At 60.3% G+C, this 43595-nt stretch carries 44 protein-coding genes; 30 read left to right on the forward strand and 14 right to left on the reverse strand.

Annotated features, from left to right (window positions below; all coding sequences use genetic code 11):
- Positions 1-92 precede the first annotated feature (92 nt).
- The 8 genes from GNZ13_RS15700 (at position 93) to GNZ13_RS15735 (ending at position 7028) form a co-directional block, all read left to right on the forward strand.
- Positions 93-566 (forward strand): hypothetical protein, encoded by a 474-nt coding sequence (locus tag GNZ13_RS15700; RefSeq protein ID WP_172165884.1) that lies wholly within the window; start codon positions 93-95, stop codon positions 564-566.
- Between the two features lie 37 nt (positions 567-603).
- A complete protein-coding gene (locus tag GNZ13_RS15705) occupies positions 604-825 on the forward strand; it encodes a hypothetical protein (RefSeq protein ID WP_172165886.1) in 222 nt (73 codons plus the stop codon).
- On the forward strand, positions 822-1223 hold the full coding sequence (locus GNZ13_RS15710; RefSeq protein ID WP_236002014.1) for a hypothetical protein: 402 nt from the start codon (positions 822-824) through the stop codon (positions 1221-1223). The genes GNZ13_RS15705 and GNZ13_RS15710 overlap by 4 nt, the downstream gene beginning before the upstream one ends.
- A 224-nt stretch (positions 1224-1447) precedes the next feature.
- Entirely contained in the window at positions 1448-2059 is a 612-nt protein-coding gene (gene gstA, locus GNZ13_RS15715; RefSeq protein ID WP_172165888.1) for a glutathione transferase GstA, read from the forward strand.
- Between the two features lie 157 nt (positions 2060-2216).
- Positions 2217-3185, forward strand: coding sequence for an MBL fold metallo-hydrolase (locus GNZ13_RS15720; RefSeq protein WP_172165890.1), 969 nt, complete (start codon positions 2217-2219; stop codon positions 3183-3185).
- A gap of 282 nt (positions 3186-3467) precedes the next feature.
- Complete coding sequence (locus GNZ13_RS15725; protein ID WP_172165892.1) at positions 3468-4403, forward strand: NmrA family NAD(P)-binding protein; 936 nt, start codon at positions 3468-3470, stop codon at positions 4401-4403.
- Between the two features lie 463 nt (positions 4404-4866).
- Positions 4867-5352, forward strand: a complete 486-nt coding sequence (locus GNZ13_RS15730) for an SDR family NAD(P)-dependent oxidoreductase (RefSeq protein ID WP_172165894.1) — start codon at positions 4867-4869, stop codon at positions 5350-5352.
- A gap of 29 nt (positions 5353-5381) precedes the next feature.
- Positions 5382-7028, forward strand: coding sequence for a 3-(methylthio)propionyl-CoA ligase (locus tag GNZ13_RS15735; RefSeq protein WP_172165897.1), 1647 nt, complete (start codon positions 5382-5384; stop codon positions 7026-7028).
- Between the two features lie 64 nt (positions 7029-7092).
- Here GNZ13_RS15735 and GNZ13_RS15740 read toward each other — a convergent pair whose 3' ends face one another.
- Together GNZ13_RS15740 and GNZ13_RS15745 are read right to left on the reverse strand one after the other, a co-directional pair.
- A complete protein-coding gene (locus tag GNZ13_RS15740; protein WP_172166003.1) occupies positions 7093-7563 on the reverse strand; it encodes a GNAT family N-acetyltransferase in 471 nt (156 codons plus the stop codon).
- A gap of 77 nt (positions 7564-7640) precedes the next feature.
- Positions 7641-8009, reverse strand: coding sequence for an antibiotic biosynthesis monooxygenase family protein (locus GNZ13_RS15745; RefSeq protein WP_172165900.1), 369 nt, complete (start codon positions 8007-8009; stop codon positions 7641-7643).
- Positions 8010-8104: 95 nt separating this feature from the next.
- Here GNZ13_RS15745 and GNZ13_RS15750 point away from each other — a divergent pair, with 95 nt between their 5' ends.
- The gene (locus GNZ13_RS15750; protein ID WP_172165903.1) at positions 8105-8581 is read left to right on the forward strand and encodes a MarR family winged helix-turn-helix transcriptional regulator; all 477 of its coding nucleotides are present in this window, start codon (positions 8105-8107) and stop codon (positions 8579-8581) included.
- Positions 8582-8782: 201 nt separating this feature from the next.
- On the opposite strand, the gene GNZ13_RS54260 is transcribed toward GNZ13_RS15750, so the two are convergent.
- The 8 genes from GNZ13_RS54260 to GNZ13_RS15790 all read right to left on the reverse strand — a co-directional run bounded on the left by GNZ13_RS54260 (position 8783) and on the right by GNZ13_RS15790 (position 17704).
- Positions 8783-9058, reverse strand: coding sequence for a winged-helix domain-containing protein (locus GNZ13_RS54260; protein WP_172165906.1), 276 nt, complete (start codon positions 9056-9058; stop codon positions 8783-8785).
- A 103-nt stretch (positions 9059-9161) separates the two neighbouring features.
- Positions 9162-9671: a DUF1269 domain-containing protein gene (locus GNZ13_RS15760; RefSeq protein WP_172165909.1), complete on the reverse strand. Its 510-nt coding sequence runs from the start codon at positions 9669-9671 to the stop codon at positions 9162-9164.
- Positions 9672-9786: 115 nt separating this feature from the next.
- A complete protein-coding gene (gene glnA / locus GNZ13_RS15765; protein ID WP_172165912.1) occupies positions 9787-11292 on the reverse strand; it encodes a type I glutamate--ammonia ligase in 1506 nt (501 codons plus the stop codon).
- 95 nt (positions 11293-11387) lie between these two features.
- Positions 11388-11591 (reverse strand): hypothetical protein, encoded by a 204-nt coding sequence (locus GNZ13_RS15770; RefSeq protein WP_172165915.1) that lies wholly within the window; start codon positions 11589-11591, stop codon positions 11388-11390.
- A 63-nt stretch (positions 11592-11654) separates the two neighbouring features.
- Positions 11655-11948, reverse strand: a complete 294-nt coding sequence (locus GNZ13_RS15775) for a GYD domain-containing protein (RefSeq protein WP_172165918.1) — start codon at positions 11946-11948, stop codon at positions 11655-11657.
- A gap of 163 nt (positions 11949-12111) precedes the next feature.
- On the reverse strand, positions 12112-14589 hold the full coding sequence (locus GNZ13_RS15780) for a flavin-containing monooxygenase (protein ID WP_172165921.1): 2478 nt from the start codon (positions 14587-14589) through the stop codon (positions 12112-12114).
- Positions 14576-16258 (reverse strand): GMC family oxidoreductase, encoded by a 1683-nt coding sequence (locus GNZ13_RS15785; protein WP_172165924.1) that lies wholly within the window; start codon positions 16256-16258, stop codon positions 14576-14578. The genes GNZ13_RS15780 and GNZ13_RS15785 overlap by 14 nt, the downstream gene beginning before the upstream one ends.
- 24 nt (positions 16259-16282) lie before the next feature.
- Positions 16283-17704: a coniferyl aldehyde dehydrogenase gene (locus tag GNZ13_RS15790; protein ID WP_172165927.1), complete on the reverse strand. Its 1422-nt coding sequence runs from the start codon at positions 17702-17704 to the stop codon at positions 16283-16285.
- A 152-nt stretch (positions 17705-17856) separates the two neighbouring features.
- Here GNZ13_RS15790 and GNZ13_RS15795 point away from each other — a divergent pair, with 152 nt between their 5' ends.
- On the forward strand, positions 17857-18903 hold the full coding sequence (locus tag GNZ13_RS15795; protein ID WP_172165930.1) for an AraC family transcriptional regulator: 1047 nt from the start codon (positions 17857-17859) through the stop codon (positions 18901-18903).
- 178 nt (positions 18904-19081) lie between these two features.
- Here GNZ13_RS15795 and GNZ13_RS15800 read toward each other — a convergent pair whose 3' ends face one another.
- A complete protein-coding gene (locus tag GNZ13_RS15800; RefSeq protein WP_172165933.1) occupies positions 19082-19942 on the reverse strand; it encodes a class I SAM-dependent methyltransferase in 861 nt (286 codons plus the stop codon).
- A gap of 219 nt (positions 19943-20161) precedes the next feature.
- Between GNZ13_RS15800 and GNZ13_RS15805 the strand changes: the two genes are divergently transcribed.
- From GNZ13_RS15805 to GNZ13_RS15840, 8 genes are all read left to right on the forward strand, one after another.
- The gene (locus GNZ13_RS15805; protein ID WP_172165936.1) at positions 20162-20671 is read left to right on the forward strand and encodes a DUF1993 domain-containing protein; all 510 of its coding nucleotides are present in this window, start codon (positions 20162-20164) and stop codon (positions 20669-20671) included.
- Positions 20672-20785: 114 nt separating this feature from the next.
- Entirely contained in the window at positions 20786-21268 is a 483-nt protein-coding gene (locus tag GNZ13_RS15810; RefSeq protein ID WP_172165939.1) for a cupin domain-containing protein, read from the forward strand.
- 139 nt (positions 21269-21407) lie between these two features.
- Positions 21408-22049: a DsbA family oxidoreductase gene (locus GNZ13_RS15815; protein ID WP_172166006.1), complete on the forward strand. Its 642-nt coding sequence runs from the start codon at positions 21408-21410 to the stop codon at positions 22047-22049.
- Positions 22050-22279: 230 nt separating this feature from the next.
- Entirely contained in the window at positions 22280-23257 is a 978-nt protein-coding gene (locus GNZ13_RS15820; RefSeq protein WP_172165942.1) for a LysR family transcriptional regulator, read from the forward strand.
- 272 nt (positions 23258-23529) lie between these two features.
- Complete coding sequence (locus GNZ13_RS15825; protein ID WP_172165945.1) at positions 23530-25041, forward strand: sugar ABC transporter ATP-binding protein; 1512 nt, start codon at positions 23530-23532, stop codon at positions 25039-25041.
- 19 nt (positions 25042-25060) lie between these two features.
- A complete protein-coding gene (locus GNZ13_RS15830) occupies positions 25061-26086 on the forward strand; it encodes an ABC transporter permease (RefSeq protein ID WP_172165948.1) in 1026 nt (341 codons plus the stop codon).
- A 108-nt stretch (positions 26087-26194) separates the two neighbouring features.
- Positions 26195-27136 (forward strand): ABC transporter substrate-binding protein, encoded by a 942-nt coding sequence (locus GNZ13_RS15835; protein WP_172165952.1) that lies wholly within the window; start codon positions 26195-26197, stop codon positions 27134-27136.
- A 173-nt stretch (positions 27137-27309) separates the two neighbouring features.
- Positions 27310-28608 carry an L-fuconate dehydratase gene (locus GNZ13_RS15840; protein WP_172165955.1) on the forward strand — a complete coding sequence of 433 codons (1299 nt, stop codon included), beginning with the start codon at positions 27310-27312 and terminating at the stop codon, positions 28606-28608.
- Positions 28609-28641: 33 nt separating this feature from the next.
- Here the strand turns inward: GNZ13_RS15840 and GNZ13_RS15845 are convergent, their stop codons facing one another.
- Positions 28642-29556 (reverse strand): LysR family transcriptional regulator, encoded by a 915-nt coding sequence (locus tag GNZ13_RS15845; RefSeq protein ID WP_172165958.1) that lies wholly within the window; start codon positions 29554-29556, stop codon positions 28642-28644.
- A 160-nt stretch (positions 29557-29716) separates the two neighbouring features.
- Between GNZ13_RS15845 and GNZ13_RS15850 the strand changes: the two genes are divergently transcribed.
- Both GNZ13_RS15850 and GNZ13_RS15855 read left to right on the forward strand, forming a co-directional pair.
- On the forward strand, positions 29717-31090 hold the full coding sequence (locus tag GNZ13_RS15850) for a serine hydrolase domain-containing protein (protein ID WP_172165961.1): 1374 nt from the start codon (positions 29717-29719) through the stop codon (positions 31088-31090).
- Between the two features lie 56 nt (positions 31091-31146).
- Positions 31147-32013 carry an NmrA family NAD(P)-binding protein gene (locus tag GNZ13_RS15855; protein ID WP_172165964.1) on the forward strand — a complete coding sequence of 289 codons (867 nt, stop codon included), beginning with the start codon at positions 31147-31149 and terminating at the stop codon, positions 32011-32013.
- Between the two features lie 157 nt (positions 32014-32170).
- Here the strand turns inward: GNZ13_RS15855 and GNZ13_RS15860 are convergent, their stop codons facing one another.
- On the reverse strand, positions 32171-33130 hold the full coding sequence (locus GNZ13_RS15860) for an AraC family transcriptional regulator (protein ID WP_172165967.1): 960 nt from the start codon (positions 33128-33130) through the stop codon (positions 32171-32173).
- A 143-nt stretch (positions 33131-33273) separates the two neighbouring features.
- Between GNZ13_RS15860 and GNZ13_RS15865 the strand changes: the two genes are divergently transcribed.
- A complete protein-coding gene (locus GNZ13_RS15865) occupies positions 33274-33813 on the forward strand; it encodes a carboxymuconolactone decarboxylase family protein (protein WP_172165970.1) in 540 nt (179 codons plus the stop codon).
- A 168-nt stretch (positions 33814-33981) separates the two neighbouring features.
- Here the strand turns inward: GNZ13_RS15865 and GNZ13_RS15870 are convergent, their stop codons facing one another.
- Complete coding sequence (locus GNZ13_RS15870; RefSeq protein ID WP_172165973.1) at positions 33982-35109, reverse strand: porin; 1128 nt, start codon at positions 35107-35109, stop codon at positions 33982-33984.
- A 518-nt stretch (positions 35110-35627) separates the two neighbouring features.
- Between GNZ13_RS15870 and GNZ13_RS15875 the strand changes: the two genes are divergently transcribed.
- The 9 genes from GNZ13_RS15875 to GNZ13_RS15915 all read left to right on the forward strand — a co-directional run.
- Positions 35628-36659, forward strand: a complete 1032-nt coding sequence (locus GNZ13_RS15875) for an ABC transporter substrate-binding protein (RefSeq protein WP_172165976.1) — start codon at positions 35628-35630, stop codon at positions 36657-36659.
- Between the two features lie 3 nt (positions 36660-36662).
- Complete coding sequence (locus GNZ13_RS15880) at positions 36663-37496, forward strand: ABC transporter ATP-binding protein (RefSeq protein WP_216674863.1); 834 nt, start codon at positions 36663-36665, stop codon at positions 37494-37496.
- Positions 37496-38335, forward strand: coding sequence for an ABC transporter permease (locus tag GNZ13_RS15885; RefSeq protein ID WP_172165979.1), 840 nt, complete (start codon positions 37496-37498; stop codon positions 38333-38335). Before GNZ13_RS15880 ends, GNZ13_RS15885 begins: the two co-directional genes overlap by 1 nt.
- 37 nt (positions 38336-38372) lie before the next feature.
- Complete coding sequence (locus GNZ13_RS15890; RefSeq protein ID WP_172165982.1) at positions 38373-39758, forward strand: FAD-dependent oxidoreductase; 1386 nt, start codon at positions 38373-38375, stop codon at positions 39756-39758.
- The gene (locus tag GNZ13_RS15895; RefSeq protein ID WP_172165985.1) at positions 39755-40936 is read left to right on the forward strand and encodes a CaiB/BaiF CoA transferase family protein; all 1182 of its coding nucleotides are present in this window, start codon (positions 39755-39757) and stop codon (positions 40934-40936) included. The genes GNZ13_RS15890 and GNZ13_RS15895 overlap by 4 nt, the downstream gene beginning before the upstream one ends.
- Positions 40933-41706, forward strand: coding sequence for an enoyl-CoA hydratase-related protein (locus GNZ13_RS15900; RefSeq protein ID WP_172165988.1), 774 nt, complete (start codon positions 40933-40935; stop codon positions 41704-41706). The genes GNZ13_RS15895 and GNZ13_RS15900 overlap by 4 nt, the downstream gene beginning before the upstream one ends.
- Positions 41706-42041 carry a ferredoxin gene (gene fdxA / locus GNZ13_RS15905; protein WP_172165991.1) on the forward strand — a complete coding sequence of 112 codons (336 nt, stop codon included), beginning with the start codon at positions 41706-41708 and terminating at the stop codon, positions 42039-42041. Before GNZ13_RS15900 ends, fdxA begins: the two co-directional genes overlap by 1 nt.
- A gap of 9 nt (positions 42042-42050) precedes the next feature.
- A complete protein-coding gene (locus GNZ13_RS15910; RefSeq protein ID WP_172165994.1) occupies positions 42051-42965 on the forward strand; it encodes a LysR family transcriptional regulator in 915 nt (304 codons plus the stop codon).
- A 189-nt stretch (positions 42966-43154) separates the two neighbouring features.
- Positions 43155-43595, forward strand: a 441-nt coding sequence (locus GNZ13_RS15915; protein WP_172165997.1) for an aldehyde dehydrogenase family protein, incomplete at its 3' end; no start/stop codon positions are given.

Here is a 43595-nt window from a genome sequence, read left to right on the forward strand (position 1 = left end):
CGCCGCCTCGAAAAGGCGCGCATCACGCTCGAAGCAGCGCTCGATGCCGCTAGCGCAGGCATGACGAGCAAACCGTAACTGGAGCGCCCAGCATGAAATTCAACGACACAGCCCCCGTGCTGGCGCCGGCAGGCGGTCCGCCGCTCTGGCTGGCGAGGCTCGCCGAAAGCGCGACGCTCGAAGCCACCGTCCTGAAGCGTCCGATCGAGGGACGAGCCGATATTCTCTCCGTGATCAAACACGCGGTCTCGCTCTACGAATTCCAGCATCACAGCTACAAGGGCGAGATCGGCAACGGTTTGTACATGGAATCCTATCGGTCGCAGATCCAGGGCGTGCCGATCGAAACGGTGGTTGTCGCGCATCTGAACGAACAGGGCGAGACGGATTCCGTGGTCATCAATCATCGCCCGCTCAACGCAGCGCTGCTGTTTTCGAAACGGATGTGGGAGCGCGTCGATGAGCGCTTCCGCGATTGCTATCTGACGGGACCAGAAGCCGCAGCGCTGAATACGGCATCTGGTGTGGCCTCGCGCCAGCCTCCTTGTATTGAAGCGTTGCCGTAACGAACGATCTATCGATCGAAGCAGTGAGGATTTTGCAATGACTGATGCACTTGATGGCGTACGCGAACACTATCGCGCGACCGGCCTGACCGGGCAGCAGAAGATCGCACTCACGGTCCCTGGGCCGGAGGATCGGCCGCTCACACCACGGCAACCGGGCGTCCTCGGCCACTTTCACACGCGTGGGCTTGCTGCCACCGCCGATTTTGTCCAACTGGCCGGAATCTCCGCCGACATGTCGGTGCTGGACGTTCGATGAAACGCTTTCTTCTTAATTTGACAACAGCCTCTGTGCTGGTCGCTTCTGCTGGAGTTTCCATGGCGCAAACCACCCCGATGCCAACCACGCCAACCACGAAGATATTGGCGATTGGCACCTTTCCACCGGGCACGGACATGCAACTTGTCCAACGCATTCTTCCGACCGAAGTTCGCGAGACGGCGCAACTCTACCTCGAGGGCAAGATTGACCAGTGGTATTCACTGCAAGACCGGGCTGGGGTGGCGTTCATCCTGAACGTTACCGACGTAAGTCAAGCGCATGAAATGCTTGAGGCACTTCCTTTGGGGAAAGCGCACTTAATGACATTCTCGCTGCTCCCAATCGGCCCACTGAAGCCGTTGAGTAAGCTTTTGAATCCGCCGTCTCCCCAGTAGAAAGCGCTAGAGCGTATTGGGCTGCTGCGCCGCCGGTTTTCCTGGAGAGGCAGGCAACGCGGGCGGACTATCGCGCCGTTGTGGTTTAGTAACCTGGAAGTTACCGGATTATATCGGCGCGGACTGCTCATGGCGTCCTATGGCCCGTCACCATCTGCTGCGCGTGACGATTAAGGTGGGATCGATCGTAGCGCAATTGTTTTAACGCCTTGTCAGGATCAAACATGAAGCTTTATTACTCGCCGGGCGCATGCTCGCTTGCGTCACATATCGTCGCACGCGAAGCCGGTATCGCAATTGAACTCGAAAAAGTGGACATTTCGTCGAAGCGCACCCAAGGCGAAATCGACTTTCTCACAATCAATCCAAAGGGAAACGTGCCAGTGCTCGAACTGGAGGACGGGAGTTTTCTTACGGAAGGTCCTGCAATCATGCAGTTCCTCGCGGACTTGAAGCCAGAACGCAATCTCGTTCCTCGCAATGGGACGATGGCGCGGTACCGTCTGCAGGAATGGCTTGGTTTCATTAATTCTGATGTGCACACGAGTTACTCCCCGCTCTTCAATCCCGCGACGCCCGAACTGATCCGCAGCACAAAGCAAGAAGTACTCTTCAAATATTACGCATTACTGGAGCGAACCCTGACGCCCCAGCAATGGCTGATGGGAGAGCATTTCTCGGTAGCCGACGCCTATCTTTTCACGATAACAAATTGGGCAAGGCACGTTGGCCTGGATTTAACGCGGCTACCCGCTATCACTGCGTTTCAGCAAGGCGTGGCTGGTCGCCCGCAAGTCCGGGAAGCACTTTTGGCGGAAGGTTTACTGCGGGACTGATCAGGTAAGGGCTCTTGCGGCGACTGTTCGCCACGCAAGGTGCTAGGTACCGAAATCAATTCGGAGTTCAAGGGTAGTCGGCGTTAGGTAGCAAGCAGCAACGACAAACTTCTGAGCTTGGAATCTACTGGGAAACAGCAGCACTAAGGAGGCGGATATGATTGAGCCGATCGACAGCCTGGAGATTACGTTCATAGTCGATAACGTGACCGATAACCTTTCATCCAATCCAAAGTATGTCGAAACGGAGGTTGCCGGGGCCTGGCGGCGCGGGATGACATGGCTTGGCGGAAAATGTCTTTGTTGCGCCGCTCATGGCTTGTCTTGCCTGATTACAGCCCGGATTGGCGACACGTCGCACTCACTTCTGTTTGATACGGGGCCTGATGAGTGGGTATTCGAACGTAACATCGTCAGGCTCGGCCTCGACCTCGGCAAGGTCGGCGCGATGGTGCTTTCACATGGACATTGGGATCATGCAGCAGCGATGCCACGGGCACTGCAGATGATAACTTTGGCAAACGGTGGAAAGCCTGTCCCAACCTATATGCATCCAGAAATGTTCGCATCGCGAGCGGTCAAGAATCCGCAGGGCCGCATGATGCCGATGGAGGATATTCCAAGCCAGCAGGTGCTTGCCGGTAACTGTGCAGAACTAATTATTACGAGAGTTGAACAGTCGGTTCTGTCGAAATCATTCTACGTTAGCGGTGAAATCCCGCGCGTGACAAGCTTCGAGCGAGGTATGCCTGGCCAGCACAGGCTTGGGCCTGACGGCGAATGGGAGTTGGACGAACTCCTCGTGGATGAACGATTTGTTGCCGTGCATATCGCTAACAAGGGTTTGTTTGTTTTTACAGCCTGTTCGCACGCAGGTCTCATCAACGTATTAACTCATGCAGGCAATCGCTTCCCTGACGTCCCGATCTACGGGGTACTAGGCGGCTTCCATTTGTCAGGTGCAACAGAAAGCATCATTCCAGACACTGTCGAAGCGCTAGAACAGTTCAATCTTAGTCTGATCGCCGCCGCGCATTGCACCGGTTGGCGGGCAATGGGCGCACTGGCAACGCGGTTCAAGGATCGAGTCGTATCATCGGCGGTAGGGAAGCATTTCTTTCTTTGACTAGGGAGTGAAATTGGTCACTGCGCTCCTGAATGGTCTGCGCCGTCGAAGAAAGTCGTTGGGCAAAAGGCGGCGAATCTGACTGCTGTGGACGTGGAGAACAGTGGCCATTTCATCCAGGAAGAGCAGCCCGAACTTGTGGCCAGAACGATGATTGATTTCTTGCAAGGCGATTATCAGCGAGCACTGAAAAGCTGATCTGAGCAGCCACACCGTCGGGACTCGTTTCATCTTTGTGTGCATATGCATAAATGCACTCTACTCCTCGAAAAGGTAAAGGATATGAATATTCAAGCTTCACACGACCGTCCGATTCTCGTCACCGGAGCGGCCGGCGCTATCGGTGGCATCGGTCGCAACGTTACCGAAATGCTCCTCGCCAAGGGGCATAAAGTGCGCGCCCTGGTTCGTCGTGAAGACGAACGCGCTGAAGATCTGCGTCGGCTTGGCGCCGAGGTCATGCTCGGCGACCTGACCGATCTCGCCTCGATGCATCGTGCGATCGAAGGGTGCTCGCGCGTTTACTTCGGCATGTCGATCTCGGCGAACTATCTGGAAGCCACGGTCAACGTCGCTGCGGTGGCGCGCCACCATGGCGTCGAAGCCTTCGTGAACATGTCGCAGATGACGGTCACGGAAATGAGCATCACGCAGACCACCAACAGCCCTCAGCACAAGCTGCATTGGCTTGCCGAGCAGGTATTGGCATGGTCGGGGCTGCCGGTCGTCACGATGCGGCCCACGGTCTTTCTCGAAGGCTTCTTTCTGCGTCTCGCCGATGCAGGCGTGCGTGATCGCGATGAACTGGTGTTGCCGCTAGGCAGCAGCCGCACATCGCCGATCTCGGCCGTCGATGTTGCGCGTGCGGTATCCGTCATCCTCGACGATCCGGCGCCGCACATCGGCCATGTCTATAACCTGACGGGCTCCGAGTCGGCTGATCTCGAACACTACGCGCGTGCCTTTTCCGACGCGCTCGGCCGGACGATCCGTTACCGCGATGTGCCGCTTTCTGCGTGGACCAACACGCTCCGGGAAGCGGGCGTGCCCGCGCATCTCGTCGATCACCTCGCCGTGATGGCCGAACTTCACACGCAGGGGAGATACGACCGCATGACCGACGATCTATTCAACCTCACTGGCAAGGCACCGACGAGCATGCACGAATTCGTGAAGCTCCATGCCGCTGAATTCACTCGTGGTGAAACCACCGCTTAACGCCTTCATATTCTTGCAGACGCAGTTCTATCGCAATCGCAATCCATAGCGCGTGAGATCAAGCTCCTAAGTATCGAGAACCTGGCATCATCGCCAATCGGAAAACTTATGTCGGACAACATTCTTCCCCAATCACCGTCTCGCCGTCGCTTTGTTAGCGTGGCTGCGGCATTTGCCCAAGCCGCTAGACTTGAGCACCCGAGTATGGGTGCGCTCTTTCTTGGGTACACAAACTGACGCTTGAGTGCCCGCACGACCCGTCAGGTGCCGGTAGCGGCATCGACTTTTTCTGGATCCAGACATGACTGGAAACGCCTTCTTCTCGACAAACCTGCTGCTCGGCCCGGACCTTCTCGCCGACATCGATCAGCCGGGCTACTACGCTCATCCCTGAGGTTCGACGAAAGCGCTCAAAATCTCGGCTGGTAACATGACGCTCACCCTGTTTGCGTGAGAGAACCCCATGAAACTGAAAGACCGCGTTGCCCTGATTACGGGTGCCCAGCGGGGCATCGGACATGCAATAGCGACAAGGTTCGTGGCCGAAAGAGCAAAGGTGGTGCTTGCTGACGTAACGGACGCGACCGCCGAAGCCGACACTCTTTGCGCCTCAGGCGGCGAAGCCTGTTACGTTCGTGCGGACGTGTCGCTGGAATCCGACGTGAGTGAAATGGTTCGACTCGCTGAAGCCCGATTCGGCAACGTGGACATTCTGGTCAATAACGCGGGCATCGAATTCGCGAAAACCGTTCTCGACACGACCGTTGCGGAATGGGACCGACTGATGGCGGTTAACCTGAAAGGGGTTTTCTTATGTTCGAGAGCCATCATCCCGGCGATGCAAAAGCGTGGTCAGGAGGATGCCCCGCTGCGCGGCATCTGGAAGAGTGGGAACCGAATCGACAAGGATCTTGGCGGGCAGTGCTGCATGCCGGTCCTCATACTGTAGGGGGCGAATATACGACTGCTGAGGGGACCATGAACACGACAACGCCGCCGCTACTGGGACTGATGATGGATGTCCCGCTCACCGTGTCCTCGCTGATCGCACATGCCGCGCGGCACTTCGGCGATACGGAGATCGTGTCGCGACGGATCGAAGGCGACATGCATCGCTACACTTATCGCAGCTGCGAAAAGCGCGCCAAGCAACTGGCGCAGGCGCTGATCGCGCTCGATGTGCAGCCGGGCGAACGGATTGGCACGCTGGCATGGAACGGTTACCGGCATCTGGAAGCCTATTACGGCACGACGGGCTTTGGAGCCGTCTGCCATACCATCAACCCCCGGCTCTTCCCCGAGCAGATCGCATGGATCATCAACGACGCGGACGACAGCTACGTCATGTTCGATACGAACCTCGCGCGGCTGGTCGATGGCCTCGCGCAGTGCTGTCCAAGGGTACGTGGCTGGATTGCGTTCGCTGACGACTCGCATCTGCCGGCGATGCAATCATCGACGCCGCTGACCAGCTACGAGACGTTGCTAGAACCGCACGACGGCGCGTTCGACTGGCCGCTCCTTGACGAGCGGCAGGCATCGTATCTTTGCTATACGTCCGGCACGACAGGCGACCCAAAGGGGGCACTGTATTCGCATCGTTCGATCGTACTACATGCGTTCGGCGCGTCGTTGCCCAATGCGATCGGTCTGTCCTCGCGCGACTCGGTACTGCCTGTCGTGCCGATGTTTCATGTGAACGCCTGGGGCATCCCGCATGCCGCGCCGCTCACGGGCGCCAAGCTCGTCTTTCCGGGCAACCGTCTCGACGGAAAGTCCCTGTTCGAACTGATGGAGGCGGAGCGCGTTACCTGTTCCAACGGCGTGCCGACCGTCTGGCTTGGCCTGCTCGATTATATGAAGGAAGCGGGCGTGCGGTTTTCGTCATTGCAACGCGTGGGGATCGGCGGGTCCGCGTGCCCGCCGGCGATGCTGCGCACGTTCGAGGATGAATATGGTGTCGAGGCCATTCACGGATGGGGCATGACCGAGATGTCGCCGATCGGCACCCTCGCGAAGCTCAACTCGGAACAGTCGCAGCGGCCGCCGGAAGAGCAGCGCAGGCTGCGCGAAAAGCAGGGGCATGTGATCTACGGCGTCGACATGAAAATCGTCGGCGACGATGGGCGCGATCTGCCGTGGGACGGCGTCACGTTCGGCGAGTTGCACGTGCGCGGTCCGTGGGTCATCGAGCGGTATTTCCAGAAGGATGACTCGCCGCTTGTCAACGGCTGGTTACCAACCGGCGATGTCGCCACGATCGACCAGGACGGATTCATGCGCATCACCGACCGCAGCAAGGATCTCATCAAGTCGGGGGGCGAGTGGATCAGTTCGATCGAGGTGGAGAACGTGGCGATCGCGCATCCTGCCGTCGCAGAGGCGGCCTGCATCGCCTGCGCGCACCGGAAGTGGTCCCAGCGACCGCTGCTCGTCGTCTCCAAACGCAAGAACGCGGAGGTGACGCGCGATGAATTGCTCGCGTTCTACGAGGGCAAGGTCGCGAAGTGGTGGATTCCGGATGACGTAGTCTTCGTCGACGAATTGCCGCATACGGCCACTGGCAAGCTCCACAAAGTCAAGCTGCGGGAGATGTTCCGCGAGCACGTGCTGCCGTCCGCGTGAAAGCGTGGGCCGACTTCCGCAGATGACCGATTCTGTTTGCGATGGGGACACAGTGCTTGGGAGACTACACATGCGTTTCCATAGGGGCCGGTGATGACGAAGGAGCAAGCACCAAAGTGGAGACCTTGCCGTCGTTTTCGATTTCGACAAAACCGATCCTGCTGTACCAGTCGTACGCAGCTCTGTTGCATACGAAGACATTCAAGTACAGCGGTTTTTGTAAGTAACTGGACAACGACATCACCTTGGCAATCGCTGCACTGCCGATCGACTTGTTTTGCAGCTCCGGCACGATGCAAAGCATCCTCAGCCATACGAGATCCGGTTCGACGTCCCAGTGCACAAACCCGCATCGGTTGCCTTTGCATGTAACTATTTGGCAAGATCCTTGGCGAACGCTCTTTGCAAATCCCGCTTTTTGCGAGTCGTCGTCCCAGCCATACGCTGAGGTAACGAAACCTTTCATCGTTCGCCGATAGGTGTCAAATAGCCATTCCGAGTCTTCGGGTACGGCCTGCCGAAAATCTAGATTCATCATAACCGCCGATCGCGAAAAGCAGGTCTTCACCAGAGTACCGGATACCCCGAGATGGCGCTCGACGGGAAACGCGCCTAACCGACACAAATACCCGGCACTGCAATCTTCTGGAACAGGTGCGGCGAAGCGATCGCCGACGAGGGATACGCGCTGAGCTTCGCCCTGAATTCCGGATGAGTGAACGCCGCTCGAAAGTGGGCGATGGACTCCCACACTGCATAGTTCAGGTACGTCGGACTTTCTCCGATTGCGCGGTGAAGTTGTGTCGAAATGAAGCCGGGCTGCTGCTTCATAAACGCCGCATCGTCCTGCCAGACCTGGAGAAAAGTCTGCTCGTCGGCCTTATCCAGTGTGAAGACATTGACAAGTACGACGGGGGCGGCGTCAGTGGCGAGTTGACGTTCGATCGGGAAGGAAGGGTCTAGTGGGCGCAATTGCGGCATGGTGACTCCGTTAGTTTGGCTTCATAATGTCAATCTGACATGGCTGATGTATAGTACATTGACACTATGATGTCAAATTAATTCAATGGTGACAAATGCGTAAAATGAAGAGAACGCCAGCCGGCGAGACCCTGACGAGCTTCATACTCGACTTTTTCAGGCTAAATAGCCGACTTCTGACGGCGGGCGATCGCCTGGTCGCGGAACTCGGGCTCACGAGCGCCCGTTGGCAGATCCTTGGTGCAATCACCGCAGCACAGCAGCCTCAGCCGGTCGCGTGGATCGCTCGGGACCTGAGCGCCAATCGCCAGAACGTGCAACGAATAGTCAACGACCTGGAAGAGGACGGGTTAGTTAGATTCGAGGTCAACCCCCACCATCGCCGCGCGCAACTTGTCGTTTTGACGGACAAGGGGGGGCAAGCATTTGACGCTGCCATGGGACTTCAGGCCGCTTGGGTCAATCGCCTCTCTGACGGGTTATCTGTCGAGGACATCGAGGCAGCACACCACGTCATGATGAGACTGCGAATAAATCTGGAGAACAGCATGGAACCTGAAAATCTGGAGTGATCGCAACGCCCTCTTCAAACTTTCTGGCGGACGTGAACCCGCTATCGGTCGTGATGCGTTTTCACCTGACCGTGCGTTCGGACGCATAGGCGGCAGCGAAGCCGCAACGCGTTCACCTTGCGACTACGGCGACTCGATCTCGCCCCAAGGCGCCGCGTCCAAGCGTGGACCCCTCGTCTAGCGGACGCGTTGGCGTGTTGATCACTGATTGAGCTTGGTGTGCATTTGGGTTACGTGCGCTGGATTCGAGGCGACAGCATCGTGCCCAATGTCGGTAATGCGCCAGTTGCCGGCTCCATGTGGCACCGCGAGCCCTCTGTCATCGAGAAGCAGCAGGTGATGCCTAATGGCCTCGAAGCTAACGTCTGGGTGAGTTTTCCCGAGCGCTGCCGCAATCGAATCATCGTTCTCGTCACCTCGTTCGCTTGCCTCCAGGACTGCGAGAATTCCCCACAAAAGGTCTTGATCTCGTTTCATCGCGATCCCCTTTTTGGTCGTCAGAATTTATAGCTTAGTCCAAACGCAGAGTCCGGAAAGAACCGCTCAGCCGTCGACGAGATGAAAGCCGCCTCCTTTGCCGTTAAGGAAACGCCGGAATCGTCGGATCTGTTCCCTCTATGTCCGCTTCCGGATGATGACTCTTGACCAGTTCTTCGATTTCGTCGACGCGATCCTTCCCGACGTCGACCATCATCAGCAACTCACCGTTTTCGATCGCACTTTCGAAGCGCTTCAGACGCGTGTTCGGGATGCCGACACCGATCATTGTCGCGGTCCACGCGCCGAATCCTGCGCTCGCCAGCGTCATCAGGACGACGACGCCGCCCGCGATGGTCAGCCCGGCCGGCGGAAAAGCCATCGCGACAAGGCCCGCGAGCATGCCCGTCACGCCACCCGCGGCGGTGCCGCGCGCAAGCGCGGGAAGCAGGTCGCTGCGCTGCGTAAGCGTGGCCTCAGGCAACTGCTCGAGATGCACATCAGGACGCGCGAGCACGTGGATATGCCGCCACTCGACCCGCTTCAGCAGCAGCTCGTCAATGATTGACTTCCCGCTTTGCACATCGGGCAATAGAAAATAAATGCGCCGCATGTCGGGCCTCCTATCGGGAGTAATTGCCGCTCAGTCCAAGGCGACGATACGAAGTCTGCCGCCTCGATTGCGACCGGTTGCGCCTCGGTTGCGACCGGTTCGCACGTTATTTATCTCAGACATCGAAATACAGGTAAAACTCCCACGGATGCGGACGCAGTTTGATCGTATCGATCTCGCGTTTGCGCTTGTATTCGATCCAGGTCTGGATCACATCTTCGGTGAAAACATCGCCCTTGCGCAGAAACGCGTTATCGGCTTCTAACGCGGCGAGGGCCGCGTCGAGTGAGCCGGGCACCTGCCGTATGTTGGCGGCTTCTTCGGGGGGAAGGTCGTAGATGTTCCGATCGAGCGGATCGCCCGGATCAGTCCGGTTTTCAATACCGTCGAGTCCGGCCATCAGCATCGCCGCGAAAGCAAGGTACGCGTTGGCCGACGGGTCTGGACAGCGGAACTCGACACGTCGCGCGTTCGGCGAATCCGAATACATCGGAATGCGTGCCGCAGCGGAACGGTTGCGCTGCGACATGGCCAGATTGACGGGCGCCTCATACCCCGGGACCAGGCGCTTGTATGAATTGGTGGTCGGCGCGCAAAAAGCCATCAGGGCGGGCGCGTGTTGCAGTAAACCGCCGATGTACCAGCGGCACAGGTCGGAGGTCAGCGCCCAACCGTTTGCATCGTAAAAGAGATTCTGCCCATCTTTCCAGAGGCTCTGATGGCAATGCATGCCGCTCGCGTTGTCGGCAAACAGCGGCTTCGGCATGAACGTGGCCACTTTCCCATGCCGGCGCGCCACGTTCTTGCAAACGTACTTGTAGATCATCACGTTGTCGGCCATTCGTGTGAGCGTTTCAAACCGCATGTCGATCTCGTTCTGGCCCGCCGTCGCGACCTCATGATGATGCACTTCTATCTGTATGCCAGCTTGCTGGAGCGTCAGCGCGATCTCCGAGCGGATCTCCTGCAGCGTGTCATGCGGCGGCACCGGGAAATAACCCTCTTTGTAGCGCTGTTTGTAGCCGAGATTGCCGCCGCCGTACGCGCCCTCGTCGCGACCTGTGTTCCAGTCGCCCTCGGCCGATTCGACATAGTAGAAGCCGCAGTGCTGGTCCTGACCGAAGCGGATGGAGTCGAAGATGAAGAACTCCAGTTCGGGGCCGAAATAGCATGTAGTCGCAATTCCGCTTTGGCGCAGATAGGCCTCCGCCTTGTTCGCCACATAGCGCGGGTCGCGTGAATAGCGCTGCTGCAACACAGGATCGACCACGTCGCAGATGATCGACAGAGTGGGTGTGTCGAAAACCGGATCGACGAAGGCGGTAGTCGGATCGGGTCTGAGCAGCATGTCCGATTCGTGGATCTCCTGGAAGCCGCGGATTGACGAGCCGTCGAAGCCGATTCCGGCGTCAAACAGGCCCGGGTGAATTTCCGGAAGTGTGATCGAGAAGTGCTGCCAGAGGCCGGGGAGGTCGGTGAATTTCAGATCGACGATCTGAATATTTGTTTTCTCCAGCAGATCGATCACGTCGTTCGCGCTTCCTGGTCGAGTGACGTGGAAGCTACCTGCATCGACAGACACCGCAAAAGGCGATCCAGAAGCGTGTTGCGTCGTGGACATTGGCGACCTCCCTTTCTGGCCCTTTGCCTTTGGTCTAACTTTAGTCTGTCCGCGCGCTAAAACAAGGCAGCCCCGCAAGGCGGCCTCGCGCGTCGCTACCGGTCTGCGGCCAGCCCCTTCAGATAGGCTTCACCGGCGTCTTGCGCCGCCGCGCGCATGGCGAATGTGTCGTCCGAAACCAGTGAACGTTTAACCTTTTGCGCTCCGAAATCAACCAGCGTAATGACCCAGACGTACTCGCCGGCCTGCTCGGCCGTTTGCACGAATGCTTGCACGTCTTCACTGTTGTTTGCGTTCATCGTGACCTCCTGAGAATGAGTCGCGGAAAGAGAACGGCTCGTGTGCCGCGATGGTTGCGTGTTTTATGGGAGTTTGCCGATAATCGCGCTGCATTCGTCCTTGGTGAACGCACGGAGCGTTTGCGTACGGACATTGCCGGCGGACCCTAGCGCGTAGCCGAATGCCGCGAAGCTTTGGTCATCCGGTGCTTCAACGATCGTGACAATGTCATATTTGCCTACCGTCCAGTAGATCTCTTTCATTTCACAGCCAAAGGTCTTGGCCAACTCCGCCGCGAGACTGGCCCGCTGCGGGGTGTTTTTGATGTTACGAATACCCTGATCGGTGAATTGTGCAAGAACCACATAAGTCGCCATGGCGATTCCCCTTACGATTGGTACGAGACGGGATTCAAGCGCGCAAGTCGGACCGCGAACGCGGTTGCGATCGCAGTACTCAAAAGCGTTTTGCGCGCAATCTGAGTGTAGGCAATGGAAGCGCGTGCTACCGGGTGTTTGGCAGCTTCAACCGCAGTCGGCGTTACGTCGGCATGTCGACATGCGTAACACTCGGCCCAGCCGCAACCCGTTCACGCGCAAACGCAGCAAGTGTCCGGAGCGCCGTCACGGCGGAGCGCAGATAGAACGACTGCAGGTGAAACACGTGCCATCGTGCAGCGTGAATCTCAAGACGGCATAACACGTCACATGCGGCGGCGTGATTCGCCAATCGTGAAGCGTCGGAAAGAAGGACCTCCTGACCACCGACCTGAATCAGCATGGGAGGCAGTCCTCGCAAATTCGCTTCAAGTGGCTGATGACGCTCGTCACCGGGCGGGACGCGATACCAGTGCAACGCTTGCTCGAGCCAGCCTCGACGAATCATCGGGTCGAGATCGCGCAGGGATGTCAGCGTGCTGCCGCGCAGGGAGGCGTCCGTAACGGGCGAAATGAGCAGCAGTCCCGCTGCAACAGCGTCGCCGCGATCCCTGAGCGCGAGCGCTAGCGCCAGCGCGAGGGCGCCACCGGCCGAATCGCCGGCAATGACGATCTTGTCCGGCGCATAGCCTTGCCTGCGAAGCGTGTCATAGCTCGCCAGCGCATCATCTAGCGCGGCGGGATACGGATGCTCGGGCGCAAGCCGGTAGTCGGGTACGCAAACCAGCATGCCGGATTCCACGGCGAGGCGAGTGGTCACGCTGCGATGGGTGTTCGGCGTACCCAAACAGAATGCGCCGCCGTGCAAATACAGGATCGCGCCGCCCGTCTCGCCGCGCTTCGGTGCAACGATCTCGACAGGTACCTCCGTTGCCCGGCTGCGATAGCGAATGACGCCCTGCACGCCGGGCATCAGCGGGGAGAGCAGGCTCACGGTGCGCCGCTGAGCGCGGGCGCTGAACGGCGGCCCCACCAGCAAGCGGAAACTTGCTCTTAGAAAGACGCGCAGAAAGCGCGCATTCGCGGATTCCAGCATGCCGTGCGGTTCCGCGATTACGACACCCTTGGACCGTCCGGCCGATTCCGGCAGCGCATGCGTGAAACGGTATGCCTGCAGGCTCGAGAATCGCGTCAACCAGCGATAGGAGAAAGTAAAGCCGGGCCAATTGGTACTGTTGTGCCCCGTCGCGTCGATATACCAACTTTTACACCCGTTCCATACCGTGCTCGCCAGTCGATCCTGTACGTGGGTGTTGAAGCGCTGATAGCGGCGTTCGTCGACGTCGACAGCCGACGCATCGGCCTTCTTCATTGCCTTGTAGCAGCGAATGACATGGGCAATCTGGCTCTCCAGCATGTAGACGATGGAATTGTGGCCAAGATTGGTGTTTGGACCGTACAGCATGAAGAAGTTGGGAAAGCCCGGGACAGTGAGCCCGAGGTATGCCTTCGCGCCGCGTCGCCACGCGTCGTTCAGATCGACGCCCGCGCGTCCACTAATACGCATCGGCGACAGGAACTCCGTTGCTGCGAAGCCGGTTCCGTAGATGATCGCATCGACCTGATGATGCACACCGTCCACCGTTTCGATGCCGTCTTCCGTTATCCTGCGGATCCCCTCCGTAATCAGTTGGACGTTCGGCTTGCTCATCGACGCAAGGTACTCGCTCGAAAGCAGGATGCGCTTGCAACCAATCGGATAGTCCGGTGTAAGCTGTGCCCGCCGCGCGGCGTCGGGGACCTGCTTGAAGAGCAACTTGCGGAATGGCTTGCCCACCGCAGCCTTCATGAGCCCCTTGAAACGCGTAAACGCCAATGCGCGCGATTCATACCGCGTATAGATCCACGTACGATGCAGCTTTGTTGTCCACGGCGCCCACCTGAACAGGGCCTTCTGCCAGGCTCTGTAGGGGCGATCCGGGCGCGGCAATATATACGCGGGTGAACGCTGGAAGACCGTCAGCGACTGTACCTGGTCCGCGATCGCCGGCACGAACTGGATCGCGGAGGCGCCCGTGCCGACCACCGCCACCCGCTTGCCGGCGAGCGAATAGCCGTGATCCCAGTGCGCGGAATGGAAGGTTCGGCCCGTGAAGGTTTCCATGCCGCGCAGCGTGGGGTAAACCGGACGGCTCAATTGCCCGGTGGCGGTGACAAGCAGTGTTGCGCTCTGTTGAGTCCCATCGGTCAACGTGACCCGCCACAGCGACCGCTGTTCGTCGTACTCGGCGCTCGCGACCTCGGAGCCGAACCGGATGTGGCTCCCGAGTTGGTATTTGCGCGCGCAGTTTTGCAGATACGTGTGGATTTCCGATTGGGGCGCGAAGGTTCGGGACCAGTCCGGATTGGGCTCAAAAGAAAAGGAGTACAGGTGCGAGGGCACGTCGCAGGCGGCGCCCGGGTAGCTGTTGTCGCGCCAGACGCCACCGACGTCATGTGAGCGTTCAAGAATCACAAAGTCGTGCACGTTGGCGCGCCGCAGCGCGATGGCCATTCCGATGCCGGCGAAGCCTGTGCCGATGATGACGGCCGTCAACGGTTTCTCTGCGTGCTGGAGGTGAGGGGTGTCAAACGGCTGCATGGCTGCTTTCCTTCGGATGCAGGGATTGCGTGGATAACGGCGTCGCGAAGCCGGATTCCGGTTGGGCTTGGACCCGGGTGCGGCCTCGAATCAGGTCTACCGCCTTCTCCGCGATCATGATCGTCGGAGCGTTGGTATTGCCCCCAATGAGAGTTGGCATCACGGACGCATCGACAATACGTAGCGCTTCGACGCCCCGTACACGCAGTTGTGAATCGACTACGGCGTTTTCGTCGGACCCCATCCGGCAGGTGCCGACCGGGTGATAGACAGTGTCGGTGCGCTGTCGAAGGCGCTGACGAATCTCGTCGTCAGTGTTCGCGCCGGCCGTAAAGACATCTTTCGTGATCCAGTCGGCGAGAGCGGGCGCCTGCATCAATTTGCGGCTCAATTTGAATCCGGCGACCATGTCTTCGAGGTCCTGGGAATCGTGGAAAAAAGCCGGGTCGATCAGCGGCGCGTCCTGCGGATCTGCGCTGCGCAGCGTGACCGACCCGCGGCTGCGGGGACGCAGCAGACAGACATGACATGAAAGACCGTGCCCGAGATGAAACTTGCGTGCGTGGTCGTCGACGAGCGCAACCACGAAATGCAGCTGAATGTCCGGCCGGTCCAACTCGGGACGTGTCTTGAGGAACGCGCCGCATTCGGCAAAGTTGGATGTCAACATGCCACGTCGCTCATTGCGAAAACGCCGTAATTCCCCAAGCATCCGCATGCCCGCACCGATCGACACGCCCATCGTATCGAGGCTTCGCGTTCGGTAACCGAAAATGAAGTCGGGATGATCTTGCAGGTTCTTCCCGACCCCAGGAAGATGCGCAATCATCCGGATGCCGAAACGATCCAATTCGTGAAACGGCCCAACGCCCGACAGCATCAGTAGCTGAGGCGTCTGAAACGCGCCGGCGGCAAGCACGATCTCACGGCGGGCGCGAAGGGTCTGCATGATGCCGCCCAGTAACACCTCGACACCAACCGCGCGTTTGCCGTCGAAGATGATCCGCTGTACCTGGGCATGCGTCTCGACGCGCAAGTTGTCGCGCCGTTCGATGTGCGGCAACAGGTAGGCGCGCGCCGCGCTGCATCGTTCGCCATGCTTCTGCGTCACCTGATAGATGCCAACGCCTTCCTGTTGCGCGCCATTGAAGTCGTCGGTGACAGGCAAGCCGGTTTGACGCGCGGCTTCCAGATAGCGCGAATGAAAAGGATTGCCGGTGCGTAGGTCGCTCACCCACAGCGGCCCATCCCGGCCATGCCACGCGTTGTCAATGCGTTCGTTATGCTCGCTCAGACGGAAGTACGGCAATACGTCCTCGTAGGACCATCCAGCATTGCCGAGCGCGGCCCAATCGTCGTAATCAGAACGATGCCCTCGTATGTAGACCATCGCGTTGATCGCCGACGAACCCCCTAACGTTCGGCCCCGCGGCTGGTATCCCCGGCGTCCGCCCAACCCAGCTTGCGAGACTGTTTCGAATGCCCAGTTGTTGAGCCGGGTTGGGAGCATTGCAACCGCACCGGCCGGGATATTCACAACTGCGTCGTTTCCGCCTCCACCAGCCTCCAGAACGCACACCGTCACGTCCGGGTCTTCGCTCAGACGTCCCGCCACTACGCACCCCCCCGAGCCTCCGCCCACGACGATGTAATCGAATATCTTGCTCATGCTTCGGTCTCAGGAATGTAATGCTCAGCTTATGGTTTCGAGTGCGCGCAGCAGCCAGTTGAAGGTCGCGCCATAGGGAGGATGAAACAGTGACGTACCGTTCCAGCGTGCCTGATGAAAAATGGGCTTTTGCTTGCTGAACGCGTTGAAGCCCCATTCGCCGTGATACGCACCCATGCCGCTTGAACCCACGCCGCCAAAGGGCTGGTTCTCCTGCGCCAGATGCCAGAGGCAATCGTTGATCGTCACGCCGCCAGACACGGTTTCACGCAGTACGCGGTGGCGGTTGGCGAGATTGCGGCCGAACCAGTACAGGGCCAACGGACGGTCCGATCGGTTCACTCTGGCAATGGCGTCGTCTACGGAGTGGTATTCGAGGATGGGCAGTACCGGCCCAAAAATCTCTTCGCGCATCACGCACATGCTGTCCGTCGCACCGACGACCAGGACCGGCGCAAGCTTCGACGATGTGTCGTCGAATCGCTCATTGGCCGGATTCACTTCGATGACTCGCGCGCCGCCTGCGCGTGCGTCCTGAATCAGGTCGACAAGCCGTTGACGATGGCGAGCGCTGACGATCGACGTGTAATCGGGATTGTTCGCCAGCGACGGATACAACTCGGCAATCACCGCCGAAAGTTGAGCCGCTACGCTGTCGGCCGTTCCGGCCGGAACCAGCAAATAGTCCGGAGCGATGCACGTCTGTCCGGCGTTGAGCAGCTTGCCGAAAGCGAGACGCCGCACCGCGCGCGCTACGTCGCAGGAAGCATCGAAGATCGCGGGGGACTTGCCCCCGAGTTCCAGCGTGACCGGCGTCAAGTTCGCGGCAGCGGCAATGGCCACTTGCCGCCCGACCGATGTGGATCCGGTAAAGAACAGATGATCGAGCGGCAGACCGGCAAAGGCCTTGCCGGTTTCAGCGTCGCCTGTCACGACACGGAGCTCGCCCGGATCAAAAGCGGTTCCGATCATCTCGTGCAGCAAGGCAGAAAAGTGCGGCGTCAATTCGGATGGCTTTACAAGAACACGATTGCCTGCTGCGAGCGCCGCCAGCGCTGGCCCGATAGCTAACTGAAAAGGATAGTTCCATGGCGATACAACGCCGACCACGCCGAGCGGCTGCGGCATGAGGCGGTTGTATCCGGGGCGGAACTGCAGATCGGTTTTGACCTTCCGGGTACGCATCCAATGCTTCAGATGCGACCGTGCATGCCGAATCCCCGCTCGTACGACGAAGATCTCGGCCAGCCGTGTTTCATGCGCCGATCTGCCGCCGAAATCGGCGCTAATTGCTTTCACGATCGCCGACTCATGGGACTCCGTAAGCGCGAGAAGCCGATCCAGCCGGGAAATCCGGACATCGTGCGACGGGTAGGGCTCGCGTGCGAACGCGTGGCGCTGAATTTCGAACTGCGCCGCAAGATCGGTCGGTCGGCTGAGCAGCATGTTGTCTCCCTCTGTCGGTACGTTTTCCGGGTCGGTCAGGTCGACGACTGGATTGAGTGGGATGTTGCAACCGGCGCGGGAAAATCCGAATGTTGCGAGGGGACAATTGCTTTAGTATTTGGGCCAACGCGACTTGACTAGGGTTTCTCTGTATGAGCTTCTGGGACTTCACCCGTAGTCCGGCGAGTGTGCGTTTGCTGGTCGACTTCGGTGAGGAACGCGGCCTTGCGGCGCCCAATCTGCTCACGGGGACCGGTCTTGCGCGAGAGCAGTTGGAAGATCCTCATGTCGAGGTGAATGCGGCCCAGGAGTTGCGCGTCGTGAGCAATCTCCTGCGCCTCTTGAAACACCCGGCCGGGCTGGGGCTGCAGGTCGGCGCGCGGTATCACTTCTCCGCTTACGGGCTATGGGGTTATGGTCTGATCGCGAGCGCCACGGCAGGCGATGCGTTGTCGCTGGCCCTGCGGTTTCTGCCGCTGACCTATGCGTTCACCTCGATCTCGTACCATGAAGAAGGCGATCTCGGCGTGCTGATCTTTGGCGAACCTGATCTGCCGGACACCATGAAGCACTTCGTGGTGCAGCGCGATATGACGGCAGCCGCGGTATTGCTGAATGAAGTCGGCAGGGACCGCTTCCCGCTCGCGCGCTTGACCACCAGGGCGCAGTGGCCTCTGCCGGCAGACAGGTCGTCTTCGGTGATTCAGTCGGTGTTCGGCATAGAACCGGAATTCTCTGCAAGCCTGAATAGTCTGGCATTCGAACGATCGCATCTGAGCCAACCCCTACCGCAAGCCGACCCTGTCACGGTCTCGATGTGCGAACAAATGTGCAGTCGGCTCATCGAGGAGCGGCGCGTACGGTTGGGAACCGCGAAGATGATCCAGCACTACCTGAACGCAATTCCTGGATCCATGCCGTCAACGCTGGAGGATATGGCGCGTCTTATGAATACGAGCCAGCGCACCTTGAAGCGTCGACTGCAAGAGGAGGGAACGACCTTCAGGGTGCTGCTGGCGCAGTCCCGAGGAACCATGGCCGAGGAGTTGCTGAGGGACGGCAGACTGTCCCTTTCGGAAATAGCGGAGCGACTCGGCTTCAGCGATTTGTCGAGTTTCTCGCAGGCCTTCAAGCGGTGGTATGGCGAGGCTCCCAGTACTTTCCGCAGAGAGCGTGAGCATCCGGTCCAAAGTCGATAGGCGGCCTTATCGCTGTTCGGCTCCGGAAGAGGGTGGACCTGCACGGAGCCTTAGATCTTCGGTCAGTGCAGTGCCGCGGACCGACTTGCACAAGCGCTGCACGGCGCGTTGCTGCTGCTCCGGCTCGACGCTCATGCAGCAGGTAGCCGGCTGCATGAGCGTCGAAGTGCGCGGGCTACTATGTATTGGCTACCAGCAGTTCCTCAGCATTGTTCGGCGGGCGCAGACCATCTGTCCGGCCCATGAAGTAGCGTTGGGTAAGATCGGCCGCCGAGACGTGCCGTGCCTCCTTAAAGCCTGCTTCATGGGCCAGCGCAAGGATTTCCGGCGGGGCGAAGAAGCTGAGGAACGGTGTGCCGCTTGCTCGCGCTCCTTTCTCCGCCATCTCAAGCCCAGGACGTACTTCGGGGTCCGCCAGCTCCAACGGAAGCAGGAACGTCATGGCGAGCGTCGATCCGGGGGCGAGGGCCGCGACTTCGCGCAGCGTGGCCGCGTTCGCATCCCTGGTGAGATACATGCTGACGCCCGTGGAGACCACGATTGCCGGCTTGCTGTCATCGAAGCCGGCGGTCACGAGCCCTTCCCGCCAGGACCCGCCTGCCTCGAAATCGACCGGCACGAAGCGCAGCCAATCCGGCACGCCAAAGCCAAGCTCGATCAGGCGCTGACGCTTCCACGCCTGAGGCCCCGGCTGGTCGATCTCGAACACCTTGAGGCGGGACGCGATCTCCGGTCTCCGCTGTGCGAAGGTGTCAAGGCCAGCGCCGAGGATGACATACTGACGAATCCCGCGGCTGGCCTGCTCCACGACCAGGTCCTCAATGAAGCGAGCACGAGCCACGATTGAAGCGCGGAAGGGACGCGTGAACTGCGGGTCCATGTCCCCGCGGCTGCGCCAGCCCTCGTCCGGGGCCAGCAGCCTAAGGCCGATCGTGTCTTCCAGCACATGCGGCAGGGGATCGGCCTCGACATGCAGCGCGCGCCACAAGGCGACGCGCGCTGCTGTGCTGTCTGGCGCTACATTTTGCTTGTCGTTCATGTCTTGCAATCCTGTTTTTTGGTTCGTCTTCGCCTGAAGCTGACCTGCCAGTACTGCCTCCTATCGCAGACGTGCAGCGCTTGCGCATAGGTATTCCCGCTCGGACAATGGTAATCTTCCGCCGCTTTAGTCAACAAGTTCGACTACCAGCCCGACATTAAACCGGCCGGCGCGCGGCATCTTCCGCGCTGGCAACCCACATCGACCGAAAGAGTGATCATGACAAGTTCCATCTACAGTGCATCCGTCCCAGTTTTCAAGCAAATGCTGACTGCATTGTCCGAAGTGCTGAAAAAAGCCGACGCACACGTCACCGAAAAGAACATCGAGCCGAACGCGCTGCTGCAGGCGCGCCTGTTTCCGGATATGTTTCCCCTCGTGCGTCAGGTGCAGATCGCTGCCGATTTCGCCAAGGGCGTCAGCTCGCGCCTAGCCGGGGTAGAGGTGCCGTCGTGGCCCGACACCGAAGTCACGTTTGCCGACCTGCAAGCGCTCATCGCCAAGGCGTTGACCCACATCGGCGCGCTCGATGCCGCTCAATTCGACGGTAGCGAGAACAAGGAAATCGTCCTGCGTCCGGGCACGCCGAAAGAGAAGAAGCTGGTCGGCAGCGCCTATCTGCAAAACTATGGCCTGCCCCAGTTCTTCTTCCACGTGACGACGGCCTACGCGATTTTGCGCCACAACGGTGTCGAAATCGGCAAGCGCGACTATATGGGATCTTACTGATCGTAGGCGCAGGGGCCAGGCGAGTTACCGGTCGGCGGTAATTTCAACGGCGCTTGCCGGCCGGTCCGCATGCCCCTGTTCGATGATCGACAGCGGTACTAAGGAGAACAACCGATGAGCCGACCCGATTTCATCAAACACTGGACTGAACTGGAAGAACCGGACGCACATTCCTATCGCGGCGATACCGAGAAAATGGCGCTCGACGCGCCGCTTTCCGCCGCACTCGGCATTACGCGCATTGGCATTCATCACGTGAGGCTTCTGCCCGGCCGGCGGACGTCATATCCGCACGCCGAAAGTACCGAGCAGGAGTTTGTGTACGTGCTCGAAGGCAAGCCCGATGTCTGGATCGACGGCGTGCTTCATCCCATTGCTGAAGGCGATTCCGTCGCATTTCCGGCAGGCACTGGCATCTGCCACACCTTCATCAACAATACGACGGACGAAGTCAGGCTGATGGTGATCGGCGAACGTCCGCGCGACGACAACCGCATTCGTTACCCGCTCAACGAAGCGCACGAACGGACCCGTGCGGACCGCTGGGTGGATTGGCCCGCGAGGCCGCTCGGGGACCATAACGGGATGCCGGACTGAGGCTACGCGGATGAGCGCTGCGGCTTACCTCCGGAGCGCGGTCCTGCAAATTTTGGCGATCCAGGCTAGGCTACCCCGTGGGCCGTCTTTGCGTCGCACCGAGGCGGCCGTGCCACAGGTTATTCGCGTCAGGAAAGCAATGAAACAACAGCTAACAATCGATTTTGTCTCCGATATCGCATGCCCGTGGTGTGCGATCGGCCTGTCGTCGCTCGAGCTTGCACTATCGCGCTTAGGCGATGCGGTCGACGCTCAAATCGCCGTGCATCCCTTCGAGCTGAATCCGGAGATGGGGCCGGACGGCGAGGCCATTGTCGATTATCTCGGCAAAAAATACGGACGCACACCGGCGCAGATCGCCGAAACGCAAGCCATGATCCGCGAGCGTGGCGCAAGCGTTGGCTTTACCTTCGGCCCGCGTACGCACGTCTATAACACCTTCGATGCGCACCGCCTGCTGCATTGGGCCGGTATCAAAGGCAAGCAGTTGCCACTCAAACTGGCGCTGCTGCGGACCTATCATTCCGAGGGCAAGGACCCAAGCAATCACGAAGTCCTGGTCGAAGCGGCCCAATCGGTAGGGCTCGATGCCGCGGAAGCTAATGAGGTACTGCGAAGCGGAGTCTATGCCGACGAGGTTCGTGCGGAAGAACGAGAATACCAGGCGAAGGGGATCCAGTCCGTGCCGGCGATCATCTTTAACGGTCGCTATCTGGTGAGCGGCGGACAGCCCGTGGAAACCTTCGAGCAAGTCATTCAGCAGATTCTGGCTGAAGCGTAGCCTGGCAACCGCGCCGACGACCTGTTGCACGCAACGGGTCGTAACCGAAGAATCACTTCGGCTCGCGCATCCTTTCTCGTCGGCAGACGAGGGGCGGGATTTATTGGCTGCCTACTGAATCCCGCCACACTTGTCACTCCCACCGTTCTAAGCACGGCGCTAGTGTGCTCTACAAGGACGAGGCTGGCGATGCGTTTCATCGCGCCTCGACATCCCAAGGAGAGACGCCCGTGATAGATCGCATCATGGCGATGCAGACCTTCGTACGCATCGTCGACGCCAACAGCTTTACCCGCGCTGCGCAGTCGCTCGGGATTGCGCGCGCAAGCGCGACAACACTCGTGCAGAGCCTCGAGGCAATGCTCGGCATTCAGTTGCTTGTGCGAACCACGCGCCGGCTCAATCTGACTGCCGAAGGGGCCGCCTATTACGAGCGTTGCGTGCAAATTCTCGCCGACATCGACGACGTCGAGGCGAGCCTGCGGCATCCCGACGACCGGCCGCGCGGGCAGCTGCGCGTCGAGATGCCGGCGGTCGTCGCGAACGCGATCGTATTTCCGGCGCTCGACGATTTTCACGCGCGCTACGAGCATATTCTGCTTACGTTCGGGGTGAGTAACCGGCAGGTCGAACGGGTCCGCGAAGCGATCGATTGCTGCGTTCTGACTGGCAATTTGCCCGATACGAGCCTCGCCGCCCGCCGGCTGGGCGCGCTCGAACGGGTGACCTGTGCGAGCCCGCTTTATCTCGCGCGATACGGCACGCCGCTACGGTTCGACGAGCTAACCGATCACGTCGCGGTAAATTGCACGTGCGTGCAGACCGGGCGTGCAGCGGATTTTGATTTTCAGGCCGAAGGCGACACGGTCAACCTGCCGCTTGGGGGCTTCGTGCAGGTGAGCGACGAGCACGCGTATCTCGAATGCGGACTGCGCGGGCTTGGGCTGATCCAGCCGCCACGTGCGCTCGCCCAGCCCTACCTCGATTCTGGGCGGCTGCGTGAAGTGCTGCCGCATTGCAGGCCCGCGTCGATGCCGGTATGGGTCGCGTATCTGCGTCATCGCAGCGCTCCGCCGCGCGTGCTTGCCTTCGTCAACTGGCTCGCGGAACGGTTCGAGACGGCGCGGCACGTGAGTCACGAGCCACCATCCGTCAGCCGGATTCCGCGTGGAATGGAGGCAAGCGAACCGGCAAGCGAACCGGCCTGAATTGGACGTCAAATAGTGGGAAACCGGCGCGCGATACGTTTGCGCGTGATATTAGGGAATGCCTAATTGAGCCGCAGCCGTCCAGCGGCGTAAAATCGTGGCACATCGGTTTGGGGGCACCAGGCAATGTGTCTGGCTTCTCGTTGCGATTTCTGCCGCGATTTCAGCCGGAATATCCGGCGACACCAAGCGCAGCGGCGTTCCACGCTTTTTCGACCCGCTCCTCGCAATGAGGCCAGCGGCGGTTGCGTCATTGTCGTTCCATCCGCGCCATGACCCCGCTCATTTCCGTCAAAAGGCTCAGCAAGCGCTTTCCCGGCGTGAGGGCGCTTCACGAAGTCCAGTTCGAACTCATGGCGGGTGAAGTCCATGCGCTGATGGGCGAGAATGGCGCCGGCAAGTCGACGCTAATGAAAATCCTCGCCGGCGTGTACACCCGGGATACGGGCGAAATCCTCTATGACGGCGAACCTGTCGAGTTCCTGAGCCCGCGCGAGGCGCAGGCCATGGGTGTCGGCATCATTCATCAGGAGCTCCAGCTGATGAATCACCTCACCGTCGCCCAGAATATGTTCATCGGCCGCGAGCCGCGCGGCCGCCTCGGCCTGTTCCTCGACGAAGACAAGCTCAACGCGCAGGCGCGCGAGATTCTTGCCCGCATGCATGTGAATATCGACCCGCGCGCGGTTGTCAGCACCCTCACCGTCGCCAGGCAGCAGATGGTCGAGATCGCCAAGGCTTTGTCTTTCGACTCGCGCGTCCTGATCATGGACGAACCCACCTCGGCGCTCAACGACGCCGAGATCGCCGAGCTCTTCCGCATCATCCGCGAGCTTAAGAGCCGGGGCGTGGGCGTCATCTATATCTCTCACAAGATGGACGAGCTGAAGCAGATTGCCGACCGCGTCACCGTGTTGCGCGACGGGGAATATGTGGCCACCGTCACCGCCAAAGACACCAGCGTCGAAGCGATTATCGGCATGATGGTCGGGCGAACGTTGACCGACGTCGCGCCTTCTCACAGCGCCGCAGACAAAGGCGAGGTCGCGCTCGAAGTCAAAAATCTGAACGCCGGCCCGCTGGTCAGAGACGTGAGTTTCGCGCTGCACAAAGGCGAAATATTGGGCTTTGCCGGCTTGATGGGCGCCGGCCGCACCGAGGTCGCCCGAGCGGTATTCGGCGCCGATCGGATCGAATCCGGCGAAATTGCCGTGAGAGGCGTGAAGGCGACGATCAGGAATCCGAGCGATGCGGTGGCGCGCGGCATCGGCTATCTCTCGGAAGACAGGAAGCGCTTCGGCCTTGCGACCGGTATGAGTGTCGAATCGAACATTGTGATGTCCAACTTGCGCAAATTCCTGTCGCTCAACTTTTTCTTGCGCCGCGCCGAGATACGCCGGACAGCCTCCCATTTCATCAATCTGCTCGCCATTCGTACGCCCTCCGCGACGCAGGAAGTGCGGCTTCTCTCGGGCGGCAATCAGCAGAAAATTGTCGTCGCGAAATGGCTCGAGCGCGATTGCGACGTGCTGTTCTTCGACGAGCCGACGCGCGGCATCGACGTCGGCGCCAAGAGCGAAATCTACAAGCTCCTGCGCTCGCTCGCCGAGCAAGGCAAGGCGATCGTGATGATCTCGTCGGAACTGCCGGAAATCTTGCGCATGAGCGACCGCATCGTCGTGATGTGCGAAGGCCGCATTACTGGCGAACTCTCCGCCACGGAGGCGACGCAGGAGCGCATCATGCAACTGGCGACGCAGCGCGAAACCTTAAAAGCGGCGTGAGCCTCAAGAGGTCCATTTCATGACACTGCAATCGGATACGTCGGCGCTGGGTAACAAGGAAAGGTCCTCGAGCCTGAGGGCCCGCGTCTTCACGCCGACCGCTCTGCAAAAACTGCTCGCCTTCGGGAGCCTGATCCTCCTGCTGGCCTTTTTCAGCTTCGCGTCTCCCGCGTTCATGCAGATGGACAATATGCTCGGGATTCTGCAGGCGACGGCGGTCAACGGCGTTCTGGCGATCGCCTGCACGTTCGTCATCATCACAGGCGGCATCGATTTATCCGTCGGCACGATGATGACCTTCACAGCTGTCATTTGCGGCGTGTTTCTGACCTATTGGCATTTGCCGATGTGGACCGGCGTCGTGGCTGCAATTGGGACGGGCGCGATCTGCGGGACCATTTCGGGCACCCTCACGGCGAAAATGAAAATACCGCCGTTCATTGCCACCTTAGGCATGATGCTGCTGCTGAAAGGCCTTTCTCTCGTCGTCTCGGCCGACAAGCCGATCTATTTCAGCGACACCGAAAACTTCTACCGGATCTCGCAGGATTCGCTGATCGGCTATGTGCTGCCGAGTCTGCCTGTGCCGAACGCGGTCCTGATTCTGTTTTTCCTTGCGGTCGCGAGTTCGATCACGCTCAATCGCACGGCGCTTGGCCGCTACACATTCGCACTTGGCAGCAACGAAGAGGCCGTGCGCCTTTCCGGCGTGAATGTCGATCGGTGGAAGATCGCCATTTACGGCCTCGCCGGGTCCATTTGCGGCGTTGCCGGGCTGCTGATCGCCTCGCGCCTGAATTCGGCCCAGCCCGCGCTAGGCCAAGGTTACGAACTCGAAGCGATCGCCGCCGTGGTTATCGGCGGAACCTCGCTCAGCGGCGGCGCGGGCACGATTCTCGGCACGATCATCGGCGCGTTCATCATGAGCGTGCTGACCAACGGCCTGCGCATCATGTCCGTCGCTCAGGAATGGCAGATCGTGGTGACCGGCCTCATCATCATTCTCGCGGTCTATGCCGATATTTTGCGGCGCAAGAAGAGCTGACGAAGGCTGACGAAGGCAGACACTACGCGCAACAAGATCAAGAAAAGGGAGCGCCAAAGGCTCCCCCAATGGCTGAAGGTTGATGGCCCACTTAGGAGGAGAAACCCCATGTTGAAAAGAAGACTAATCGGTGTCGTGGTCGGCGTAGGCGCGCTCATTGGCGGGACGAGTGTTGCGTACGCGCAAGACACCTACATCCCGCTGATCTCGAAGGGCTTCCAGCACCAGTTCTGGCAGGCCGTCAAATCTGGCGCAGAGCAGTCGGCCAAGGAGCACAACGTCAGGATCACCTTCGAAGGTCCGGAAACCGAGGCCATGGTCGATAAGCAGATCGACATGCTCTCGGCCGCGATCGCCAAGAAGCCCCAGGCGCTCGGCATCGCCGCGCTCGATAGCAAAGCGGCCATTCCGTTGTTGAAGCGGGCGCAGACCGGCAAAATACCCGTCATCGCCTTCGACTCCGGCGTCGACAGCGACATTCCGCTGACGACGTGTGCGACGGACAACCTTGCCGCGGCCGCACTCGCCGCCGACAAGATGGCCGAGGCGATCGGCAATTCCGGTGAGGTCGGCGTGATCGTGCACGACCAGACGAGCCGCACCGGCATCGGTCGCCGCGACGGCTTCCTGGATGAGATGAAAGCGAAGCATCCGAACGTCAAGATCGTCTCAGTCCAGTATGGCAGCGGCGACCATCTGAAGTCGGCGGAAATCGCCAAGACGATGATCCAGGCCAATCCCAATCTCAAGGGCATTTTTGGCGCGAATGAAGGTTCGGCGGATGGAGCGGCGATTGGCGTCAAGGAATCAGGCAAGAAACTCGTCCTGATCGGCTTTGACTCGGGCAAGGAGCAAAAGGACGACATCAATTCGGGCCTGATGTTCGGCGCCATCACGCAGAACCCGGTCGGCATCGGCAAATGTGTTGTCGACTCCGCGGTGAAGGCGTTGAAGGGCGAGAAGCTGCCCAAGAAAGTCGACACGGGCTTCTACTGGTACGACAAGAGCAATATGAGCGATCCCAAGATCGCCGCCGTGCTCTACGATTGACCGACGCCGCCTGAGCGCGAAGGGAGAGGAGGGGGCGCGGCGCTTCCTCTTCTTATCTCACCTCGCATCGCATCGCGGAGAGAAAAGATGGCCGCAAAGAGGTCGGGCGAGCACGCACGACCCTCTTTGCGCATAGGCGCAAGCCGATAGCTGTCGAAGAAGAGGGTGTTCAGATGCCCACAATCACCAGCTTGTCCGTCCGGGACATTCGGTTCCCGACCTCGCGTTCACTCGACGGTTCCGATGCGATGAACGCCGCGCCGGATTACTCCGCCACCTACGTAACGCTCGAAACCGATTCGCCGAAGGGCCTCACAGGCCATGGTCTCACCTTCACCATCGGCCGCGGCAACGAGATCTGCGTGACCGCGGTACAGGCGCTTGCCCCGCTGATTGTCGGCAAAACGCTCGAGGATATCGCAGCGAACATGGGCGCTTTCTGGCGCGCGCTGACGTCAGACAGCCAACTGCGCTGGATCGGCCCGGACAAGGGCGCCATTCATCTGGCGACGGCGGCTGTGGTGAATGCGGCCTGGGACCTGTGGGCCAAAGCGGAAGGCAAGCCGGTGTGGAAGCTGCTCGCCGACATGAGTCCCGAAGAACTCGTGCGGTGTCTCGACTTCCGCTATGTGACCGATGCGATCACGCCGCAGGAAGCCATCGCCATGCTGCACCGTCATGCCAGGACCCGGGGCGAGCGCGAAAAGGAAATGCTTGCGCACGGCTATCCGGCTTACACGACGTCGGCCGGCTGGCTCGGTTACGACGACGACAAGATCCGGCGACTCGCACGCGAAGGCGTCGCGCAGGGCTGGACGCACTTCAAGCAGAAGGTGGGCGGCAATCTGGAAGAAGATATGCGCCGGGCCCGCATCCTGCGCGAAGAAATCGGCGAAAACCTGAAGCTGATGATGGATGCGAACCAGGTGTGGGATATCGATGAAGCGGTCGCAAACATGCGGCGCCTGGCGCAATTCGATCCGTGGTGGATCGAGGAACCCACGAGTCCCGACGACATTCTCGGCCACGCGGCCATCCGGCAGCGGATTCGGCCAATCGGTGTGGCGACGGGCGAGCATTGCCATAACCGGGTGATGTTCAAGCAGTTGCTGCAGGCGCATGCCATCGACTTCTGTCAGGTTGATAGCTGCCGCCTGGGTGGTCTGAACGAGGTGATCGTCGTGCTGCTGATGGCGGCGAAATTTGGTGTGCCCGTGTGCCCGCATGCGGGCGGCGTTGGTTTGTGCGAGTACGTGCAGCACATTTCGCTGTTCGACTATATCTGCGTGTCGGCGTCGCTGGAAAACCGGGTGCTCGAATACGTGGATCATTTGCATGAGCATTTTGTCGATCCTGTCGTGATTCGAAACGGCCGTTATATGCCGCCGCAACGTGCCGGCTACAGCATCGAAATGCATGCGGCGTCGCTCGATGAGTATGACTTTCCCGATGGGCCGGCCTGGCGGGTTTGAAGCGGCACGCGCAGGGGCCTCTGCAGCCGTTGGCTAACTCGTACTCGTCAAAGCGACGATGAAGTCGAGAAACACCCTTGTCTTGGCCGGCGTGTGGTGCCGCGATGGATGGTACGCATAGATTGGGAAGCGCTCATCCGGCCAGTCTGGGAACAGGTTGACGAGCCGTCCCTCCCGAATCAGAGGTTCCGCTCCGATCAGAAGCATCTGCGCGATGCCGGAGCCGGCCAGACACGCGTTAAGGAGTGCGCTCGGATCGTTCACCGTAAGCCGTCCATTCGTTTCGACAACCAGCTTTTTGCGCTTGCGATGAAACTCCCACGGATACGGCTTTCCGGTTTCCGGGTTCCGGAATTCGAGGCACCGGTGCGCCCCGCGACCCAGCTCTTGAGGCTCCGCTGGCCGCCCCTGGCGAGCGAGGTACGAGGGTGCTGCGACGGTGACAACTGCGGTGTCCAGAAGCTTGCGCGCAATCAGAGTGGATGAGCGAGGTTCGCCAAATCGCAAGGCCAGATCGAAGCCGTCCACGATGAGGTCGCCAAGCTGATCTCTCGCAATGAACTCGAGTTCAAGCTCAGGATGCGCATCCATGAATTCGTCGAGCTTCGGGCCCAGAACGATTCGCAAAAAAGCCGGATCAAGATTGATTCGCAGCTTCCCGCGTACTGTCGCGGTGCCGCCTGACGCGGCTGCGGCCGCTTCTTCCATTCCCCTTAAGTGCGGCATGACCTGCTCGTAGAACCGTTTGCCCTCTTCCGTGAGGGAAACGGCGCGGGTCGTCCGATTGAAGAGCCGTATTTTCAGCCGCCTTTCGAGTCGAGCGATTGCCCGGCTAACCCCGGGCGGCGACATACCCATCACTTCGGAAGCGGCTGCGAACGTCCCCGCATCGACGACGGCCGCAAATACGCTGATACCGCTAGAGAGATTCTCGCTGGACGATCTCATTGGCGCTCCCCGCACAGTGCCTCAAAAACCGCACTATGACTCATTAGTAACTATCAGTCACTTCACAAGTGTTATTCATGTCATTTAGTTTCGTGTCGCGTTTACCCACAATGCATCCCAACAGGACGTTCCAACCTCAACGACCCAAAGGAGCATCGCCATGAATACCCGTCACCTCGGACTCGCCATCGCCGCCCCTGTCGCTGGATACGCTCAGGAATCCAGCTCGACTGTCACCCGTCGCGACCTGTTGAAGCGAGCATCCGGCCTCCTGGCGGTCGCCGCAGTGGGCGGATTGACTAGCATCGGAACAGAGGCCGCGGAGGGTCATCAGGAGCGTCATCGTGTTCTGGTCCGCAACCCTGCCTTTGCCGCGATTGACCTTTCCTTGCGGCAGGCCGTCGACAACGGCACCGTAGCCGGTGTGGTGGCGATGGGCGCCACGCAGCGCGGGCTCGTCTACGAGGGCGCATCTGGCCATGCCAATCCCCAGACCGGTGCGGCGATGACGCCCGACACGGTGTTCTGGTTGCTATCGATGACCAAGGCGATCACTGCAACCGCCTGTATGCAGCTCATCGAGCAGGGCAGGCTCTCACTCGATCAACCCGCGGGCGACATTCTCCCGGAACTGAAGTCGCCACAGGTGCTGGACGGCTTCGATGCATCCGGACAGCCGAAGCTGCGTCCCGCACGAAACACGATTACCGTGCGTCACCTGCTGACTCACACGTCCGGCTTCACGTACAGCATCTGGAGCGAAAACATGAGCCGGTACGAAAAAGTGACCGGCATGCCGGATATTGGCTACTCGATGAACGGCGCGTTCAAGGCGCCGCTGGAGTTCGAGCCTGGCGAGCGCTGGCAGTACGGCATCGGGATGGACTGGGTGGGCAAGCTGGTTGAGGCGGTGACCGATCAGTCGCTGGAGGTCTACTTCCGGGAGCACATTTTCACGCCGCTCGGCATGAGCAATTCGGGCTTTCTGATCAGCGGCGCGCAGAAGCAGCGAGTGGCGACCATGCACAACCGGCAACCCGATGGATCGCTCAAGCCCGCTCCGTTCGAGATCAACCAGCGGCCCGAGTTCTTTATGGGTGGCGGCGGTGCATTCAGCACGCCGCGCGATTACATGGCGCTCCTGCAGATGCTTGTGAACGGCGGGACGTACCGCGGCGAGCGGGTCCTGCGTGCCGACACCGTTGCGACGATGTTCCAGAATCACATCGGAGATCTTCAGGTAACCGAAATGAAGACGGCACAGCCGACGTGGTCGAACAGTTTCGATCAATTCCCTGCGATGTCTCATAAGTGGGGGCTTTCCTTCGACATCAACACGCAGCCGGGTCCGCATGGCCGCAGCGCGGGCAGCATCAGCTGGGCGGGACTGCTGAACAGCTATTTCTGGGTCGATCCGGTCAGGAAGGTGGCCGGCACGCTGTTCACGCAGATCCTGCCGTTCTACGACCCTCGCGTGGTGGATCTGTACGGACAGTTCGAGCAGGGGCTGTATCACGGCTTGCAACACGCCTGAGCACCGGTCATTGATCGGCGATTGGGACACATCTATTTACGCAAGGAGAAACTGCAATGTATGCAATCACAGGGATAACAGGAAAGGTCGGCGGTGCGGTGGCGCGCACGTTGCTCGCAGCGGGCCAGCCGGTACGCGCGGTTGTACGCGATGCCGCTCGGGCACGTTCGTGGGCTGAGCGCGGGTGTGAAGTGGTGACTGCCGACATGGACGACGAGACATCCCTTACCGCCGCCTTCGAGGGCACGCAAGGCGTTTTCATTCTGCCGCCGTCCGAGTTTGATCCGTCGCCGGGCTTTCCCGAGGCACGTGCTGTCATTGACGCTGTGCGCGGGGCGCTTCAGTCCGCGACGCCTGGCAAGGTGGTCTGCCTGTCGACAATCGGCGCGCAAGCTACCGAGATTAATCTGCTCACGCAACGTACGCTGATGGAGCAGGCGCTTCAGGGTTTGCCGATGCCGGTGACATTCCTGCGTCCCGGCTGGTTCATGGAAAACGCCGCGTGGGACGTGGCTCCTGCCCGGGACACAGGGATGATCCCCAGCTTTCTGCAGCCGCTCGACAAGGCGCTGCCGATGGTCGCGACCGCGGACGTGGGTCGCGTTGCCGCGCAACTGCTTCAACAAACCTGGCTCGGCGTACGTGTCGTCGAGCTGGAGGGGCCGCGACGTGTGAGCCCGAACGATCTGGCCGAGGCATTTGCCCAGGTGCTCGGTCGTCCGGTTCGTGCGGAGGTGGTGCCGCGCGAAACATGGGGCGCACTGTTCCGCTCCCAGGGTACGACGGACCCGTTGCCGCGCATGCGCATGCTCGACGGGTTCAATGAAGGCTTCATCGCCTTCGAAGGCGATGAAGCCGACATCGTCAAGGGCGAGGTGGAACTGGAAACCGTTCTGCGAGGCCTCGTCTCGCAGGCGGGCTAACGCGGGCACACCCGGTGACGCGTGCAGGATGCCGCGTCGCCGGGTGCTTTCACGGCTGACGCCTATTCGCAAGGGCCCTCTGAAACGGTCGTCGGTCAGGCGTTGGCTGACCTTGGACTCGACGAATCGCGCATGCTGGTAGCGATGAGTTTCAGCGTCATGCCTGGAGATTTCCGCCGGACGAGCGCCAACGCGCCGGCGAAACACCGATATGACGCTTGAAGACGCGTTGAAACGCGGCATTCGACTGATAGCCCACCGCCTCACCGATTTCGGCGACTGGCGTGGCGGTATGCAACAGCATTCGGCCCGCGATGGTCATTCGAACCTCGGTCAGAACATCGGAAGCCGAGCGGCCGATGGCCTCCTGAAACTGACGTATGAATGTTGCTCGGGACATATTGCAGAGCCCCGATAACTGATCCAAGGTCCAAGGCTCACTCGGTGCCTCGAACATCGCGGATATCGCGGGTTGCAAACGAGGCCGCCTCGAGAGCGCGAGCAATCCATGCGGCGGTTGGGTACCTTCAGTTGCGAAACGCAACGTCAGTGCGAACAGCGCCGCCGACAGGTGATTGACGAGCATCTCGCTCCCAGGGCCGGGATCGTTGGCCTCTTCATACATCAAATCGATCAGTTGCCTCAGGCGGGTGCGGAAAATGGATTGTGCCGAACCCTCCACGTCGTTACCTGGCTCGGGCAATGCGCTATGCACAACCAGGCGGCCCGGCAGGTGGTCGCGCAACAGCCGGTCTGGAACTGCACCGAGCAGAAACCGTCCGCATAGGAAGTCAGCTTTCTCGCCTCTCCCGTCGTTCTCAAAGACGACCAGCGAAGCCTTTCGACTCGTGGTTTCGGGCCCCGCTGTCTCCCCGCTACCGTCATGCATAAGATGGGCGTTGCCCGCTGGAAACAGAATGATGTCGCCCGCCGTCAATCGTTCGGGCGGCCCGTTCACGTCTTCGAGAACGGCATGGCCGGACAACAGGATGTGGTACGGGATTTCTCGTACGCCAGAGACAGTCTGATCGATTTTCCACGGCGCACCGAAAAGACAGCGCAGCTCCAGCCGCCCCGTGACGGGTATCAGTGAAAGCAGTCGACTTAGCAGATCCATGTGAACCGGGTGGGCATGTTTGAGAGCTGTTTAAGCGAGCTATGCGATACTTTTGAGCATAATAATGACAATATCTGGTATCGTAAATACCATTCGTGGGACTTAAAGTGGAGCCTCCTAACCACCACTGAAGGAGTTCCACCATGAGCCGCATCACTGTCCCCGCTATCGCCACCGCCACCGGCGCCACCGCTGATGTCTACGCCCAGGTCAAGAAGATTGCTGGCGGTACCGTACCTAACCTCTTCGCTGCTGTCGGTCACGTGGCCCCGGCGACGCTCTCTGCCGTGCTGGCCGCGGAAGGCGTGCTCGCATCTGGGAGCCTGAGCAAACAGGATCTGGAAACCATCAAGGTGCTGGTCAGCGAACAGACCGGCTGTGACTACTGCGTCGCTGCACACGTGATGCTGGGCAAGATGACAGGCCTGTCGACGGAGGCGCTCAAACAGATCCGCACCGGGCAGGCCACCGGCGATGCCAAGCGCGACGCGCTCGTGCACTTCGTGCTGAATTTGCAGAAGACGAGCGGCACGATCAGCGAGAACGAATTCGCCGCCATTCGCGCGGCCGGCTATACCGAGACGCAACTGGCTGAGATTTCGTTGGCCGTTGCCATGACGATCTTCACCAATACGTTCAACCGTATCAACGATACCGACGTCGATTTCCCGCCGGTCAAGTAACGGAGGCATCGCGGAGCGTGCAGGCCACGCGGTGGTTGCACGCTCAAGGCAATGGAAAAGCTCGGTCTTGCCAAGGGATCGAAACTTTGAGTCGTAACGACGCTTGTGGATGAGATGCCACCATGACCGGTTCGCAAACCTGGCTATCCGGCAGGCTGGTAACCCTGCCTACCACTTATGCCGGAGTCCGATCACCGCTGAGACTTGCGACTTGGTGGTGGACGGGGAAAGCGAATAGATCTGCGCGTACTGCGCGTCACCCGCCGCTTTCTGATAGATGCCGACGAGGAAGAGATCGGTGCGCTTGCTGAGCAGGTAGTCCACGCCGGTATTCACCTGATGCCATTTTGGACTGTTGTCCTGCGGGTGGTATTGCCCTGTAGTGAAGATATACGCGGCGCCAAGAATGAGTTGCGGCGTCACGTAGTCGGTCAGCGAAACCTCAAAATTCTGAAGCGTCAGACGCGATGTGTCGAGATAGTCGAATCGCGCGTTGGTATAGAGCAGCGACAGGTTCGCCGGACCGAACGCGTAAGCGCCGCCCGCGCCAAACATCCTTTGCTTGCTGACGCCCGCGTGGGTCGCCGGATTCGTGACGAACGGCGACGTGAAGCCATAATCGTTCACCACCGCGCCATTCGTATTATTGGCGTCGTTCGGTGTATTGACCTGAAGGAACGCCAGGCCGGCTGACAGCGGCCCGTTGCGATATTGGACCGCGGCGCTATAGGCATTGTTGTCGGAGAAGCCACCGGCCTTATTCGAGAAGCCGTAGAGCCCTTCAAACTGAAGACCTTTGTAGTCGATGCTCTTGTACTGGACCGCGTTGTTGATCCGGAACGTGTCGAACACGTTATCACTGTCGCCAATGTGCGCACCGTACGCCGCGAACTGACAGGCCGACGAGAAGACACACAGTGTGACTGCCTCGTCATATTGACGGCCTAGCGTCACCGTTCCGAAGGTATTCGACGACAAGCCGACAAAAGCCTGCCGGCCAAACTCCCGGCCGCCTTGCGACAGTGCGCCAGTCGCGAGGCTGTAGCCGCCTTCCAGCGTGAAGATGGCTTTCAGACCCCCACCCAGATCCTCTACGCCCTTCATCCCCCAGCGAGGCGTCTGCATCGGGCCGCTCGCGAATTGCCACGTCGCGTGGCCTTGCTTGTCGGCACCTTTCTGGTTGTTCGCATAGACGATGCCCGTCGAGATTAGACCGTACAGGGTCACGCTGCTTTGGGCGGATGCTGTCTGGCAGAACAGAGCCATGGCGGCGAGAACAAAGATGCGTCGATTCATGATTTCCTTTGAGCGCTTGGTTTGGGAAAGTGAAAGCGAATGCTTGAAGCTGGGTTGTAGTTAGGATCGCGAAACAAAGGCATTGTGCAGCGGAGTCTTTGTGCCGCCGATAACGGTCTCAGATTTGTCTGATGAATGGGAGGTTCAGTACGGCGTTCCCGCATCGAGATCGCCCGCCATTACAACCGCCTTTCGGCAATCGCCCTGCACGTTGATGCGAACCTGGCGCGATTGCTGGCGATTCTTGCGGAACAAAATTCGCGATAGCTAGCACCGAATTTGACTACCAGTGATCGAATTTTTCGCGCGTCGAGGCCGAACTGGTGCACGAATCGCGCACGCTTGTGGACACTTTGTCAGAAAGCCTGCACCAGTTGAGTGCTCTAATTTTGGCATCACTCATCTTCAAAATTGATGCTTGCGGGGACACTTTTGGCTACAAATAATCGATTTGACCGGCAGCACTGAGCGTTAGAGGACCAGTGCCTTGTATCCAGGAAGGACCAACGGAGAAGATGATGTCAGTAATCGAAAATGCCGGACGTCGGCGTTTGCTGCGGATGACACTCGCGGCGGGCGGCATGGCTGCAACGGGCGCACTGCTTTCGGTGCGCGCCTTTGCAGGCGACAGGACAACCGTCAACATGCAACTGGGCTGGATTCCCGGTGGCAACCAGGTCGGCGAGGTGACGGCGAAGCGGCTCGGCTATTACGAGCAGGAAGGAATCGATTTTCACATCCAGCCGGGCGGCCCGAACATTGACGGCGTCGCGATTGTCGCCTCGGGCCGATTCGAGGCCGGCGAGATTTCGTCGAGCCCGTCGATCATGCTTGCCGTCTCGCAAGGCTTGCCGATCAAATGCATCGCGGTCGGGCTGCAACAGCACCCTTACAGTTTCTTTTCGCTCAAGAAGAATCCCGTGCGCACGCCGCACGACATGATCGGCAAGCGGATCGGTATCCAGTCGACGGGCATGGTGCTGCTCAAGGCGCTGCTCGCTAAGAACAAAATTCCGGAAAGCCAGGTCAACATTGTGCCGATCGGCGCCGACATGATGCCGCTTCTGAGTGGTCAGGTCGATGCGGTGACCGGCTGGCAAACCAACACCACGGCACTCAAGCCGCTCGGGGCAGATCGCGTCGACCTGCGCCTGTGGGACACCGGCGTGCGCCTCTACGCGCTGCCGTACTACGCGAACACCGCGACACTCAAGGACCATCCCGACACCGTTACGCGTTTCATGCGCGCAACCGCGCGTGGCTGGCTCTACGCGAATGCGCATCGCGACGAGGCCGTCGATCTGCTCATCAAGGAGTACCCAAACCTGAACCGCGCCGATGAGCGTGTCGCGATCGATTCGCTGATGGGCTACGCGTTCAATCAGACCACGCAGACTCAGGGCTGGGGCACGATGGATGCGAAGGTCTGGGAAGAGCAGATCGCGATGTACGGTCAACTGGGCCAGTTCCAGGGACATCAGCCCAAAGTCGACGACGTGATGACGATGGACGTTCTCAACGCTACCCGCTCCTCTCGCCTCAAGGTGTAATCCATGCATGCTGCCACTATCAATCCGCCCCGCGCGGACGGGGCCGGTTCGTCCGTCGCCGGGCCGCAAGACACCCATCTGTCTATCAGTTGCCGCAATATCAACGTGCGCTTTTTCACCGACCGGCGCAGCGTCACCGCGATCGAAGGTTTGAGCCTTGACGTCGCGGCCGGGGAATTCCTCACGCTCCTCGGTCCCTCGGGCTGCGGGAAGTCGACGTTTCTGCGAGTCGTCGCGGACCTCATCAAGCCGAGCCGTGGCGACATCAGCGTGCTCGGCGCGGCGCCTCGTGTCGCGCGTGAGCATCGGGACATCGGTTTCGTGTTTCAGGATGCCGCGTTGCTGCCGTGGCGCACGGCCATCCAGAACGTGCAGTTGCCGCTTGAAGTCGCGGGCGGCAAGGCGCGTGCGGGCCGGGCGACACCGCGTGAACTGCTTGAACTCGTCGGCCTCAAGGGCCGCGAGGACGCTTACCCGCACGAGATGTCAGGCGGGATGCGCCAGCGTGTCGCGATTGCGCGTGCCCTCGTCAGCGACCCGAAAGTCCTGCTGATGGACGAGCCGTTTGGCGCACTCGACGAAATCACGCGTGACCGTCTGAACGAAGAATTACGCCGCGTCTGGAAAGAGATGGGCCTCACGACGCTCTTCGTTACCCACAGCATCTATGAAGCGGCGTTTCTCGGCCAGCGAGTGCTGATGCTGGCCGCCAATCCCGGGCGTGTGAAGGAGATCGTACCGGTCGGGCTGCCGGAAGACCGGACGCTCGATATCCGCGAGACCCGCGAATTCGTCGAACTCGCTGCCTATCTGCGACGCGTACTGGAGACCTGCTGATGGCCACGTCCGAAATGCAATTGAACCTGTCGTCCCAAGCGGCGGACCCTGAAGCGCAAGCGTGGCTTGCGGGTCGCCGCCAGCGCCTGTGGCGCGCGCGCCTTCTGCCGGTACTCGGCGTTGCGGGCTTGCTGTTCGCGTGGTGGGCGGTGGTGGCGGGCTTTCATGTGAAGCCGTTTATCGCGCCGTCGCCGTTCCTGGTTCTGGAGACGCTTTTCAACAAGAGCGATGTGCTGCTGCAGAACCTGGTGCCGACTGCGATCGAGGCATTCGGAGGTTTTCTGCTCGGCAACCTGGCGGCGATCCTGATCGCCACCGTCTTCGTGCACAACAAGACGCTGCAGGACATCTTCTATCCAGTCGCCGTGATGATCAACTCGATTCCGGTGGTCGCGAAGGCGCCGATTCTCGTTCTCATCATGGGTAACGGTCTCGAGCCGAAGATCACCATCGCAGCGATTGTCTGTTTCTTCCCGACGCTCGTGAACATGGTCCGCGGGCTGCAGGCGGTGAACCCGCAGGCGATGGAACTGATGCAGATCCTGTCGGCAAGCAAGCGCGAAATCTTCTTCAAGCTGCGCCTCTACGCTTCGCTGCCGTATCTCTTCTCCGCACTGCGCATTGCTGCGTCGATGTCGGTGATTGGCGCGGTGGTCGGTGAATGGATCGGCGCCACGCAAGGTATCGGCGCAATGATCATCCAGGCGACCTATAGCTTCGATTCGGCCTTGCTGTACACGGCGATCATCATGAGCGCCGTGCTGTCCGGCCTGTTTTTCCTCGTGATCGCAATCATCGAGCGCTTGGTGGTCAGATGGCAGCCCGAAAGCGCGCATTGAACCGAACACGAAACACCCGAATTCTCAGAGGCGAAAAATGAACATGATCAGCGATTGGATTCAGGAAAGTGCACGCGATGTGCGCGTTGCGGCCAAGGCAAACGTCGTGGTGGTCGGCGGCGGTCCAGCAGGCCTGTCGGCAGCGATCGGGGCGGCGCGCAACGGCGCCGAGGTGATTCTGCTGGAGCGTTACAACCACCTGGGCGGCCTCGCATCCGGCGGCATGGTGCTGGTGCTCGATGACATGTGGGACAACCACCTGCACGAAATTTCGGTGCGCGGCATCTGCATGACGTTCATTGAACGGATGGCGGCGCGCAAGATGGCGGCGTTCCCGCGCTCGGACGAGTGGGGCGAGGATCCCGCGGCGTATCGCAAGTGGGGGCGCTGGGGCACCTTCGACTTTCACAGCCAGAAGACACCTCACCCCGTGTGCTTCGCCGCGGCGTTCGATCCGGATGCGATGAAGCGCGTCGCGCTGGAGATGGTGGAATCGCTCGGCATCAAGTTGCGTCTGCATTCATGGTTCTCGCGCGCGCTGGTCGAAGACGGTCAGGTGAAAGGCGTGATCTGCGAAACGAAGAGCGGCCGTGAAGCGATTCTCGCCGACGTGGTGATCGACGCGACGGGGGACCTGGATGTCGCGGCGTCGGCGGGCGTGCCGCATGTCGGCGGCACCTATATCACGACGACGGTATTCCGACTCGGCGGCGTCGATACGGAGGCGGCCGAGCGTTTCGAAGCCGAAGAACCCGAGGCGTTTGCAGCACTGGATCGTCAGATCAAGCGCATTCTTGGTGGCTCGTGGGGCTACTGGTGGTTGAAGACACCGTTGCCCGGTGTGGTGTGGTGCAACTGCCCGCATATGGCCGGTCTCGATGGCCTCAAGCCTGAGGACCTGACACGCGCGGAAGTGCAGGGCCGGCAGCACATTCACGCGGTGGTCGATTTTGTGCGCGAGAAGCTGCCAGGCTTCGAGCAGTGTTATGTGATCGATGTCGCGCCGCAAACCGGCGTGCGCCAGACGCGCCTGCTCGAAGGCGAGTACGTGATGACGAAGGACGACCTCGCACAGCGTACCCGTTTCGACGACAGCATCGCGCGTGGCCGTGACTACTACATGCCGTATCGCGTGTTGCTGCCGAAACAGATCGACAACCTGCTGGTCGCCGGCCGCCACTATTCGGCGACCTCGCAGGCGCAGAAGATGTCGCGTGAAATCCCGCCTTGTATGGCGATGGGCGAAGCCGCCGGGGTGGCTGCCGCGCTCGCGCTCGATGCGGGCGTGCGAGTGCGCGACGTCGACGTGCATGCGCTGCAGAAGACCTTGCGCACGCAAGGCGCCGATCCGGGCGACCAGACCGGCCGCAACGCCGACGTGCCGCCGCTTGCCGCGCACATCGAGAAGCGGGAGGCCGCATGAGCGTCGCAGACAACGTTGCAAAGACCCCTGACCTGCCGCTTGCCGGCGTGCGTGTCGTCGATCTCACGCAGGTCATGATGGGCCCGGTCTGCACGCAGATGCTCGCCGATTACGGCGCCGACGTGATCAAGGTCGAGCGAAAGGGCGCGGGCGATCTCAGCCGCTCCACGTTCGAGCCGGTGGCCGGCGCGGACAATCCGATCTTCTGCAGTCTGAATCGCAACAAGCGCAGCGTGGCGCTCGACCTGCGCGACGCGCAGCAGTTGGCTGATTTGAAGGCGTTGATCGCGGAAGCAGATGTGGTCGTCAGCAATTTCCGTGCGGGCGTGATGGACCGCATGGGTGTCGGCTATGAAGACTGCCGCCGATTGAATCCGCGGATCATCTACGCGGTGGGCACGGGCTTCGGCGAAACCGGACCCTATGCGCACAAGGGTGGCCAGGACGTCCTCGCCCAGGCGATGAGCGGTGTGATGGCGCGCCGCGCTGATGAGTCGCTGCCGATTTCCGTGTACCCGACAGCGCTCGCCGACTATTCGGCTGGCATGCACATGGTGCAGGGCATCCTGCTCGCGCTGCTGCATCGTGAACGCACGGGCGAGGGGCAGAAGGTCAACGTGTCGCTGTACAACTCGATGCTCGCGATGCAGATGCAGGAAGCCGCCATGATCATGATGGCCGACTCGGAAGTGAACTGGGCCGCGATGCCGCTTTCGGGTGTCTTCGATACCCAGGACGGTGCGCTGGTACTCGTGGGTGCGTTCAAGGCGAATCCGCTGCGCGACATCTGCGCCGCGCTGGATATCGACGACCTGTCGCTCGACGCGCGCTTTTGCAATCTCAATCAGCAGTTCGTTCACAAGACGGAATTGCAGCGCATCTTCCGAGAGCGCTTTGCGAGCAACACGCGCGACTTCTGGCTCGCCCGCCTCGAAGAGCAGGACCTGCTGTGCGCACCGGTGCGTGATCTGCGTGAAGCGCTGGTCGATCCTCAGACGCTGCATAACCAACTGATTCTGGAAGGCGAGGGCGAAGGCCAGCCGGTGCGCTTCATCGGCAGCCCGATCGAGCTTTCGCTCGCGCCGGTGGGCCTGCGGCGTGGGCCGCCGCGCCTCGGCCAGCATACCGAAGAGGTCCTGCAACAATTGCGCGGCAAGGTCGCCACGGAGGCTGTATGAGCGTACGTCTTGTCATCGACAGGCACGTTGCCACGGTGACGCTTGCGCGGCCGGACGCGCTTAACGCCGTGGACCTTGCCACTGAAGCGGAACTGCAACGCGTGTGGACCGAGCTCGAGCATAACCGCGACGTGCGCGTCGTGGTCCTGACCGGCGAGGGCGAGCGCGCGTTCTGCGTCGGCGCGGACCTGAAGAATCCGTCGGTGAGCGGCCTTGAATACTGGGCGGCACCGCGCCCGGGCGGCTTCGGCGGCATTGCGCTGCGCGAGACGCTAAACGTGCCGGTGATTGCGCGGGTCAACGGTTATGCGCTGGGTGGCGGTTTCGAAATGGTGCTGGGGTGCGATCTGGTGGTTGCCTGTGACGAGGCGAGCTTCGGGTTGCCGGAGGCGCTCGTCGGGCGCATGCCGCTCGACGGCGGCATGACCCTGCTGCAGCGCCAGATTCCGTACCGCCAGGCGATGGCGATGCTGATGACCGGCCGCCGGATTTCAGCCCGCGAGGGGCTCGATATGGGCCTCGTCAACGAAGTCGTGCCGCGTGCCGAACTGGACGCCGCCGTCGAGCGCTGGGTTCAGGCGCTGCTCGCGTGCGCCCCGCTGTCGCTGCAGGCGATCAAGCAGGTGGTCAAGCGCACGTCCACACTCTCGCCGGCGGATGCCCAGGCGCTACGCCTGCCTGCCGTGGTTGCCGCGCTGCAATCCGAGGACGCGAATGAAGGCGTGCGCGCCTTCCAGGAAAAACGCAAGCCTTGCTGGAGCGGGCACTGATGGCCTACGTCATCACTTCGCCCTGCATCGACGTCAAAGACGGTGCGTGCGTGCAATGCTGCCCGGTTGACTGCATCTACGAAGGCGGGCGCACGCTCTACATCCACCCCGAGGAATGCATCAACTGCGGGGTGTGTGTGTCAGTGTGTCCGACCGAGGCGATCTTTCACGATGAAGAACTCCCGCAATCGGAGGCCATGTTCGCCGCCGTCAACCGGGATTTCTTCGGGAAGGACGCCAGTGCGCTCGGTTCCCCGGGTGGCGCATGCGACGTGGGCAAGGTAGCCTGCGATCATCCCGTGGTCGCTGCCTGGACGGTGCGGCCGATGAACTGAGAAAACACGATGCATGCGAATGTCCTGAAGTATTTTGTCGAAGTGGCTCGATGCAGTTCGATCCGCAAGGCCGCGCAGAACCTATATGTCGCGTCGAGCGCGGTCAACCGGCAGATCCTGAAGCTCGAAGCGGAGATGGGGACCGAACTGTTCGACCGGCTGCCGAACGGCATCCGGTTGAACGCAGCCGGCGAGCGCATGCTGCAACACATTCGCGCGACGCTGAACGACTTCCACTTGATGCGCAGCGAACTCGACGACCTGAAAGGTGAACGCAAGGGGCACGTGTCGGTGGTGGCAATGGATTCGCTTTTCGTCGATTTTCTGCCTGCGACTGTCGAGGAGTTTTCGGACGCCTATCCGGCTGTTACCTATTCGATCGCCGCGGTGCCGCCACACGACGTACCGACGCGACTTGTCAGTGGTGAGTATGACGTCGGCATTTCGTACATTACGAAGCTGCCCGCCGGGCTTGATGTCGTGACCGAAGTATCGTTGCCGCCGGGTGTGGTGATGGCATCGTCGCATCCGCTAGCGAAGACGGAGCGCATCAGCTTCGACGAATGCCGCAATCATGCATTTCTGAGGCTGGAAGGACGATCGCCGATTCAGGGTGTCGTCACGACCGACTTTCCCGAGTACTGGGAGTCGCTGCAGCCAAGCGTCACCTGTAATTCGACGACGCTGCTCAAGCGGCTGATTGCTTCAGGGCGGGGCATTTCATTTTTCTCCAAACTGGCTTTCCTCGACGAACTGGCGCGTGGTGATGTGGTATGGAGACCGCTCGACGACGTGAACGTCAACGCGCTCACCGTCGGCGTCATCACACCCAACCAGCGCGCGCTGCCTCACGTGACGCTGGAGTTCGTCGAACGTATTGTGCGGCGCCTGAAACACGTCGAACTGGCGCTGCGCGACGCCTGATCTCTGCGTTGCGACTGATCGTATTTTTCCGGAGGCACGGCGAGGCCGCATTCGGTAGTCATCGCGTGCCCTCGCTGCTGGTTCACTCCAGTAATCCTAAATGATTGACCGCATTGTGGCAGTCCATTTTTGACTGCCTGTCCGCATCCGGATCGCGGTTGATCGTCCGCCAACCATCAGGAACACAACATGGTCACATTAGGCTATACCAATACCCGACTTCTGATTAACGGCGAGTGGTGCGACGCCGCCAGCGGCAAAACCCTCGACGTCATCAATCCTGCCACCGGCAACGCCATCGGCAAGGTGGCCCACGCTGGCATTGCCGATCTCGACCGGGCGCTGGCCGCTGCACAGCGCGGCTTCGAAGCCTGGCGCAAGATTCCGGCCAACGAACGCGCCACCACCATGCGCAAAGCTGCCGCGCTGGTGCGCGAACGTGCTTCCGACATCGCCCGCCTGATGACCCAGGAACAGGGCAAGCCGTTCGCCGAGGCGCGCGTCGAAGTGCTGGCCGCGGCGGACATCATCGAGTGGTTCGCCGACGAAGGCCGTCGCGTCTACGGCCGGATCGTGCCGTCGCGCAATCTGGCGGCGCAGCAAACGGTGCTCAAGGAACCGATCGGCCCG

The sequence above is a fragment of the Paraburkholderia elongata genome (assembly GCF_013177735.1).
In the GTDB taxonomy this organism is placed as follows: domain Bacteria; phylum Pseudomonadota; class Gammaproteobacteria; order Burkholderiales; family Burkholderiaceae; genus Paraburkholderia; species Paraburkholderia elongata.

Bases quoted from the DNA above. Each gene is read 5' to 3' on its own strand.
- GNZ13_RS15700 (WP_172165884.1), top strand. From the start codon at position 93: ATGAAATTCAACGACACAGCCCCCGTGCTGGCGCCGGCAGGCGGTCCG.
- GNZ13_RS15705 (WP_172165886.1), top strand. From the start codon at position 604: ATGACTGATGCACTTGATGGCGTACGCGAACACTATCGCGCGACCGGC.
- GNZ13_RS15710 (WP_236002014.1), top strand. From the start codon at position 822: ATGAAACGCTTTCTTCTTAATTTGACAACAGCCTCTGTGCTGGTCGCT.
- gstA (WP_172165888.1), top strand. From the start codon at position 1,448: ATGAAGCTTTATTACTCGCCGGGCGCATGCTCGCTTGCGTCACATATC.
- GNZ13_RS15720 (WP_172165890.1), top strand. From the start codon at position 2,217: ATGATTGAGCCGATCGACAGCCTGGAGATTACGTTCATAGTCGATAAC.
- GNZ13_RS15725 (WP_172165892.1), top strand. From the start codon at position 3,468: ATGAATATTCAAGCTTCACACGACCGTCCGATTCTCGTCACCGGAGCG.
- GNZ13_RS15730 (WP_172165894.1), top strand. From the start codon at position 4,867: ATGAAACTGAAAGACCGCGTTGCCCTGATTACGGGTGCCCAGCGGGGC.
- GNZ13_RS15735 (WP_172165897.1), top strand. From the start codon at position 5,382: ATGAACACGACAACGCCGCCGCTACTGGGACTGATGATGGATGTCCCG.
- GNZ13_RS15740 (WP_172166003.1), bottom strand. From the start codon at position 7,563: ATGAATCTAGATTTTCGGCAGGCCGTACCCGAAGACTCGGAATGGCTA.
- GNZ13_RS15745 (WP_172165900.1), bottom strand. From the start codon at position 8,009: ATGCCGCAATTGCGCCCACTAGACCCTTCCTTCCCGATCGAACGTCAA.
- GNZ13_RS15750 (WP_172165903.1), top strand. From the start codon at position 8,105: ATGCGTAAAATGAAGAGAACGCCAGCCGGCGAGACCCTGACGAGCTTC.
- GNZ13_RS54260 (WP_172165906.1), bottom strand. From the start codon at position 9,058: ATGAAACGAGATCAAGACCTTTTGTGGGGAATTCTCGCAGTCCTGGAG.
- GNZ13_RS15760 (WP_172165909.1), bottom strand. From the start codon at position 9,671: ATGCGGCGCATTTATTTTCTATTGCCCGATGTGCAAAGCGGGAAGTCA.
- glnA (WP_172165912.1), bottom strand. From the start codon at position 11,292: ATGTCCACGACGCAACACGCTTCTGGATCGCCTTTTGCGGTGTCTGTC.
- GNZ13_RS15770 (WP_172165915.1), bottom strand. From the start codon at position 11,591: ATGAACGCAAACAACAGTGAAGACGTGCAAGCATTCGTGCAAACGGCC.
- GNZ13_RS15775 (WP_172165918.1), bottom strand. From the start codon at position 11,948: ATGGCGACTTATGTGGTTCTTGCACAATTCACCGATCAGGGTATTCGT.
- GNZ13_RS15780 (WP_172165921.1), bottom strand. From the start codon at position 14,589: ATGCAGCCGTTTGACACCCCTCACCTCCAGCACGCAGAGAAACCGTTG.
- GNZ13_RS15785 (WP_172165924.1), bottom strand. From the start codon at position 16,258: ATGAGCAAGATATTCGATTACATCGTCGTGGGCGGAGGCTCGGGGGGG.
- GNZ13_RS15790 (WP_172165927.1), bottom strand. From the start codon at position 17,704: ATGCTGCTCAGCCGACCGACCGATCTTGCGGCGCAGTTCGAAATTCAG.
- GNZ13_RS15795 (WP_172165930.1), top strand. From the start codon at position 17,857: ATGAGCTTCTGGGACTTCACCCGTAGTCCGGCGAGTGTGCGTTTGCTG.
- GNZ13_RS15800 (WP_172165933.1), bottom strand. From the start codon at position 19,942: ATGAACGACAAGCAAAATGTAGCGCCAGACAGCACAGCAGCGCGCGTC.
- GNZ13_RS15805 (WP_172165936.1), top strand. From the start codon at position 20,162: ATGACAAGTTCCATCTACAGTGCATCCGTCCCAGTTTTCAAGCAAATG.
- GNZ13_RS15810 (WP_172165939.1), top strand. From the start codon at position 20,786: ATGAGCCGACCCGATTTCATCAAACACTGGACTGAACTGGAAGAACCG.
- GNZ13_RS15815 (WP_172166006.1), top strand. From the start codon at position 21,408: ATGAAACAACAGCTAACAATCGATTTTGTCTCCGATATCGCATGCCCG.
- GNZ13_RS15825 (WP_172165945.1), top strand. From the start codon at position 23,530: ATGACCCCGCTCATTTCCGTCAAAAGGCTCAGCAAGCGCTTTCCCGGC.
- GNZ13_RS15830 (WP_172165948.1), top strand. From the start codon at position 25,061: ATGACACTGCAATCGGATACGTCGGCGCTGGGTAACAAGGAAAGGTCC.
- GNZ13_RS15835 (WP_172165952.1), top strand. From the start codon at position 26,195: ATGTTGAAAAGAAGACTAATCGGTGTCGTGGTCGGCGTAGGCGCGCTC.
- GNZ13_RS15840 (WP_172165955.1), top strand. From the start codon at position 27,310: ATGCCCACAATCACCAGCTTGTCCGTCCGGGACATTCGGTTCCCGACC.
- GNZ13_RS15845 (WP_172165958.1), bottom strand. From the start codon at position 29,556: ATGAGATCGTCCAGCGAGAATCTCTCTAGCGGTATCAGCGTATTTGCG.
- GNZ13_RS15850 (WP_172165961.1), top strand. From the start codon at position 29,717: ATGAATACCCGTCACCTCGGACTCGCCATCGCCGCCCCTGTCGCTGGA.
- GNZ13_RS15855 (WP_172165964.1), top strand. From the start codon at position 31,147: ATGTATGCAATCACAGGGATAACAGGAAAGGTCGGCGGTGCGGTGGCG.
- GNZ13_RS15860 (WP_172165967.1), bottom strand. From the start codon at position 33,130: ATGGATCTGCTAAGTCGACTGCTTTCACTGATACCCGTCACGGGGCGG.
- GNZ13_RS15865 (WP_172165970.1), top strand. From the start codon at position 33,274: ATGAGCCGCATCACTGTCCCCGCTATCGCCACCGCCACCGGCGCCACC.
- GNZ13_RS15870 (WP_172165973.1), bottom strand. From the start codon at position 35,109: ATGAATCGACGCATCTTTGTTCTCGCCGCCATGGCTCTGTTCTGCCAG.
- GNZ13_RS15875 (WP_172165976.1), top strand. From the start codon at position 35,628: ATGTCAGTAATCGAAAATGCCGGACGTCGGCGTTTGCTGCGGATGACA.
- GNZ13_RS15880 (WP_216674863.1), top strand. From the start codon at position 36,663: ATGCATGCTGCCACTATCAATCCGCCCCGCGCGGACGGGGCCGGTTCG.
- GNZ13_RS15885 (WP_172165979.1), top strand. From the start codon at position 37,496: ATGGCCACGTCCGAAATGCAATTGAACCTGTCGTCCCAAGCGGCGGAC.
- GNZ13_RS15890 (WP_172165982.1), top strand. From the start codon at position 38,373: ATGAACATGATCAGCGATTGGATTCAGGAAAGTGCACGCGATGTGCGC.
- GNZ13_RS15895 (WP_172165985.1), top strand. From the start codon at position 39,755: ATGAGCGTCGCAGACAACGTTGCAAAGACCCCTGACCTGCCGCTTGCC.
- GNZ13_RS15900 (WP_172165988.1), top strand. From the start codon at position 40,933: ATGAGCGTACGTCTTGTCATCGACAGGCACGTTGCCACGGTGACGCTT.
- fdxA (WP_172165991.1), top strand. From the start codon at position 41,706: ATGGCCTACGTCATCACTTCGCCCTGCATCGACGTCAAAGACGGTGCG.
- GNZ13_RS15910 (WP_172165994.1), top strand. From the start codon at position 42,051: ATGCATGCGAATGTCCTGAAGTATTTTGTCGAAGTGGCTCGATGCAGT.